Source organism: Frigoribacterium sp. ACAM 257 (assembly GCF_007954365.1).
Classification (GTDB): domain Bacteria; phylum Actinomycetota; class Actinomycetes; order Actinomycetales; family Microbacteriaceae; genus Frigoribacterium.
Map to the genome: position 1 here is coordinate 1 of NZ_VOLO01000003.1, position 57300 is coordinate 57300.

General features: G+C 72.4%; 53 protein-coding genes and 1 tRNA gene (1 of these 54 only partly in view). 35 read left to right on the top strand and 19 right to left on the bottom strand.

Going from position 1 to position 57300, the window contains the following annotated elements:
* Positions 1-309 precede the first annotated feature (309 nt).
* The 6 genes from ES689_RS09870 to ES689_RS09895 are packed head-to-tail and all read left to right on the top strand — an operon-like array spanning position 310 to position 8191.
* A complete protein-coding gene (locus ES689_RS09870; RefSeq protein ID WP_146903694.1) occupies positions 310-2013 on the top strand; it encodes an ABC transporter substrate-binding protein in 1704 nt (567 codons plus the stop codon).
* A gap of 46 nt (positions 2014-2059) precedes the next feature.
* On the top strand, positions 2060-3049 hold the full coding sequence (locus ES689_RS09875) for an ABC transporter permease (RefSeq protein ID WP_146903697.1): 990 nt from the start codon (positions 2060-2062) through the stop codon (positions 3047-3049).
* 52 nt (positions 3050-3101) lie between these two features.
* A complete protein-coding gene (locus ES689_RS09880) occupies positions 3102-4082 on the top strand; it encodes an ABC transporter permease (RefSeq protein ID WP_146903700.1) in 981 nt (326 codons plus the stop codon).
* Complete coding sequence (locus ES689_RS09885; RefSeq protein ID WP_146903703.1) at positions 4079-5032, top strand: ABC transporter ATP-binding protein; 954 nt, start codon at positions 4079-4081, stop codon at positions 5030-5032. The genes ES689_RS09880 and ES689_RS09885 overlap by 4 nt, the downstream gene beginning before the upstream one ends.
* Complete coding sequence (locus ES689_RS09890; protein WP_146903705.1) at positions 5029-5952, top strand: ABC transporter ATP-binding protein; 924 nt, start codon at positions 5029-5031, stop codon at positions 5950-5952. Before ES689_RS09885 ends, ES689_RS09890 begins: the two co-directional genes overlap by 4 nt.
* Position 5953: 1 nt before the next feature.
* The gene (locus ES689_RS09895; RefSeq protein WP_146903708.1) at positions 5954-8191 is read left to right on the top strand and encodes a glycoside hydrolase family 36 protein; all 2238 of its coding nucleotides are present in this window, start codon (positions 5954-5956) and stop codon (positions 8189-8191) included.
* A gap of 109 nt (positions 8192-8300) precedes the next feature.
* Here the strand turns inward: ES689_RS09895 and ES689_RS09900 are convergent, their stop codons facing one another.
* From ES689_RS09900 to ES689_RS09910, 3 genes are read right to left on the bottom strand one after another with little or no spacing between them, the layout of a single operon-like run.
* Positions 8301-9023 (bottom strand): response regulator, encoded by a 723-nt coding sequence (locus ES689_RS09900; RefSeq protein ID WP_223269523.1) that lies wholly within the window; start codon positions 9021-9023, stop codon positions 8301-8303.
* Positions 9020-10801 carry an ATP-binding protein gene (locus tag ES689_RS09905; protein ID WP_146903711.1) on the bottom strand — a complete coding sequence of 594 codons (1782 nt, stop codon included), beginning with the start codon at positions 10799-10801 and terminating at the stop codon, positions 9020-9022. Before ES689_RS09905 ends, ES689_RS09900 begins: the two co-directional genes overlap by 4 nt.
* A gap of 24 nt (positions 10802-10825) precedes the next feature.
* Positions 10826-11146 carry a hypothetical protein gene (locus tag ES689_RS09910; RefSeq protein WP_146903715.1) on the bottom strand — a complete coding sequence of 107 codons (321 nt, stop codon included), beginning with the start codon at positions 11144-11146 and terminating at the stop codon, positions 10826-10828.
* Positions 11147-11305: 159 nt separating this feature from the next.
* Between ES689_RS09910 and ES689_RS09915 the strand changes: the two genes are divergently transcribed.
* The 5 genes from ES689_RS09915 to ES689_RS09940 all read left to right on the top strand — a co-directional run bounded on the left by ES689_RS09915 (position 11306) and on the right by ES689_RS09940 (position 16704).
* On the top strand, positions 11306-12820 hold the full coding sequence (locus tag ES689_RS09915; RefSeq protein WP_146903718.1) for a cation:dicarboxylate symporter family transporter: 1515 nt from the start codon (positions 11306-11308) through the stop codon (positions 12818-12820).
* A 219-nt stretch (positions 12821-13039) separates the two neighbouring features.
* Positions 13040-13342, top strand: a complete 303-nt coding sequence (locus ES689_RS09920) for a hypothetical protein (RefSeq protein WP_146903721.1) — start codon at positions 13040-13042, stop codon at positions 13340-13342.
* Entirely contained in the window at positions 13339-14205 is an 867-nt protein-coding gene (locus ES689_RS09925) for a LysR family transcriptional regulator (RefSeq protein WP_146903724.1), read from the top strand. The genes ES689_RS09920 and ES689_RS09925 overlap by 4 nt, the downstream gene beginning before the upstream one ends.
* Complete coding sequence (locus tag ES689_RS09930; RefSeq protein WP_223269524.1) at positions 14202-15758, top strand: LCP family protein; 1557 nt, start codon at positions 14202-14204, stop codon at positions 15756-15758. The genes ES689_RS09925 and ES689_RS09930 overlap by 4 nt, the downstream gene beginning before the upstream one ends.
* A 202-nt stretch (positions 15759-15960) precedes the next feature.
* The gene (locus ES689_RS09940) at positions 15961-16704 is read left to right on the top strand and encodes an NUDIX domain-containing protein (RefSeq protein WP_146903730.1); all 744 of its coding nucleotides are present in this window, start codon (positions 15961-15963) and stop codon (positions 16702-16704) included.
* Positions 16705-16722: 18 nt separating this feature from the next.
* Here ES689_RS09940 and ES689_RS09945 read toward each other — a convergent pair whose 3' ends face one another.
* Together ES689_RS09945 and ES689_RS09950 are read right to left on the bottom strand one after the other, a co-directional pair.
* A complete protein-coding gene (locus ES689_RS09945) occupies positions 16723-17076 on the bottom strand; it encodes a DUF2200 domain-containing protein (RefSeq protein WP_146903733.1) in 354 nt (117 codons plus the stop codon).
* A gap of 32 nt (positions 17077-17108) precedes the next feature.
* Positions 17109-17705 carry a GrpB family protein gene (locus ES689_RS09950; RefSeq protein ID WP_146903736.1) on the bottom strand — a complete coding sequence of 199 codons (597 nt, stop codon included), beginning with the start codon at positions 17703-17705 and terminating at the stop codon, positions 17109-17111.
* 81 nt (positions 17706-17786) lie between these two features.
* Here ES689_RS09950 and ES689_RS09955 point away from each other — a divergent pair, with 81 nt between their 5' ends.
* The 5 genes from ES689_RS09955 to ES689_RS09975 all read left to right on the top strand — a co-directional run bounded on the left by ES689_RS09955 (position 17787) and on the right by ES689_RS09975 (position 24326).
* Positions 17787-18173 (top strand): hypothetical protein, encoded by a 387-nt coding sequence (locus tag ES689_RS09955; protein WP_146903739.1) that lies wholly within the window; start codon positions 17787-17789, stop codon positions 18171-18173.
* Between the two features lie 88 nt (positions 18174-18261).
* A complete protein-coding gene (locus tag ES689_RS09960; RefSeq protein WP_146903743.1) occupies positions 18262-20937 on the top strand; it encodes a phosphoenolpyruvate carboxylase in 2676 nt (891 codons plus the stop codon).
* 195 nt (positions 20938-21132) lie between these two features.
* Entirely contained in the window at positions 21133-22380 is a 1248-nt protein-coding gene (locus tag ES689_RS09965; RefSeq protein ID WP_146903746.1) for a sensor histidine kinase, read from the top strand.
* A complete protein-coding gene (locus tag ES689_RS09970; RefSeq protein ID WP_146903749.1) occupies positions 22368-23084 on the top strand; it encodes a response regulator transcription factor in 717 nt (238 codons plus the stop codon). Before ES689_RS09965 ends, ES689_RS09970 begins: the two co-directional genes overlap by 13 nt.
* A gap of 132 nt (positions 23085-23216) precedes the next feature.
* Positions 23217-24326: a BMP family protein gene (locus ES689_RS09975; protein WP_370512359.1), complete on the top strand. Its 1110-nt coding sequence runs from the start codon at positions 23217-23219 to the stop codon at positions 24324-24326.
* Between the two features lie 18 nt (positions 24327-24344).
* Here the strand turns inward: ES689_RS09975 and ES689_RS09980 are convergent, their stop codons facing one another.
* Both ES689_RS09980 and ES689_RS09985 read right to left on the bottom strand, forming a co-directional pair.
* Positions 24345-25652 (bottom strand): amidohydrolase, encoded by a 1308-nt coding sequence (locus tag ES689_RS09980; protein ID WP_146903751.1) that lies wholly within the window; start codon positions 25650-25652, stop codon positions 24345-24347.
* Positions 25653-25745: 93 nt separating this feature from the next.
* Positions 25746-26675, bottom strand: a complete 930-nt coding sequence (locus ES689_RS09985; protein ID WP_146903754.1) for a carbon-nitrogen hydrolase family protein — start codon at positions 26673-26675, stop codon at positions 25746-25748.
* A 102-nt stretch (positions 26676-26777) separates the two neighbouring features.
* Between ES689_RS09985 and ES689_RS09990 the strand changes: the two genes are divergently transcribed.
* Complete coding sequence (locus ES689_RS09990; RefSeq protein ID WP_146903757.1) at positions 26778-27320, top strand: 2-oxo-4-hydroxy-4-carboxy-5-ureidoimidazoline decarboxylase; 543 nt, start codon at positions 26778-26780, stop codon at positions 27318-27320.
* Positions 27321-27350: 30 nt separating this feature from the next.
* Here ES689_RS09990 and ES689_RS09995 read toward each other — a convergent pair whose 3' ends face one another.
* A complete protein-coding gene (locus tag ES689_RS09995; RefSeq protein ID WP_223269525.1) occupies positions 27351-28103 on the bottom strand; it encodes a YoaK family protein in 753 nt (250 codons plus the stop codon).
* A 120-nt stretch (positions 28104-28223) separates the two neighbouring features.
* Here ES689_RS09995 and ES689_RS10000 point away from each other — a divergent pair, with 120 nt between their 5' ends.
* The gene (locus tag ES689_RS10000) at positions 28224-28478 is read left to right on the top strand and encodes a glutaredoxin domain-containing protein (RefSeq protein ID WP_123547970.1); all 255 of its coding nucleotides are present in this window, start codon (positions 28224-28226) and stop codon (positions 28476-28478) included.
* Between the two features lie 685 nt (positions 28479-29163).
* Here the strand turns inward: ES689_RS10000 and ES689_RS10005 are convergent.
* Entirely contained in the window at positions 29164-30129 is a 966-nt protein-coding gene (locus ES689_RS10005) for an epimerase (RefSeq protein ID WP_146903760.1), read from the bottom strand.
* On the bottom strand, positions 30126-30779 hold the full coding sequence (locus ES689_RS10010; protein ID WP_146903763.1) for a DUF4166 domain-containing protein: 654 nt from the start codon (positions 30777-30779) through the stop codon (positions 30126-30128). The genes ES689_RS10005 and ES689_RS10010 overlap by 4 nt, the downstream gene beginning before the upstream one ends.
* Before the next feature lie 35 nt (positions 30780-30814).
* On the opposite strand from ES689_RS10010, the gene ES689_RS10015 reads away from it, so the two are divergent.
* Positions 30815-31672 (top strand): sulfurtransferase, encoded by an 858-nt coding sequence (locus tag ES689_RS10015; RefSeq protein WP_146903766.1) that lies wholly within the window; start codon positions 30815-30817, stop codon positions 31670-31672.
* A 162-nt stretch (positions 31673-31834) separates the two neighbouring features.
* Here ES689_RS10015 and ES689_RS10020 read toward each other — a convergent pair whose 3' ends face one another.
* Positions 31835-32041 (bottom strand): DUF1508 domain-containing protein, encoded by a 207-nt coding sequence (locus ES689_RS10020; RefSeq protein WP_146903770.1) that lies wholly within the window; start codon positions 32039-32041, stop codon positions 31835-31837.
* A 119-nt stretch (positions 32042-32160) separates the two neighbouring features.
* Positions 32161-32604, bottom strand: coding sequence for a hypothetical protein (locus ES689_RS10025; protein WP_146903773.1), 444 nt, complete (start codon positions 32602-32604; stop codon positions 32161-32163).
* 436 nt (positions 32605-33040) lie between these two features.
* Here ES689_RS10025 and ES689_RS10030 point away from each other — a divergent pair, with 436 nt between their 5' ends.
* Together ES689_RS10030 and ES689_RS10035 are read left to right on the top strand one after the other, a co-directional pair.
* Entirely contained in the window at positions 33041-36808 is a 3768-nt protein-coding gene (locus tag ES689_RS10030; protein WP_146903776.1) for an AAA family ATPase, read from the top strand.
* Between the two features lie 5 nt (positions 36809-36813).
* A complete protein-coding gene (locus ES689_RS10035; RefSeq protein WP_146903779.1) occupies positions 36814-37056 on the top strand; it encodes a hypothetical protein in 243 nt (80 codons plus the stop codon).
* Between the two features lie 79 nt (positions 37057-37135).
* On the opposite strand, the gene mscL is transcribed toward ES689_RS10035, so the two are convergent.
* From mscL to ES689_RS10050, 3 genes are all read right to left on the bottom strand, one after another.
* Positions 37136-37642, bottom strand: a complete 507-nt coding sequence (gene mscL, locus ES689_RS10040) for a large conductance mechanosensitive channel protein MscL (protein ID WP_146903782.1) — start codon at positions 37640-37642, stop codon at positions 37136-37138.
* A 79-nt stretch (positions 37643-37721) separates the two neighbouring features.
* A complete protein-coding gene (locus ES689_RS10045; protein ID WP_146903785.1) occupies positions 37722-38102 on the bottom strand; it encodes an FmdB family zinc ribbon protein in 381 nt (126 codons plus the stop codon).
* 39 nt (positions 38103-38141) lie between these two features.
* Entirely contained in the window at positions 38142-38720 is a 579-nt protein-coding gene (locus ES689_RS10050; protein WP_146903787.1) for a 5-formyltetrahydrofolate cyclo-ligase, read from the bottom strand.
* A gap of 66 nt (positions 38721-38786) precedes the next feature.
* Between ES689_RS10050 and galU the strand changes: the two genes are divergently transcribed.
* The 5 genes from galU (at position 38787) to ES689_RS10075 (ending at position 43493) form a co-directional block, all read left to right on the top strand.
* Positions 38787-39680 carry a UTP--glucose-1-phosphate uridylyltransferase GalU gene (gene galU / locus ES689_RS10055; protein WP_146903790.1) on the top strand — a complete coding sequence of 298 codons (894 nt, stop codon included), beginning with the start codon at positions 38787-38789 and terminating at the stop codon, positions 39678-39680.
* Positions 39681-39691: 11 nt separating this feature from the next.
* Complete coding sequence (locus tag ES689_RS10060; protein ID WP_146903793.1) at positions 39692-40339, top strand: GNAT family N-acetyltransferase; 648 nt, start codon at positions 39692-39694, stop codon at positions 40337-40339.
* Between the two features lie 173 nt (positions 40340-40512).
* Positions 40513-41550 (top strand): hypothetical protein, encoded by a 1038-nt coding sequence (locus ES689_RS10065; RefSeq protein ID WP_146903796.1) that lies wholly within the window; start codon positions 40513-40515, stop codon positions 41548-41550.
* A gap of 75 nt (positions 41551-41625) precedes the next feature.
* Positions 41626-41701: transfer RNA gene (locus tag ES689_RS10070), tRNA-Ala, on the top strand.
* 223 nt (positions 41702-41924) lie between these two features.
* Positions 41925-43493 carry a methyltransferase gene (locus ES689_RS10075; RefSeq protein WP_146903799.1) on the top strand — a complete coding sequence of 523 codons (1569 nt, stop codon included), beginning with the start codon at positions 41925-41927 and terminating at the stop codon, positions 43491-43493.
* Between the two features lie 38 nt (positions 43494-43531).
* Here ES689_RS10075 and ES689_RS10080 read toward each other — a convergent pair whose 3' ends face one another.
* Entirely contained in the window at positions 43532-44470 is a 939-nt protein-coding gene (locus tag ES689_RS10080) for an NAD(P)-dependent oxidoreductase (protein WP_146903802.1), read from the bottom strand.
* Between the two features lie 164 nt (positions 44471-44634).
* Here ES689_RS10080 and ES689_RS10085 point away from each other — a divergent pair, with 164 nt between their 5' ends.
* The 4 genes from ES689_RS10085 (at position 44635) to ES689_RS10100 (ending at position 49703) form a co-directional block, all read left to right on the top strand.
* On the top strand, positions 44635-44823 hold the full coding sequence (locus tag ES689_RS10085; RefSeq protein WP_146903806.1) for a hypothetical protein: 189 nt from the start codon (positions 44635-44637) through the stop codon (positions 44821-44823).
* Between the two features lie 102 nt (positions 44824-44925).
* Positions 44926-45906: a hypothetical protein gene (locus ES689_RS10090; protein WP_146903809.1), complete on the top strand. Its 981-nt coding sequence runs from the start codon at positions 44926-44928 to the stop codon at positions 45904-45906.
* A 342-nt stretch (positions 45907-46248) separates the two neighbouring features.
* Positions 46249-48831: an RNA helicase gene (locus ES689_RS10095; RefSeq protein WP_146903812.1), complete on the top strand. Its 2583-nt coding sequence runs from the start codon at positions 46249-46251 to the stop codon at positions 48829-48831.
* Positions 48832-48941: 110 nt separating this feature from the next.
* The gene (locus ES689_RS10100) at positions 48942-49703 is read left to right on the top strand and encodes an SDR family oxidoreductase (protein ID WP_146903814.1); all 762 of its coding nucleotides are present in this window, start codon (positions 48942-48944) and stop codon (positions 49701-49703) included.
* 25 nt (positions 49704-49728) lie between these two features.
* On the opposite strand, the gene ES689_RS10105 is transcribed toward ES689_RS10100, so the two are convergent.
* The 3 genes from ES689_RS10105 to ES689_RS10115 all read right to left on the bottom strand — a co-directional run bounded on the left by ES689_RS10105 (position 49729) and on the right by ES689_RS10115 (position 52451).
* Complete coding sequence (locus ES689_RS10105) at positions 49729-50253, bottom strand: ribonuclease H (RefSeq protein ID WP_146903817.1); 525 nt, start codon at positions 50251-50253, stop codon at positions 49729-49731.
* A gap of 110 nt (positions 50254-50363) precedes the next feature.
* Positions 50364-51194 (bottom strand): aldo/keto reductase, encoded by an 831-nt coding sequence (locus ES689_RS10110; protein ID WP_146903821.1) that lies wholly within the window; start codon positions 51192-51194, stop codon positions 50364-50366.
* A gap of 48 nt (positions 51195-51242) precedes the next feature.
* Complete coding sequence (locus tag ES689_RS10115; protein WP_146903824.1) at positions 51243-52451, bottom strand: MFS transporter; 1209 nt, start codon at positions 52449-52451, stop codon at positions 51243-51245.
* 364 nt (positions 52452-52815) lie between these two features.
* Here ES689_RS10115 and nrdH point away from each other — a divergent pair, with 364 nt between their 5' ends.
* From nrdH to ES689_RS10140, 5 genes are all read left to right on the top strand, one after another.
* On the top strand, positions 52816-53049 hold the full coding sequence (gene nrdH, locus ES689_RS10120) for a glutaredoxin-like protein NrdH (protein WP_123547992.1): 234 nt from the start codon (positions 52816-52818) through the stop codon (positions 53047-53049).
* 87 nt (positions 53050-53136) lie between these two features.
* The gene (gene nrdI / locus ES689_RS10125) at positions 53137-53553 is read left to right on the top strand and encodes a class Ib ribonucleoside-diphosphate reductase assembly flavoprotein NrdI (RefSeq protein WP_146903828.1); all 417 of its coding nucleotides are present in this window, start codon (positions 53137-53139) and stop codon (positions 53551-53553) included.
* Positions 53554-53579: 26 nt separating this feature from the next.
* Positions 53580-55685 (top strand): class 1b ribonucleoside-diphosphate reductase subunit alpha, encoded by a 2106-nt coding sequence (nrdE, locus tag ES689_RS10130; protein WP_191330401.1) that lies wholly within the window; start codon positions 53580-53582, stop codon positions 55683-55685.
* 105 nt (positions 55686-55790) lie between these two features.
* On the top strand, positions 55791-56816 hold the full coding sequence (gene nrdF, locus ES689_RS10135; RefSeq protein WP_223269526.1) for a class 1b ribonucleoside-diphosphate reductase subunit beta: 1026 nt from the start codon (positions 55791-55793) through the stop codon (positions 56814-56816).
* Positions 56817-57093: 277 nt separating this feature from the next.
* Positions 57094-57300, top strand: partial view of a CPBP family intramembrane glutamic endopeptidase gene (locus ES689_RS10140; RefSeq protein WP_146903831.1) — the beginning only. It continues 924 nt past the right edge of the window; the window shows 207 of its 1131 coding nt (coding positions 1-207); its start codon is at positions 57094-57096; its stop codon lies beyond the right edge, outside the window.

The window sequence follows — 57300 nt, forward strand, 5'->3', positions numbered from 1 at the left end:
CGCCCCGCCCGCCCCGCCCGCCCCTCCTCATTCAGGAACTTCTGTCCTGAGTCGCGGAACGGGGGGAGGCGCGGTCCTGATCCGTGCACGCCCCAGGACCCAGCGCGCCCCGGTTCCTGCATCGCGCCTCCCCGCCGTCCGGTCGCGGCCGGCAACGGTCCGGTCACGGTTCCTGAGGCTTGCTCCTACAAACTTGACGGACTTAATTTAGTCAGGTAACAATGACCCGACAGCGCGGCCCAGCCCGCCTGTGACAACGAAGTCGGCGTCGACTGCCCCGAGTGGTCGCGCCCTGGGAAAGGATCAACGATGTTCCTCCGCGCAACCACGGGCCGCAGGCCCGTCCGCAGGGCCTGGGCGATCGGGGCGGCAGCAGCCGCCACCGCGCTGACCCTCGGCCTCACCGGCTGCTCCGCCGGCGGCTCGGGCTCGAGCAGCCCGAGCGACACGCTCGTCGTCTACACCGGCCAGGCCGGCGACTACCAGATCAACTTCAACCCGTACTCGCCGTCGTCCATCGGCGGCATCGGCGCGATCTACGAGTCGCTGTTCTTCGTCACCAACGTCAACACCGAGGCCTACGAGCCCCTGCTCGGCAGCGAGTACACCTGGAACGACGAGGGCACGCAGCTCGACGTGACCCTGCGCGACGACGCCACCTGGTCCGACGGCGAGGCCTTCACCGCCGACGACGTCGTGTTCACCTTCGAGATGCTGCTCGACACCCCGTCGATCAACACCAACGGCTTCGACGGCACCGTCACCGCCGCCGACGACACCCACGTCACCTTCACCTGGGACCGCCCGGCGTTCGTGACCGGTCCGGCCCTGCTCGGCCGCACGCCGATCGTGCCCGAGCACCTCTGGAGCGACATCGACCCCACGACCGACGTCATGGCCGAGCCCGTCGGCACCGGCGCGTACACGATGGACGACTTCAAGGCGCAGGCCTTCACGCTGGCCGCCAACCCGAGCTACTGGGGCGGGGAGCCCGCGGTCAAGAAGGTCCGCTACCTTTCGCTGTCCGGCAACACCGCCGGCGCCGACGCGCTCGCGGCGGGCACGATCGACTGGCAGACCGGCCCGGTGCCCGACATCCAGAACGTGTCGAAGAACTACCCCGGCTACGACGCCGTCACCATCCCGCAGAACCAGGTCGCGCTGATGACCTGCTCGAACGCCGAGCTCGGCTGCGAGGGTCCCCAGACCGACCCGGCCGTGCGCCAGGCGATCTACTACGCCCTGAACCGCGACCAGGTCAACTCCCTCGCGTTCCAGGACACCGCCAGCGAGGTGTCGCCGACGTTCGCCCTGACGAGCACGCAGGAGGACCTCATCTCGAGCGCGGTCGCCGAGCCCGTCGCCCCGGCGGCACCCGACCTCGACAAGGCCTCGTCGCTGCTCGAGGACGCCGGCTACGAGAAGGGCGCCGACGGCATCTACGCCAAGGACGGCCAGGAGCTGAAGCTCACCGTCGAGGTCGTCACCGGCTGGACCGACTACATCACCGCGATCGACACGATGGGCCAGCAGCTCAAGGCCGCCGGCATCTCGCTGACCGCCTCGCAGTCCTCGTGGAATGAGTGGACGGACAAGAAGAGCAAGGGCAACTACCAGCTCGCCATCGACTCGCTCGGCCAGGGCGCCGCGTCCGACCCGTACTACCTCTACGACCAGTACTTCAACACCGCCTACACGGCGGCGGTCGGCGAGGCGGCACCGACGAACATGGCCCGCTTCAGCGACCCCGCGGTCGACGCGGCGCTGGAGACGCTGAAGGCCACGAACCCCGAGGACACGGAGGCGCGCCAGGCGCAGTTCGACGTGATCCAGGCCGCGATCGTCGAGGACATGCCCTACGTGCCCGTCCTCACCGGCGGCACGACGAGCGAGTACCACTCGTCGAAGTTCACCGGCTGGCCCACGATGGACGACCTGTACGCGTTCCCCGCCATCTGGGCCTCGCCGGACAACTCGATCATCTTCAAGAACCTGAAGCCGGTCGGCGAGTAGCCGTGGCGGAGGAGGAGCTCGTCGTCGTGAGGACCGGTGAGGACACGTGAACTACTTCGTCCGGAAGCTCGGCTTCTACGCGGTCGCCCTGTGGGCCGCGCTGACCATCAACTTCCTGATCCCCCGTCTGCTGCCGGGCAACCCGGTGGACATCCTGCTGGCGAAGCTGCAGCAGCGCGGAGGCATCGTCACCCCTGACACCCGCAAGGCGTACGAGCTCCTCCTCGGAGGCGACTCCTCCGATCCGCTCCCGGTGCAGTACTGGAACTACCTGATCAACATCTTCAAGGGCGACCTGGGCATCTCGGTCGGCTACTTCCCGACCCCGGTCACCGAGGTCATCGGGTCGTCGCTGCCGTGGACCATCGTCCTCGTGGGCCTGGCGACGGTGATCGGCGCGGCGCTCGGCGTCCTGCTCGGCGCGTTCGTCGGCTGGAAGCCGGGCACCTGGCTCGACTCGCTCGTGCCGGCGACCACGCTGCTGGCGGCGGTGCCCTACTTCTGGCTCGCGCTGATCCTCGTGTACGTGCTCGCCACCTCCTTGCGGCTGTTCCCCTCGCAGGGCGGCTACGACGTCGTGCTCGACCCGGGGCTGAACTGGCAGTTCATCTCGTCGGCGATCGAGTACGGGTTCCTGCCGGCGCTCACCATCGTCATCGCCTCGATCGGCGGCTGGCTGCTCGGCATGCGCAACATGATGGTCTCGACGCTCTCCGAGGACTACGTGCTGACGGCGCAGGCCAAGGGCCTCAGCCAGGGCCGCATCCTCCGCGGCTACGCGGCCCGCAACGCGGTGCTGCCGAGCGTCGCCGGCTTCGCCATCTCGCTCGGCTTCGTCGTCTCGGGCTCGATCGTCACCGAGCAGGTGTTCTCGTACCCGGGCATCGGCGGCAAGCTCCTGTCGGCCGTCACCAACAACGACTACGCGCTGATGCAGGGCATCTTCCTGTTCATCACGCTGGCCGTGCTCGGCGCCAACCTCGTGGTCGACCTCTTCTACGGGATCATCGACCCCCGCACCCGGGCGCGCAGCTGATGGCCCGCCGCACCGGCGTCGCCCGCCGCACCACCAGCAGGAGGCAGCACCCATGACGAACGTCGCCCCCGACACCACCACCACGGTCGTCGACTCGACCTCGCAGCTCGCCGCCGAGGCGGCCGACCTGGGCAAGCCGAGGCGCTCCGCCTGGCGGCTGATGCTGCCGACCATGACCCCGTGGCTCGCCGCCGGGCTCGGCCTCGTCGGCGCCATCGCGCTCTTCGGCATCGTCGGCCCGTTCTTCGTGCAGGACCCGACCGTCATCCGTGACATCGGCCTGACCGGCCCGTCGGCCCAGCACCTCCTCGGCACGACCCAGACCGGGCAGGACGTCTTCGCCCAGCTCGCCTGGGCCACCCGCGGCTCGCTGCAGATCGGCCTGATCGTCGGCATCCTCGCGACGGCGCTCTCGGCCTTCTTCGGCATCCTCGGCGCCTACATCGGCGGCTTCACCGACGAGGCGTTCTCGCTCTTCTCGAACGTGTTCCTGGTGATCCCCGGCCTGCCCCTCGTCATCGTCATCTCGGGCTTCGTGCCCCAGGAGCAGCGCGGCCTCTGGACGATCGGCGTCGTGCTCGCGATCACGGGCTGGGCCGCGTCCAGCCGGGTGCTGCGGGCGCAGACCCTGTCGATCCGCAGCCGTGACTACGTGGCCGCGGCACGCGTCGCCGGCGAGAAGCCGTGGCGGGTCATCTCGGTCGAGATCCTGCCGAACCTGCTGCCGGTGCTCGCGTCGCAGTTCGTCTTCGCGGTGATCGCGGCCATCCTCGGGGAGGCGGGCCTGTCGTTCCTCGGCCTCGGCGCCTCCAACTCGTCGACCCTCGGCACGATGCTGTTCTACGCACAGAACGGCTTCGCCCTGCCGCTCGGCGCCTGGTGGTGGTTCGGCCCTCCCGGCCTGATCATCGCGCTCTTCGGCACCGGCCTCTCGCTGATCAACTTCTCGATCGACGAGATCATCAACCCCAAGCTCAAGAACGTGCGCCTGCACCGCAAGCGCGCCCGTCTCGCGAAGAAGGCCTCCCGATGACCCCCACGCAGGAGGCGCCCACCACGTCCCGGCCCCGCACCCGTCGCGACGCGGTGCTCACCATCGACGACCTCACCGTCGTCTACGAGGTCGAGAACCCGGTCACGGCCGTCAAGTCGGCGAGCCTGACGCTCGCGCCCGGCGAGATCCTCGGGCTGGCAGGGGAGTCGGGCTGCGGCAAGACGACCCTCGCCTACGCGATCAACCGGCTGCACAAGCCCCCGGCGCGCATCGCGACGGGCTCGATCACGTTCCACGACCGCGACGGCACCGACGTCGACCTCCTCGCCCTCGGCGAGCAGGAGCTGCGGGCGTTCCGCTGGTCGAAGCTGTCGATGGTGTTCCAGGGCGCGATGAACGCCCTCAACCCGGTGACGACGATCCTCACCCAGCTGGACGACGTGCTCGTCACGCACGAGAAGCAGATGAGCAAGGCGCAGCGGCGTGCCAGGGCCGCCGAGGTGCTCGAGCGCGTCGGCGTCGACCCTGTGCGGCTGCGCTCGTACCCGCACGAGCTGTCGGGCGGCATGCGCCAGCGCGTGATGATCGCGATGGCGATGCTGCTCGAGCCGCAGATCATGATCATGGACGAGCCGACCACGGCCCTCGACGTCGTCGTGCAGCGCGACATCCTGCGTGAGATCGTCCGGCTGCGCGACGAGCTCGACTTCGCCGTCGTGTTCATCACCCACGACCTGCCGCTGCTGCTCGAGATCAGCGACCGCATCGCGGTGATGCTGCAGGGCGAGATCGTCGAGCTGAGCACCGCCCAGCAGATCTACGCCGACGCCCAGCACCCCTACACGCGCCGCCTGCTCAGCTCGTTCCCGAGCCTCAGCGGCTCGCGCGGGGCGTTCATCCGCACCGGCGTCGACGAGGGGTCGCCCGTCGAGCAGGACACCCGCACCATCGTGCTGCCCGACCCCGACGACCTGGAGGACCAGCGATGACCAGCATCCACGTCAGGGACCTGACCAAGGACTTCTCGGTCCGCAAGGGCATCGGCCGCGAAGCGTTCCGGGCCGTCGACTCGGTGTCGTTCGACCTGCTGCCCGGCCGCACGGTCGCCCTCGTGGGCGAGTCCGGCTCGGGCAAGTCGACCATCGCACGCATGCTCGCGAAGCTCGAGAAGCCGAGTTCCGGCAAGATCGACGTCACGCTCGACGACGGCACGCCCGTGATGGGCTCGGTCTACCGCCGCCACGTCCAGATGGTCTTCCAGGACCCGTTCGCCTCGCTGAACCCGTTCCACTCGATCGAGCACCACATCGCGCGGCCGCTCAAGATCCACCGCCGCACCAAGGGGCGGCTCGAGACGCACGAGCGCGTGCTCGACATGCTCGAGCGCGTCAACCTGCGCCCCGCCGAGGACATGGCCGCCCGTCGCCCGCACGAGCTCTCCGGCGGCCAGCGTCAGCGCATCGCGATCGCCCGCGCCCTCGCTCCCGGCGCCCAGGTGCTCATCGCCGACGAGCCGGTCTCGATGCTCGACGTCTCGATCCGCCTCGGCGTGCTCAACCTGATGGGCCGGCTGCAGCGCGAGGACAACCTCGCCGTGCTCTACATCACCCACGACCTCGCCACCGCACGGCACTTCTCCGACGAGATCCTCGTGCTCTACCGCGGTCGCGTCGTCGAGCGCGGGCCGGCCGACGACGTCATCCTCGACCCGCACCACGACTACACGAAGCTGCTCGCCCTCGCGGCGCCCGACCCCGAGCGCGTGGGCAAGGTCGTCAGCGACGAGTCGGCGCCCGACCGGTCGAGCATCGACAACTCGATCTGCTACGACCACTACGCGGGCGCGTGGGTGCAGGCCGGGTCGGCACCCGCGGGCGACGCGCTCGCCACGAAGGCCGCGGTGCGCTGACGTGCGGCTGCTGCACTGGGGCACCGGGGCCCTGCACCTGACCTTCGCCCTGCCCGACGACGCGCCCGTCGCGCTGATCGCGATCGAGCCGGGAGGGGTGCCCGCGACGTCGGGGGCGGTGCCGGCGTCGGGGGCGGTGCCGGATCAGGGCGCCGGCCCGCGCGCCGCCGCACCCGCGCTCTGGCCGGGCGACGACGGCGACGTGCCCGACCGCCTCCTGCAGGCCCTGGTCGAGGTGTCGGCGTTCGGGCACGGGCGGTTCCCGGGCAGCTTCCGGCACGTCGACACCGTGCTCGGCGCGGCCCTGCGGCACGCGTCGCACGAGGCGCGCGTCGCCGACGACGGCACGGCGCAGCTCCGGATCGAGCAGCGCGACGACGCCACGGGCCTCGTCGTCACCAGCGTCTTCGAGGCGCAGGAGGCGGTGCCCGCGTTCCGCACGCACACCGAGGTCGGCCTCGACCCCGCCGCCTCCCCGCTCACCCTCGACGCCGTGTCGACGATCGCGACCGGGGCGTTCCTCGGGCGCGACGACGACGTCGACGCGTTCGCCCTCGCGACGGCGGCGAACGACTGGGTCGCCGAGAGCCGCTGGTCGACGACCCCGCTGCGCGAGGCCGGGCTCGCCCGCATCGACCGCGACGTGCAGCACCAGCCGCCGCGCACGCGGCTCGTCGTCGGCGACCGTGGCTCGTGGTCGAGCGGCGAGGCCGTGCCCACCGCCGCGCTGCTCGCCCGCGACGGCTCGGCCGCGCTCGCCTGGCAGGTCGAGCACGCCGGGCCCTGGCTGTTCGAGCTCGGCGAGACCCGGCACGGCGCCTACCTGCTGCTGTCCGGGCCGACCGACCCCGAGAACCACTGGAGCCTGGTGCTCCGCCCCGGCGAGGTCTTCACGTCGGCGCCCGCCTCCGTCGCCGTCGCGGCGGGCGGCGTCGACGAGGTGCTGGCCGCGATGACGGCCCAGCGGCGGGCCACCCGGCTCGTGCGCGAGGTCGACCACGACCTGCCCGTCGTGTTCAACGACTACATGAACACGCTGATGGGCGACCCCACCACCGAGAAGCTGCTGCCGCTGATCGACGCGGCGGCAGAGGTCGGGGCCGACTACTTCTGCATCGACGCCGGCTGGTACGCCGAGGGCCACTGGTGGGACACGGTCGGCGAGTGGCAGCCCGCCGCGAGCCGGTTCCCGGGCGGCATCGACGAGGTGCTCGACCGGATCCGCGATCGCGGCATGGTCCCGGGGCTGTGGCTCGAGCCCGAGGTGATCGGCGTGCGGTCGCCGCTCGCCGCCTCCCTGCCCGACGACGCGTTCTTCAGTCGGGGCGGTGTGCGCGTCGCCGACCACGGCCGGCACCTGCTCGACCTGCGGAGCCCCGCGGCTCGGACGCACCTCGACGGGGTCGTCGACCGGCTCGTCGGCGACCACGGCGTCGGCTTCTTCAAGATGGACTACAACACGATGACCGGCCCGGGCACCGACGCCGGCGGGCTCGCACCGGGCGCGGGGCTGCTCGAGCACACGCGGGCGCTGCTCGCCTGGCTGGACGAGGTCCAGGAGCGCCACCCGCGCCTCCTGATCGAGAACTGCGCCTCGGGCGCGATGCGGATGGACTGGGCGATGATGTCGCGGCTGCACGTCCAGTCGACCTCCGACCAGCAGGACCCGGTGATGTACGCGACCATCGCGGCAGCGGCCCCCGCGGCGCTGCTGCCCGAGCAGGCGGGGCACTGGGCCTACCCGCACGCCGGCATGGAGCCCGAGCTGTTCACGTTCTCGCTCGTGAACGCGGTGCTCGGCCGGATGTACCTGTCCGGGCACCTGAACCGGATGGACGCCGCCCAGCGCGACGTCGTGCGTGCTGCCGTCGCCGCGCACCGCGAGGTGCTCGGCTCGATCGAGCGGGCCGTGCCGTCGTGGCCGCTCGGGCTGCCGGCGTGGGAGGACGCGTGGACGGCCCTGGCGCTGACCGCGGACGGCGTTGCCGGTCCTGGCGCGGCTGTCGGTACCGGCGCGGGTGCCGTGACGCACCTCAGCGTGTGGCGCTGTTCGGGCGACGACGACCGTGTCGTCCTCCCGCTGCCGGGGCTGCGCGGGCAGGAGGTGGAGGTGCGGCCGTTCTTCCCCGCCGACCCCGCCGGCTGGTCGTGGAGCTGGGACCCGCAGGAGGCGGAGCTCACCGTGGTCGTCGAGGTCACCGGGCCCACGGCGAGGGTCCTCCGCCTCACGGCAGGCTGAGCCCAGTCGCACGGACACCGCGAAGCACCCCGTAGTGGACGATGCACCCCGTCGTTCCGGGGTGCATCGTCCACAACGGGGTGCTTGAGGGCGACGGGAGCCCGCCGGCTCAGCGCCAGCGGTACTCGTGCTCGGGCCGGCCCGGCGCGCCGTACCGGGGCACGCGGTCGACCTGGCCCGCGTCGGCGAGGTGCTCGAGGTAGCGACGGGCCGTGACGCGGGAGACCGCGACGGCCGTGGCGACCTCCCCGGCCGAGAGCGCGCCTCCTCGGCTCCGCAGCGCCTCGACCACGGCGGCGAGCGTCTCCGGCGCGATGCCCTTCGCGAGCGACGGGGTCGTCGCCGTCCGCAGCGTCGCCAGGCTCGCGTCGACCTCGGTCTGGGTGACCTGCCCCTCGCCCTGGTCGAGCCCGCGACGGAACGCGAGGTAGCCGGTCAGGCGCTCCGCGAAGGTCGCGAAGCCGAAGGGCTTGATCAGGTACTGCACGATCCCGAGCGACACCGCGCTCTTGACGACCGCGACGTCGCGCACCGCCGTGATCGCGACGACGTCGACGGTCGAGCCGGCAGCCCGCAGCGCCCGGCAGAGCTGGATCCCGTGGATGTCGGGCAGCGTGAGGTCGAGCAGCACGAGGTCCACGCCCGGCTGTCGCAGCCGGTCGAGGGCGGAGCGGCCGTCGTGCAGCACGCCGACCAGCTCGAAGCCGTCCAGCCGAGTGACGTACGCGCCGTGAGCCTCCGCCGTGAGCGGCTCGTCGTCGACGACGAGCACGCGCACCGGCCGCGGTGCCGGTGCCGGGCGCGGCGGCTGGGTCGAGGAGGCGCCGGTCACGACCGCACCACCGCCTCCTCGTCGTCGGGCAGGTCGACGGTGATCGTGGTGCCGTGCTCAGTCGAGCGAGCGTCGACGGTGCCGCCCGCCCGCCGCGCGACCTGGGCCACCAGAGCGAGGCCGATGCCGCGCCCCTCGGCGCCCCCGGGCTTGGTGCTGACGCCTCGGGTGAACACGTCCCGGCCCTCGGGCAGCCCGGGTCCGCTGTCGGAGACCGCGATCCGCACGACGCCGGCCGCGGGCCGGTCGAGCACGACGCTCACCGTCGCGCGTCGCTCCGGTGCACCCCGTTGTGGACGAAGCACCCCGTCGTTCCGGGGTTCATCGTCCACAACGGGGTTCATCGGGTGCTCGTGCTCGTGCCCGCGCTCCGGCCCCGCGTCCGCGACTTCCCCGCCCACGTCCGCCCACCGCGGCGCCGCCGCGTCGAGCGCGTTGTCCACGAGGTTGCCGATCACCGTCACGAAGTCCCGCACGGGCACCCGTGGCGTGCCGAAGTCGGGCGAGACGACCAGCTCGAGCTCGACGGCTCGCTCCCGCGCCTGGGCGCTCTTGCCGAGCAGGAGGGCCGCCAGCACCGGCTCGTCGACGGCGGCCACGACCTGGTCGGCGAGGACCTGGCCGAGGTCCAGCTCGTCCGAGGCGAACCGGAGCGCCTCGTCGGCCCGACCCAGCTCGATCAGCGCCACGATCGTGTGCAGCCGGTTGGCGAACTCGTGGGTCTGGGAGCGCAGCGCCGCCGAGAGGGTGCTCATCGTGCGCAGCTCGTCGGTCAGCTGCCGCAGCTCGGTGTGGTCGCGCAGGGTGGTGACCGTCCCGAGGGGCCGACCCGCGCCTCCTGCACCGCCGCCCGCGCCGCGCCCGCTGCGGACCGACCCCGGCGCGGCCGCGACCCGCTGGTTCACGACGAGCACCCGGTCGTCGGCGACGTGCACCTCGTCCTGGGCCTCTCCGCCGCCGGCGAGCAGCGCGGCCAGCGACGCAGGCAGCGCGAGCTCCGCGACCGGCACCGGCCGCCGCGCCACGTCGTCGACGAGCGACGGCAGCCCGAGGAGGAGCGCCGCGTGGTCGTTCGCGAGCGTCAGCCGCCCCTGCTCGTCGACGAGCACGAGCCCCTCGCCGACCGAGTGCAGCACCGCCTCGTGGTGGTCGCTGACCCGGCCGAGCTCCTCGGCGCCGAGGCCGCGGGTCACCCGACGGAGGTGACGGCTGAGCAGCCACGCCGCCAGCGCCCCGAGGGCGACGGTCGCCAGCGCCCCGCCGACGAGCAGGGGGAGGCGCTGGCCGAGCGCCGCGGACACGCTGTCGACGGTCACGCCGGCCGCCACCAGGGCGACGACTGCGCCCTCGTCGTCGAGCACGGGCACGACGGCGCGGACCGAGGGCCCGAGCGTGCCCGAGTACGTCTCCGTGAACGACCGCCCGGCGAGCGCGGGAGCGATCGTGCCGATGAACGGCCGGCCGATCTCGGCAGGGTCGGGGTGCGTGAGGCGGGTGCGGTCGGGCGTCATCACGGTGACGAAGTCGGTGTCGGTGTCGCGCATCAGGTCGAGCGCGTACGGCTCGAGCGACGCGGACGGGTCGCTCGTCGCGAGCGCCTCGATCACGAACGGGTTGTCGGCGATCGAGGTCGCCAGGGCGGTGCAGCGAGCAGCTGCCGCTCGCTCGGTGTCGCTGCGCGCGCTCGTCCACTGCCACGCCCCGGCGGCGAGGGCGAGCACGACGACCCCGACGACCTGCAGGGCGAAGAGGCGGGTGGCGATGCTGGCGCGGCGCATCGGACTGCCGGGCGGTCCGACCGCCTAGAGGACGGGCTCGACGAGCCGCACGTGCGACACGGCGACGCGCATCGGCTCCCCGGCGAAGGCCGCCGCGCGCGCCTCGGACGCGAGGTACTCGGCCTCGAGCGCGAGGAAGGCCTCGGCGTCGCCGGGGGCACTGACGGCCCAGGTGAACTCCTCGACGTCGCGGTCGGCGTACGCGAACTCGATCGTGAAGCCCGAGGAGGTGCGGGCCGGCACCAGCCGGGAGGCGAACCAGGCGACGAAGTCGTCGAGCACCCCGGGGGCGAGCTCGTAGCGGCGCAGCTGGACGGTCTTCGTGGTGACGTCGTCGTCGGTCATGGCGCCACCCTAGCGACCGCCGCGGACGACGCCAGCCGCGTCGCCGTGGCCGCGAACACTATGAACGCAACCTCGTGCCGGCCCGGCGGCCCGGCGAGGATGGCCCGACCACTCCGCCGACCGACGACGACGTCCCGGTCACCAGCACGAGGACCCACGATGGCAAAGACGCCCTCCGCCCGAACGCCCCGCCCCGGCCGCCCCGGCGGCACCGCCCTCGGGGGCGAGCCTCCCCGTTCGCCCCTCTCGCGCCTCCGGCGGATCGAGAAGTCGCACTGGCTCTACATCGCCGTGATCGTCGCGGTCGGGGCCGGCATCCTCGTCGGCCTGACGGCGCCCGACGTCGCGGTGCAGCTGAAGCCGATCGGCACCGCGTTCGTCTCGCTGATCTCGATGATGATCGCGCCGGTGATCTTCTGCACGATCGTGCTCGGCGTCGGCTCGATCGCGAAGGCGGCGACGGTCGGCAAGGTCGGCGGGCTCGCCCTCGGCTACTTCATCGCGATGTCGACCTTCGCCCTGGCGATCGGCCTCGTCGTCGGCAACCTGATCCACCCCGGCGAGGGGCTGATGGTCGGCAGCACGGGCTACGAGGCGCCGGTGAGCGAGGAGGCGGGCGGCACCGCCGGCTTCCTGCTCGGCATCATCCCCGAGACGCTCGTCTCGTCGCTGACGAGCGGCTCGATCCTGCAGACGCTCTTCGTCGCCCTGCTCGTCGGCTTCGCGCTGCAGCGGATGGGCGCCCGCGGGGCGACGATCCTCGAGGGGGTCCGCAACCTGCAGGTGCTCGTGTTCCGCATCCTCGCGATGATCATGTGGGTCGCCCCGATCGGTGCGTTCGGCGCGATCGCGGCCGTCGTCGGCGAGACCGGCGTCGCCGCGATCGTCGCCCTCGCGACGCTGATGATCGCGTTCTACGTCACCTGCATCGTGTTCGTCGCGGGCGTGCTCGGCACGGTGCTGAAGCTCGTCACGGGCATCAACATCTTCCGGGTGATGCGGTACCTCGGCCGCGAGTACCTGCTGATCGTGTCGACCTCGTCGAGCGAGGTGGCCCTGCCTGGCCTCATCGCGAAGATGGAGCACCTCGGCGTCTCGAAGCCCGTCGTCGGCATCACGGTGCCGACCGGCTACTCGTTCAACCTCGACGGCACCGCGATCTACCTGACGATGGCGTCGCTGTTCATCGCCAACGCGATGGGCACGCCGCTGAGCGTGGGGGAGCAGCTCTCGCTGCTGCTGTTCATGATGATCGCCTCGAAGGGCGCCGCGGGCGTGACCGGAGCCGGCATCGCGACCCTCGCCGGCGGCCTGCAGGCGCACCGGCCCGACCTCGTGGACGGGGTGGGCGTGATCGTCGGCATCGACCGCTTCATGTCCGAGGCGCGTGCCCTCACCAACTTCACCGGCAACGCGGTCGCCACGCTGCTCGTCGGCACCTGGACCGGCGAGGTCGACAAGGGCCAGGTCGAGCGCGTCCTCGGCGGCGACTCGCCCTTCGACGAGTCGACGATGAGCGCCGACGGCCACGGCGACGCCGCCCACGCCGCCGCGACGGGGGCCGGTGCCGAGGAGGCGGCGGCCGAGGTCACGGGACCGGCGCGCGACGACCGCATCTCGACCGACACCGTGCGGACGATCGTCGGCGGCGACGAGCGGGTCTCGCGGCGCTGAGCGGCACGGCGGCGGCGCCAGCGCCGCCGCCGTGCCGCCGCGGCGCGAAGCACCCCGTAGTGGACGATGCACCCCGCAACGACGGGGTGCATCGTCCACTACGGGGTGCTCGGGTCGGAGCGCGCGACGGGTCAGTCGTCGTCGGCCAACGCGAGCGGCGTTCGCAGCTACCGTGCCTGCCCGGTCGACTGATCGCCGGGCCCTGCCTACGGTGGACCGATGACGCCTCTCCACGCCCTCGGACGCGCGATCGTCGCCCTCGACGCGAGCCCGTCGGCCCACAGTCCGCTGACCTCCTCCTTCTTCTTCCCGGCGCTCGTCGTGCTGGCAGTCGTCGTGACGCTGGTCGCCGGGGTCGTCGCCCTGCGCGAGATCGGCGGCTCGGACTGGATGTGCGCCCGGCAGCGGACGGCCTGGCGGCGGGTCGTGATGGGCGTCCCCGTGGCCGGCGTGCTGCTCTGGTTCTGGACCCGGGGACGGACGCCCGCCCGACGGGCGGCCGACGAGGGGAGCGGCGCGTGATCGACCCGGCGCTGCTCCGGACCTTCGTCGTCGTGGCCCGCAGCGGCGGCTTCAGCGCCGCGGCCCGCGAGCTCGGCACGCGGCAGTCGACCGTCAGCGGGCACGTGCAGCGGCTCGAGGCGCAGGTCGGCCGCCGCCTCCTCGACCGGGACTCGCACCGGGTCGAGCTGACGAGCGACGGGCAGGCGCTGGTCGGGTTCGCCCACGAGATCCTCGACAGCATCGAGGTCGCCGAGAACTGGTTCGGCGGGGACGAGCTGACGGGCCACGTCCGCTTCGGGGTGTCGGAGGACATCATGACCGAGACGTTCCCCGACCTGCTCCGCCAGTTCTGGCGGCAGCACCCCCGCGTCGATCTCGACCTGCGGGTCGGGCTGAGCGAGAACCTGCACCAGCAGACGCGCATCTCGCAGGTCGACCTCGCGTTCATCAAGCGCCGGCCCGGCGAACGGCACGGCACGCTCGTGTTCGACGACGACCTCGTCTGGGCCGGGCGGGAGAGCGAGCCGCTCGGTCCCGGCGAGCCGGTGCCCGTCGTCGCGTACCCGCCGCCGAGCATCACCCGCCAGGCCGGTCTCGCCGCCCTGGAGCGGGCAGCGCTCGGGCACCGGATCAGCTGCGTCACGGACGACCTGGCGGGACTCCGAGCCGCCGCGATCGCCGGTCTCGGCTACATCGTGCACAGCCGGTCGCTGCTGCCGCCGCCGCTCGTGGTCGTCCCGCACCTCCCCGATCCAGGTCGCGCCGAGTACGTCCTCGTCACTCGTCCGGGGCCTCGTTCGCGTGCCGTGCAGGCGTTGTCGGACCTCATCCTCGAGAACGCAGGTCCGCGCCGTGGTCGTGAGGGCGAGGTGTCCTCGTGAGGCGCGTCGGCGGCTCGTGGCGCACGTCGAGGGCGAGGCGAGCCGAGGAGGCGCTGCCTCCGACCCCGCGCCACGCCCGTCGTCGTCGCCGCCCCGCCCCGCGCGTCGTTCCGGTGGCCGCCGGTGTGCTGGTGGGCCTCCTGGTCGTGATGGCCGGGTACGCGGCGACGAGCTACCAGCGCTTCAGCGGAGGCGTCACCAGGGTCGACGCCATCTCCCCTCGCGACGGCGGGACGGACGACGAGGTCGATCTCGACGGGACCGCGCAGAACATCCTCCTCGTCGGCGACGACCACCGACCCGCCGGTGCGACTGCCGAGGACCTGGCGAAGATCAGCACCCAGGACGACGGCGGTGCCGAGAACACCGACACCATGATCGTGCTGCACGTGCCAGCGGACGGCGCGAGCGCGACGATGATCTCGTTCCCGCGCGACTCGTGGGTGCCCGTCCCGGGGCACGGCGAGAACAAGCTCAACGCGGCGTTCGCGCTGGGCAAGCGCGACGGAGGCGGCGACGACGCGGCCGGGGCGCGCCTCCTCGTGCAGACCGTCGAGCAGCTCTCCGGACTTCGCATCGACCACTACGTGCGGGTCTCGCTGCTGGGGTTCTACGACGTCGTCGAGGCCCTCGGGCCCGTCGAGGTCTGCCTGAACCAGGCCGTGAAGGACCGCTGGTCGGGCGTGGACCTGCCCGCTGGCGTCAGCTCCCTCGACGCGAGCCAGGCGCTCGCCTTCGTGCGCCAGCGCCACGGGCTGCCCCGGGGCGACCTCGACCGGCAGGTGCGGCAGCAGTACTTCCTCAGCATGGAGGCGCGGCAGCTGCTGTCGGCCGGGACGCTCCTCAACCCCGTGAAGCTCGGACGCGTTCTCGACGCCGTCAGCGGCTCGATGGAGACCGACGCGGACCTCGACTTCGTCCAGCTCGCGGGACAGCTCCGCCACCTCCGGCCGGACGCGATCACCTCGGCGACCATCCCCGTGCTCGGCACGCCGACCATCCGGGTGGGCGGGAGCGCGGTGAGCATCGTGCAGGTCGACTTCGCGGCGATGCCCGTCTTCGTCCAGGGGCTCGTCGGCCTGCCCGCCGCGTACACGGACACGCCAGCTGCGGCACCGTCGAGCACGCAGCTCGTCGTGACGAACGGCAGCGGCCGCGGCGGCGCGGCGGCGGAGGCGAGCGAGGGCCTCGCGTCGCTCGGCTTCGACGTCGGCGAGCCCGGGTCGGCGGACGTCACGACGACCACCACAGTGCGGTACCAGGCCGGGTCCGAGGGGGCGGCGAAGGCGGTCGTCGAGGCGGTCCCGGGGGCCGTGCCCGTGGTCGACCCCTCGGCGACCGGCGTGACGCTCGTGCTCGGCACGGACGGCGTGGCGGTGCGGACCGGGGCGGACGCCGCAGCGCCGGAAGCGCCGGTGCTCGACGCACCCGCGTCCGACCCGCCCGCGTCGTCGGTGCCGGCCGCCGCTCCCGAGGAGGCGGGCGAGGGCACGCCCGCGCCCTCGCCGGCCCCTGGCGGCACCACCTACGCGGCGGGCGCCTGCATCAACTAGACGGTGGGGTCAGGATCCCCGCACGGCAGCAGCCACCTGGGCCCCCGCACCAGCTCGGCGATGCCGGACGTGAGCGACTCGGGGTCAGGATGGGCGGTGACGATCATCGTCTTCATGCTGTCCAGTCAACCGGCTCCGTCCGGTCGCGCGCCGCCTCCTAGAGTGAGGTCCTCCACCTGCCCCACGGAGGAGCGCCATGTCCATGTCCAAGACCCCGCCCACGACCCCGACCCCGACCCCGAGCCCGGGCCCGGGCCCGGGCCCGCTCGAGCGTCCTCCGGCCCCCGGCGAGCGGGACCGGCCCGACGGGCGAGGCCGCACCGGCCTCGACGCGATCGGGCGCGACCTCGACGGCAACCCCGACGTCGTCGTGCGCGACGTCGAGGTGAGCTCCGACGGCTGGCACGTGCTGCGGCGCACCACGTTCGACGTCCGCGGCCGCGACGGCACCTGGTCGACGCAGCAGCGCGAGACCTACGACCGCGGCAACGGCGCGACGATCCTGCTGGTCGACCCGGCCCGCGACACCGTTCTCCTGACCCGGCAGTTCCGGTTCCCCGCCTACGTCAACGGCCACGCCGACGGCATGCTCGTCGAGACCGCAGCCGGGCTGCTCGACGAGGACGACCCGGAGACGGCGATCCGGCGCGAGGCGAGCGAGGAGCTGGGCGTCGAGGTCGGCGCGCTTACGCACGTGTTCGACGCGTACATGAGCCCTGGATCCGTCACCGAGCGGGTGCACTTCTACGCCGCCGAGTACAGCCCGGCCGACCGGACGAGCGCCGGCGGGGGAGTGGCCGACGAGGGCGAGGAGATCGAGGTGCTCGAGCTGACCTTCGCCGAGGCGCTGGCCATGGTCGACGACGGCCGGATCGTCGACGGCAAGACGATCATGCTGCTGCAGTGGGCCGCGCTGCGCCGGCTCACGACGGGCAGCCTCGGCTAGCGAGCTCGGTCGGCCGCGTCAGCCCTCGCGCAACACCTTCGACATGGCGCGTCCACGGGCGACCTCGTCGACGAGCTTGTCGAGGCGGCGGATCTGCTGCATCAGCTCGTCGTCGAGCTCCTCGATGCGCACGCCGCAGATCACGCCGGTCACGAGCGACGTCCGGGGGTGCATCTCTGCCGCCGCGAAGAACTTGCGGAACGTGGTCCGTGAAGCCAGGTGCTCCGCGAGCCGGGCGGCGTCGTAGCCCGTCAACCACGAGATCACCGTGTCGACCTCGGCCCTCGTGTGCCCCTTCCGCTCGGCCTTCGCGACGTAGAGCGGGTAGACGTCGGCGAACGCGGTCTCGACGATGCGGCCGTTGCGGTCCATGGGGGGCAGCGTAGCTGCGGGGGCGGTCCCCGTCAGCCCTCGCGCGCCTCCCTCGCCCGGCCCTTGATCGCGGTGATCACGTCGGTCTTGGCGTCCGCGTAGTCGTTCATGTCGTCCCAGCGGCGGGCCAGCAGGTCGCGCTTCGTCCGCTCGTAGAGGGCGCGGTCGCCGTCGTCGCGGCGCAGGTGGTCGCGAAGGAGGAGGTACTCGGCCACCGCAGGAGCCCCGCGGTCGTACACGTGCACGTGCACGTGCACGTGCACGTCGCGCTCGGGCGTGCGCACCAGCCGGTGCCCCGGCTCACGGACGCGCAGCACGTAGCCGGCGCTGAGCAGGGGGTCGAGCCAGTCCTCCTCGGCGGTGACGTCGTCGACCGCGACGACGACGTCGACGATCGGCTTGGCGGCCAGACCGGGCACGGAGGTCGAGCCGATGTGCTCGACGTCGGCCTGCGTGCCGGTCGTCGCGAGGGCGTCGACGATGCGTCGCTCGTGCTCGCGGAAGACGTCGGGCCAGCGCGGGTCGGGCTCGTGCAAGGTCACGGCGACGGCCTCGGGACCGCCGACGAGGTCGAGCTCGGTGACGTCGGGTCGGCGTCGCGGGCGGCGGAGGGGGGTCTCGTCGGTCACCCGGCCATCCTCGCAGCCGGTCGACCTGCGCCACAGCGGTCGCCCCTGCCATGATCGAGGTCCACTCGAGGGGGAGCGACCATGGACGAAGGACTGCTGTACGACCTCTGCAGTCGGGCGCGACGCGTGCAGGCCGCGCGCAGCTCCGAGGCGAGCCTGCAGGGGCTGACCGATCTCGTCCGGGCCGCGGCCGACCCGCGGGGCCGCCGCTCCGACCTCGAGATCCACCAGCTGATCGAGTCCGCGCCGCAGCCCGTCGGCATGCGGTGGAGCGTCGCCCAGCTCGAGGCGCTCGCGGCTGCCCGGAGCGACGCCCCGGCTGACCTCGACGAGGACGACGCCGAGGACTACGAGGAGGCGCAGGCCGCGCTCCTGAGGGCGGTCGGCAAGGACGACGGCGAGCCCGCGAGCGGCCCCGTCGGCGTCGCGAGGAACGTGCTCGAGCAGCTGCTGCACCGCTGGTTCTGAGGCAGGCCCGGGCCGTCGGGCGAAGGCGGCTGCCTGCCGAAGCCGGAACACGGCGTCATCAGCCCCCGCTTTCGTCCATGATGGTCCCGTGACCGACACCGACACCGCGAAGCGACCCGACGGAGCCAGCCGAGACGACGTCCGGGGGGCGGTCGACACCGACCTGCGCGCCGACGTGAGCTTCCTGGGCAGCCTGCTCGGGCGCGTGCTCACCGAGGCCGGCGGCCCCGACCTGCTGGCCGACGTCGAGCGCCTGCGCGCCGCCGTCATCTCCGCCTACGAGGACGCCGCGGCGGGCCACGCCGGCAAGACCGACTCGGCCGAGCCGGTCGACCGTGCCGGCGAGATCGTCGCGGGGCTCGACCAGCAGCGCGCCGAGCAGGTCGCCCGGGCGTTCACGGTCTACTTCCACCTCTCGAACCTCGCCGAGGAGCACCACCGCGTCCGCGTGCTGCGCCGCCGCCGTGAACGCGCCGACTCGCTCCCCGCCGCGGTCGAGCGGCTCGTCGACGAGCTGGGGGCCGAGGAGGCGTCGGCGCGGCTGCAGACGCTGCGGTTCCAGCCCGTCTTCACCGCGCACCCCACCGAGGCCCGTCGACGTGCGGTCGCGAGCACCATCCGCCGCATCAGCGACCTGCTCGACGAGCGCGACGCCGCGCAGAGCACCGCCGATCTGCTCGAGACCGAGCGCCGCCTGCTCGAGGAGATCGACGTGCTCTGGCGCACCTCGCCCCTGCGCACCACGCGTCCGACCCCGCTCGACGAGGTCCGCACCGCGATGAACGTCTTCGACCAGACCCTGTTCGAGGTCGTGCCGCACGTCTACCGCGTGCTCGACGACCGCCTCAACGGCGACGCGGCCGGCCGCCAGCCGGTGGCGGCCCCCGCCTTCATGCGCTTCAGCAGCTGGATCGGCGGCGACCGCGACGGCAACCCGCACGTCACCGCCGAGGTGACCCGCGCGGCCGCCGAGATCGCGTCCGAGCACGTGCTGCTCGGACTGCACCGCGCGGCGAGCCGGATCGGCGGAACCCTGACCCTCGACGAGGCCGACACCCCGGCCGACGCGGGCGTCCGAGAGCTCGCCGAGCAGCAGCGCGCCCTCGACCCCGACACAGCCTCGCGCATCGGCATCCGCTCGCCCAACGAGACCCACCGCCGGGTGCTGCTCTTCGTTGCCGAGCGGATCGACGCCACGCGCCGCGGCGTCGAGGGCCTCGCCTACGCCGGTCCCGACGACCTGCTGGCCGACCTCCGCACGGTCCAGGCCTCGCTGCGCGCGGCCGGCGCCCACCGTGCTGCCAACGGCGAGCTGCAGAACCTCGTCTGGCAGGTCGAGACGTTCGGCTTCCACCTCGCCGAGCTCGAGGTGCGCCAGCACTCGCAGGTGCACCGCACGGCCCTCGAGGAGGCGCGGGCCGGCGGCGAGCTCAGCGAGCAGACCGTCGAGGTGCTCGACGTGTTCCGCACCGTGGCCGAGCTGCAGCAGCGCTTCGGGCGTCGTGCCGCCTCCCGGTACATCGTGTCGTTCACCCAGTCGTCGGCCGACCTCGCGAACGTCGTCGAGCTGGCCGAGCTCGCCCTCGGGTCGGCCGAGGCGGCGCCGGTGCTCGACGTCATCCCGCTGTTCGAGACGTTCGCCGACCTGGAGGCGTCGACGCGCATCCTCGACGAGGCCCTGCGGACCGACGCGGTGCAGCGCCGTCTCGCCGCGACCGGCCGCAAGCTCGAGGTGATGCTCGGGTACTCCGACTCGTCGAAGGACGTCGGCCCCGTCAGCGCGACCTTCGCCCTCTACGACGCGCAGGCGCGCATCGCCGAGTGGGCCCGCAGCAACGACATCGAGCTGACCCTGTTCCACGGGCGCGGCGGCTCGATGGGCCGCGGCGGCGGACCGGCCCACGAGGCCGTCCGCGCGCAGCCGCCCGGGTCGGTCGAGGGCCGGTTCAAGATCACCGAGCAGGGCGAGGTGATCCTCGCGAACTACGGCAACAAGGTGATCGCCGCCCGCCACATCGAGCAGATGGCCGCCGCGACCCTGCACGCGTCGACGCCGTCCACGGCCGCCGCGAACGCCGCCTCCGCCGAGCGCTTCGCCCCGCTGGCCGCCGCGATGGACGCCGCCTCGCGCGACGCCTTCTTCGGCCTGGTCAAGGCCGACGGGTTCGCGACCTGGTTCGCCACGGTCACCCCGATGGAGGAGGTGGGCCTGCTCGCGCTCGGCTCGCGCCCCGCACGTCGCGGCCTCTCGGTCGAGTCGCTCGAGGATCTGCGGGCGATCCCGTGGGTCTTCGCGTGGACCCAGGCCCGCATCAACCTCGCCGGCTGGTACGGCCTCGGCTCGGCGCTCGCCGCGGTCGGCGACGTGCAGGTGCTGCGCGAGGCCTACGAGGCGTGGCCGCTGTTCCGCACGATGATCAAGAACGTCGAGCTGTCGCTGGCGAAGACCGACGACCACATCGCCCGTCGCTACCTCGGCCTCGCCGAGCGCGACGACCTCGCCGACCGGGTGCTCGCCGAGATGGCGCTGACCCGCGAGTGGGTGCTCGCGACGAGCGGGTCGAGCGACGTGCTCGAGGGGCGACCGGTGCTGAGCCGGTCGGTGCGCCTCCGGAGCCCCTACGTCGACGCGCTGTCGCTGCTGCAGCTGCGCGCGCTGCGGGGCATCCGCCGCTCGGTCGAGAAGGACCCTGCGGACGCCGACCACCGCCTCCTGCTGCTCACCGTGAACGGCATCGCGGCCGGCCTCCAGAACACGGGCTGACCCTCTCTCCTCATTCAGGAACATCGGTCCTGCATCTCGCGGCGGGGGGACCGATGTTCCTGAGCCGTGCACGGTGCAGGAACGGCGTCGACGGACTTCCTGCATGCTGAATGCGCCCGTTCTCGAGCCGCCGGGGCGACGACCTCCGACCTTCGGTCGATCCCCGAGGAGGCGCCCCCTCCGTACCCTCGGACCATGAGCACCGAGACCAGGCCGGACGGCCGACCCCGTGGATGGGCCCGTGCCTGGGGCGAGACGTGGCGGCTCCTCGTCGCCCTCGTCTTCGGCCTGGTCGTGTCGCTCTCGGTCTGGTTCGGCGACCCGACCGGTGCCCGCGACGCCGAGCCGTTCTTCGCTCTCTTCGTGCTGCTCGACGTCGTCGTCGGGATCACCGTGCTCGTGCTGCTGCCCCTCCGGCACCGGGCGCCGCTCGTCCTCACGCTCGTCGCCGTCGTCCTCGCGGGCATCTCGCCGTTCGCGTCGTGCGCCGCGTCGCTCATGCTCGTGTCGCTCGCGACCCGTCGTCGGGCGGCCGAGATCGTCCCCGCGGCGATCGCCTTCGTCGTCTCGAGCGTGCTCGGCGAGGTGCTGTGGTTCCGTTCCGAGCCGGCCCTCCCGCTCTGGCAGACCCTCGTCGCGGTCGTCGTCGTCACGGCCTTGATCGTCGTCGTCGGCCTCTACGTCGGCGGTCGTCGTGAGCTGCTGCGCAGCCTGCGCGACCGTGCCCGCCTCGTCGAGGAGGAAGAGCAGCTCCGCCTGGCCCAGGCCCGCGACCACGAGCGCACGCGGATCGCCCGCGAGATGCACGACGTGCTGGCCCACCGGCTCTCGCTCGTGGCGCTGCACGCAGGGGCCCTCGAGTACCGCGACGACCTCGACGCGGCCGAGACGCGGGCCACCGCCGGCGTCATCCGCGAGAACGCCCGGACGGCGCTGACCGAGCTGCGCGACGTGCTCGGGGTGCTCCGCGAGCCCGGTCCCGACGGCGGCGCGGTGGCGGCTCCGCCCCAGCCGACCCTGGCCGGGCTGGAGGAGCTTCTCGACGAGGCGCGGTCCGCGGGCATGGCCGTCCAGCTCGAGTCGTCGCTCCCCGCTGCCCTGACCGGCGGACACGGCGACACTGCCGCGGCTGACGGCCCGGACGAGGAGGCGCCTCCCACGACGACGAGCCGGCACGCGTTCCGCATCGTGCAGGAGTGCCTGACGAACGCCCGCCGGCACGCCCCGGGGCAGCTGGTGACGGTGACGCTCGACGGGCGTCCAGGGGGCCAGCTCGTCGTCAGGGTGGAGAACGCCCTCGGGGCTGCCGGTGGACGTGCCGTGCGCGGCGGCCACGGGCTCGACGGGCTGGCAGAGCGAGCCCGTCTCGCCGGCGGCACCCTGACCCTCGACTCGTCCTCGGGTCGCCACGTCGTGGAGGCGAGGCTGCCGTGGACCCGCTGACCCGCAGCGCCGCCCCGGTCCGCGTGGTGCTCGTCGACGACGAGAGGCTCGTCCGGACCGGCCTCCGCCTCATCCTCGGCGGCGAGCCGTCCGTCGAGGTGGTGGGCGAGGCCGGCGACGGCGTCGAGGCCGAGCGCGTCATCGCCGAGACCGAGCCGGACGTCGTGCTGATGGACATCCGCATGCCGCGCCGTGACGGTCTCGCCGCGACCGAGCTCGAGCTCGCGCGTCGACCGGACCTGGCGGTGCTCGTGCTCACGACGTTCGACGCCGACGACATGGTGCTCGGCGCGCTCCGTCTCGGCGCCCGCGGGTTCCTGCTCAAGGACACGCCGCCGGCCGAGCTGGTGGCGGCGGTCCTCGCGGCGGCGCAGGGCCGGTCGACCCTGTCGCCGAGCGTGCTCGACCGCGTGATCGGGGCCGCGACCGCGTCCGTCCCCGTGCGGCCGGTCGACGGCAGTGCCGAGGAGGCGGCGGCCGCGGCCGACGAGGCCCGGTCCCGTCTCGCCCTGCTCACCGCCCGTGAGGCCGACGTCGTGCGCGGGGTCGTGCGCGGCCGCTCGAACGCGCAGATCGGCGCCGAGCTGTACGTCAGCGTCGCGACGGTGAAGACCCACCTCGGCCACGCCTACGACAAGCTCGGCGTCGACGGCCGCGTGCAGCTCGCGCTGCTGGCCCGGGCGGCGGGGCTCCCGGAGGACTGACGCCGAGCCTCCCCAGGTCACGATTCGACACCGCCTCTGCTCGGTCGTCGTCACGGACCCGTGCCGCGACGGGAGAGATGCCATGATCATCGGCAGAGCAGCGTCCGCTCGCCGTCCAGGAGGTCATCCGTCGTGTCTGCCCGTGCCGTCGTGCCCGTCCACACCAGCGCCCGCCCGTCCCGCTCCGCCCGCCCGCGCCTCCTCGGGGCCGTCGCGGGCCTGGCCGGGCTCGTCCTGCTGTCGGGGTGCGCCTCGGCACCGTCGGACGACGGGGGCGACACGACGACCGCGGAGCACTGCGCCCGCATGGTGACCAACTCCGGCGGTCTCGAGGACCGCTCCTTCAACCAGTCGAGCTGGGCGGGCCTGCAGGCCGCGGAGGCCGACGGAGTCGCCGCCCAGGTCCTCGTCTCGACCTCGGAGACCGACCTGGCGCCGAACGTCACCCAGGCCGTGGAGTCCGGCTGCGGCTTCGTCCTGACCGTCGGCTACGAGCTCGCCGCCGCCACCCAGGAGCAGGCCGCGGCGAACCCCGACGTCGACTTCGCGATCGTCGACGAGACCGTCGAGGGCGACAACGTCAAGCCGATCCTGTTCGACACGGCGCAGGCGTCGTACCTCGCCGGCTACCTCGCGGCCGGGGTCTCGAGGACCGGCGCGGTGGGCACCTTCGGCGGCGGCAACCAGCCGCCCGTGACCCTCTTCATGGACGGCTTCGCGCAGGGCGTCGAGGCCTACAACGCCGCGCACGGCGCCTCCGTGCGTCTGATCGGCTGGGACCCGGTCGCCCGCGACGGCTCGTTCACCGGCGATTTCGAGGACGTCAACAAGGGCAAGCAGGTCGCCCAGGCGCTGATCGACCAGGGCGCCGACGTGATCATGCCCGTCGCCGGCCAGGTCGGCGAGGGAGCCGCCTCCGCCGCGCTCGACGCGGGGGGAGTGAGCGTCATCTGGGTCGACAACGACGGGTACGACACGCTGCCCGAGACGTACCGCCCGATCCTGCTGACCTCGGTGCTCAAGGACACCGAGCAGGCCGTGCGCGAGATCGCCGTGTCGACGACCGACGACAGCTTCACGAACGAGCCGTACGTCGGCACCCTCGAGAACGAGGGCGTCGGCCTGGCGCCGTTCCACGACCTCGAGTCGAGCGTGCCGGCCGACCTCGCCGCCGAGGTCGACGCCCTTCGTGACCAGATCGTCGCGGGCACCGTCACCGTCGACTCGCCCGACGCCCCGTAGGGGGCTCCCGGCCGTGGTCTACGGCCGGCTGGCCCGCCGACCGCGCGTGCGCCCGCCGCGCCCCGCGACCGCGGCGGCAGCCGCGACGAACCGCTCCGAGCGCTCGACGGTGCGCCCTCGGCCGGCAGCGGCATCCCACTCGTAGACGGTGACGCCGGCGATCAGCACGTGCTCGGCGCGGCTCATCACGTCGAGGGGGTCGTCCGACCAGATGACCACGTCGCCGTCGAGCCCGGGTGCCAGCGCCCCCACGCGGTCGTCGAGCCCGAGCATGCGCGCAGGGTTGATCGTCAGCGCCTCGAGCGCGACGACGGGGTCGAGCCCCTCCTTCACGGCGAACGACGCCTGGTGCACGAGGAAGTTGATCGGCACGACCGGGTGGTCGGTCGTGATGGCCACCGTGACGCCGGCGCGCGCGAGGGCGGCGAGGTTCGAGATGGCCCGGTCGCGCAGCTCGACCTTGGTGCGCGAGGTGAGCATCGGCCCGAAGATCACCGGGACGCCCTTCTCGGCCAGCACGTCGGCCAGCTTGTGCCCCTCCGTGCCGTGGTTGACGACGAGGCGGTAGCCGAACTCCTCGGACAGGCGGATCGCCGTGGCGATGTCGTCGTGCCGGTGCACGTGCTGGTCCCAGACGAGGCTGCCGTCGAGCACGTCGGCGAGCGTCTCGAGACGGAGGTCGCGCCGGAACGGCTCGCCCTTCGTCGCGGCCGTCGCCCGCGACGCCGCGTAGAACCGGGCGTCCTCGAAGGCCTGCCGCAGCACGTACGCGACCCCGAGTCGTGTGGACGGCAGGGCGTCGCGGCCGCCGTAGACCCGTTTCGGGTTCTCGCCGAGCGCGGACTTGACGCTCACCGCCTCCTTGATCACCTGCTCGTCGATCGTGCGGCTGCCCCAGGTCTTGATCGCCACGGTGCGCCCGCCGATGACGTTGCCGCTGCCGGGCTTGACGACGACGCTCGTGACGCCGCCCGAGAGCGCGTCGCGGAACCCCTCGTCGTCGATGTCGATCGCGTCGATTGCCCTGACCCCGGCGGTGTTCGGGTCGGTCATCTCGTTGGTGTCGTTGCCGACGGGCCCGTTGGCCTCTTCGCTGATGCCGACGTGGCCGTGCGCCTCGACGAAGCCGGGCAGCACCCACCGGCCCGTGGCGTCGACGACCCGGGCGCCCGCGGGCACCTCGACGTCGGAGGCCGCGCCCACCGCCGCCACCACGCCGTCGCGGATCAGCACCGTGCCGCCGTCGATCGACTCGCCGACGACGGGCACGACGCGCCCGCCGGTGATCGCGACGACGACGGAGGGAGGCTGCTGCGAACGAGTCATGGCCCCACCGTAGGCCCGCCGACCGACACCGCCACGAGGAGGCGCGGCGTCAGCCCGCCCGCCGCCCGGCACCCCGACGAAGGAGGTGCGGCGTCAGCTCCCCGGACGGCTCGCCACCGCGAAGCGCTGGTTCGCCAGCACGGGCAGGGTGCGCCGTGCCGCCGCTACCTCGTCCAGGTCGAGGTCGACGACGAGGATCCCCGGTGCGGCGCCGAGCTCGGCGACCACGGCGCCGAACGGCGACGCGACGAGGCTGTGCCCGACGCCGGTCGGCGACGCGCTCGCCGCGGCGGCCGTCGCCGCGTCCTCCGTCTCGGCATCGCCGGAGGCCCTGGCCGCCGCCGCGACCGCCGTCGGGTCGGCCTGGCCCACGGCCACGACGAAGGTCGTGCTGTCGGCAGCCCGGGCCCGCGTCAGCAGCTGCCACTGGTCGACCTTGCCCGGCCCGTCGCCCCACGACGCGGCGACGACGCTGATCTCCGCGCCCGCCGCGGCGTTGGCGAGGAACAGCGCGGGGAACCGCAGGTCGTAGCAGGTGGCGAGGCCGACGACCGCTGCGCGACCGTCGACGCCACCGCGACCGCCGCCGACGGACACGGTCACGGCCTCGTCGCCGCCGCCGACGGACACGGTCACGGCCTCGTCGCCGCCCTCCACCGAGTCGGACTCCGCGTGGCCGAACGCGTCGAAGAGGTGCACCTTGTCGTAGGCCGCGAGCTGTTCGCCGGCGGGCCCGGCCACGAGCAGCGTGTTGCGCACCCGGCCGTCCCGCCCCGGCGTGAACGTGCCGACGACGATCGTCACGTCGAGCCGCGCGGCGAGCTCGCGCACGGCGGAGGCCCAGGGCCCGTCGAGCGGCTCGGCCGCCGCGGCGAGGTCGGAGCCGAACGCCGTCATGGTCGCCTCGGGGAACACGACCAGCGAGGCTCCCTCGCCCGCCGCCTCCTCGACTGCCCTCTCGACCTCGCGGAGGTTGCGGGACGGGTCGCGGGTGCTCCAGATCTGGGCGAGGGCGATGCGCATGCGCCCAACCTAGCCACGCCCGAGGCCGAGGCGTGAGGCCGTGACCTGGCCGCTCCCGCGTCGCGGAGGCCGGGCGGCCGGTCGCCGGATACAGTTCACGGCATGATCGACCTCCCCGAAGGCGAGCTGCGCGAGCGGCTGTCCACCGCCCTGTCCGTGCCTCGCTGGGTCGACGAGGTGGCCGGCCGGGCTCCCTTCGCCGACGTCGACGCCCTCCTCTCCGCCGCGCGCCGTGCGGGCGGGACGCTCACCCCGGACGAGGTCGACGAGGCGCTCGAGCAGCACGACCTCGTCGCCGTGCCCGCGACCGGCGACGCCGGCGCCGACGAGTACGGCCGTCGCGAGGAGCGTGCCGCCCACGAGACCGACGACCCGCAGGTCGTCAAGGCCCTCGCCGAGGGAGGCGCGGTGTACGAGGAGCGCTTCGGCCGGGCCTTCGTCATCCGCACGGCCGGGCGCAGCCGCGACGAGGTCGTCGCCGAGCTCGACCGTCGCCTCAAGCTCGACGACGAGGCCGAGAAGCAGGAGGTGGGGGGCCAGCTGGTCGAGATCGCCCTCGTCCGCCTCCGCCAGGTCTTCGCCTCCCGCACCGCCGAGACCGGCCGCGGCGCCGAGACGGCGTCGCCGGTGCGGCCCGTCGCCTGACCCGCGCGACGGGCCGGGTCGCGCGGGGGCCTACTTCGTGACGGCTCCGGTCGACGTGGCCGCCGCCTCCTCAGCTGCTGCTGCCTCGGCCGCCGCGGCGAGCTCGGCACGTCGGGCCCGGAGGAGGTGCCCCGCCAGCGCGACCAGCATCGTGAGACCGCCGGCGACGGCCATGCCGACGCCGATGTGGACGTTCAGCAGCAGCGCCCCGGCCGAGGCGCCGGCGAGGATGGCCAGCACCGCGAGGACGCGACGACCGGCCCGCGTCCCGTCGCCCCCGGCCAGGCGTGAGTCGGACGCGAGCCCGACGATGGTCGAGGTGACGACGATCGTCGTGACGTCGGCGACGGCGAGCCGGCGGGCGCTGGCGGCCTGCAGCCCCATCGCGAGCCCGAGCAGGCCGGTGACCGTGTAGGCCCAGGGCGTGCCCTCCTCGGGCGTGACCGCGAAGGAGGCGACGCCCAGCCCGACGAGGAGAGCGCCCGTGCACGAGAACGTGACGGTGCTGCGTCCGGACCAGCCGATGCGTGCGCCGCGCAGCACGCGGCCGCCGACGGCCGCGCCGAGCAGGAAGGTCGCGAGGGCGATGACCGGGCCGAGGATCGGCAGGCCGTCGGCCTGGGCGATCGCCATGCCGAGGATGACCACGTTGCCCGTCATGTTCGCCGTGAAGACGCGGTCGAGGCCGAGGTAGCCGACGGCGTCGACGATTCCCGTCGAGAAGGTCAGGGTCAGCATCATGACGAGGTGCATCCTCGGCTGGTCGTCGCGCAGTCGTCTCACGGCGGTCCTCTCGTGGTGAGCCGCCAGTATCCCATCGAGGCCGGCCCTCGTGAGCGACAGGTGTCGAGCGACGGCCAGCCGCGGCGGAGGTGCCGGAGGTGCCGCGCGTACGATGGACGCATGTCCGACGCAGCCCCCGACCGCATCCTCATGTTCGGCGCCGAGTGGTGCCGCGACTGCCGCCGCTCCAAGGCGCTGCTCGACCGCGAGGGCGTGGCCTACGACTACGTCGACCTCGAGTCGGTCGACGACGGGGCCGACCGGGCGTTCGCGATCAGCGGCCGCACGCAGATCCCCGTGGTCGTGTTCCCGGACGGCAGCCACCTGGTGGAGCCGTCGGACGCCGAGCTCTCCGCGAAGCTCCCGCTCGACTGATCTCGGCCCGGAGCGACCTCGGCCGACCGGCTGAGGCGCGGCGGGCGCCGAGCCGCGACGCTGGAGGCGTGACCTCGACACCGGATCCTGTCCCCGTGGCCGTCCCCGCGCCTCCTGCAGCTGGTCTGCCCCGGGGCTCGCGCCCGCCACCACCAGGGCCCCCGTCGCCTACAGCGGCCCCGTCACGGCGGCGGACCGGTTCGTGGCCCCGGACCTGCTCCGCGGGATCGCCCTGCTCGGCATCGCGCTCGCGAACAGCGTGTACTACGTGACCGACCGCGTCACGGGGTCCCTGGCCCGTCCGGTCGACGGCAGCACCGGCGACCACGTGGCCGACGTGCTCGTCGGCACCTTCGTCGACAACCGCTCGTTCCCGCTCTTCACCCTGCTCTTCGCCTACGGCTTCACCGTGCTCGTGCAGCGCCAGGCCGCCCGCGGAGTGCCCCGTGCCCGGGCTCGTCGGCTGGTGGGTCGGCACGCAGGAGGCGCGCACCGCCTCCGTGCTCGTCCCCACCTCGGCGCCGTGCCGGACAGCGAGCCGCGATGCAGGGGAAAAGGGACGTCGCAGACGTGGGCCCACGCCTGCGACGTCCCTTTTCCGGTAGGAAGCCCCGCCCCGCCCCAGCCCGGCCCGCCCCGCCCCGGCCCGCCCCGCCCCGGCCCGGCCCGGCCGGCCGGGAGGCCCTCAGCGTCGGCGGCGCTCCGCGACGATCTGCTTGACGGCCGCGTCGAGGTGCGGGTGGACGAACTCGTAGCCGCCCTCGACCAGCCGCTCGGGCACGACCCACCGGCTCTTCAGCACGAGCTCGGTCTCCGTGCGCAGCACGGCGGTGCCGAGCTCGAGCATCCAGCGCGTCGCGGGCAGCCCCACGGGGATGCCCACGGCGCGGCGCAGGATCGCCATCATCGACCTGTCGTCGCTCGGGTTCGGCGACGAGAGGTTCACGACCCCGTCGACCTCGTCGTGCTCGCGCAGCCAGTCGATCGAGCCGAGGACGTCGTCGACGTGGATCCAGCTGAACTTCTGGCGACCGCCTCCCGCGCCCTGGCGGTGGTGGGTGCCGGCCGCGAGTCGCGCCTTCGTCGCCGGCCAGGGCCCGTCGAGCTGCGGCCCGCCGAGGCCGACCCGGGCGAGGGCCATCAGCGGCACCAGGGCGCTGCCGTCGCCGAGGACGATCGCCATCCGCAGGGCGACTCGACGCGTGCCGGGCAGCTCGCCGGCGAAGAACTCGCGCTCCCAGCTCGTGGCGACGTCCACCGAGAAGCCCTGGCCGAGCTCGCCCGTCGACTCCGTCATCGGGCGGTCCTCGGCGTGCCGGTAGATCGTCGCGGTCGACGAGTTCAGCCAGAGCCGAGGAGGCGCGGCGCAGGCGAGCACCGCCTCCCTCAGCTCCCGGGTCGTCTCGACCCGTGACCGCATGATCTCGGCCCGGTTCGCCGGGCCGTACCGGCAGTTCACGCTCTTGCCCGCCAGGTTGACGAGCAGGTCGGCGCCGTCGAGCAGGCGGGTGATCGCGGCGGTGTCGCCCCAGCGGGCGTCGGGGCCCGAGCGGCCGATCTCGCTGACGCGGGCGCCGCGGGCGCGCCACGCGGCGGCGAGGTGCTGGCCGATGAAGCCGGACGCCCCGGCGATGACGATGTGGTCGGTCACGATGCTGTTCCCCCTGTGTCGTCGGGCTCGACCGAGTAGTCGAAGTGGCCCGTGTACTCGTAGATCCTGCCGACGAGCGGCGCGTCCAGGGTCACCGAGACCCGTTGACGGCCGACGGCCTCGTCGAACTCCTCCGTCAGCGAGACCCGTGGCGAGACGGCGGCGGGAAGCGCCACGGATCGTCGGCCGACACGGAGGCGCATCGCGCCCGACGTCATCGTCAGGGCCCCGTCGCGGGCGTGCGCGACGAGATCGGCCGACCAGCGCCTCCGGTGCCCGAGGTGGTCGACGAGCCCGGACGGGGTCGCGGTGACGGCGTCGACCATGCGGCGCTCGCCCGACGCGAACCGGAACGTCCGGACCGCCCGGACCAGGGGAGCGCCCGAGTCGTCGACGCCGGGCCGGTTCGTCACGGCGAAGGGCACGTCGTGCTGCCACGCGGCGAAGAGCACGCCCTGGCGGCCGAGCACCCACAGCACGGGCCAGAGCCAGCGCCGCGGCGTGCCCGCGCGGGCGAAGACGCCCTGGCCGCGTCCGACCGATCCGGCCGGGATCGCCCGGAAGTACGGCAGGAGGCGCGGGTGCAGCCCCGAGAGCGCCTCGCCCGCGGCGGCCTCCCACGGAGACTGCGGGGCAGGGACGTCGGGCACGACCCGAGCCTAGGCCCGGCCGCTACCCTCGCGGCATGGACACCGCCGCGCCGCACGCCCTCGTCTCCGTCGCCGAGCTGGAGCGCTCGCTCCGCGGCGATCGTCCGCCGCGCCTCCTCGACGTGCGCTGGCGGCTGGACCGCCCCGACGGCAGGCCGGCCCACCGCGAGGGCCATCTGCCGGGTGCCGTCTACGTCGACCTCGGGGCCGAGCTCGCGGGGCACGGCCTCGCGGCGACGGAGGGACGTCACCCCCTGCCCGCGCCGGACGACCTGCAGCGGTCCGCCCGCAGCTGGGGGCTGCGCGAGGGCGAGCCGGTCGTGGTCTACGACGACCTGGGCGGCCAGTCCGCGGCGCGGGCGTGGTGGCTGCTCCGTGCCTCGGGACTCGCCGACGTGCGGCTGCTCGACGGCGGGCTCGGGGCCTGGACGGCGGCCGGCCTGCCGCTCGAGGCGGGCGACGTCCGACCGGAGCCCGGCGACGTCGTGCTCGACTCTGCGCAGCTGCCGACGATCGACGCGGACGAGGCCGCCGCGTTCCCGTCGCAGGGCGTCCTCGTCGACAGCCGCGCGGGGGCGCGGTACCGCGGCGAGGTCGAGCCGGTCGACCCGCGCGCGGGTCACGTGCCGGGAGCGGTGAGCGTCCCGACCTCCGGCAACCTGGGCGCCGCCGGCCTGTTCCTCGGCCCCGAGGCGCTGCGCGCGAGATACGAGGAGGCGGGCGTCCGGCCGGGCGAGCCGGTCGCGGTCTACTGCGGCTCGGGCGTCACCGCGGCGCACGCCGCCGTCGCGTTGACCGTCGCCGGCTACGCCCCCGTGTTGTTCCCGGGGTCGTGGAGCGCGTGGTCGTCCGACCCCGATCGGCCCGTCGCCACGGGGGCCGAGCCCGGCTGACCGGTCGGGGGAGCAGCCGAGCCGAGCTGGTCGAGGAACGTGCTCATCCAGGATCGGGCTCCGCCGTTCTCCTGATCCGTGCACGGATCAGGACGCTGAATCCCCCCGCCGCGCAGCTCAGGCCCCGCCTTCCTGAATGGGGAGGGGCGGAGGAGGCGCGGGTCAGTCCGCGTGCGTCGGCGAGGGCTCCAGCGTGCGGTCGTCCACGATCGCGTCGACCGCTGTGCGGCGCACGGAGTCGATCCCGTTGAGCGCGGACCCCTTCTGTCGGTAGCCCTCCGAGGTCGCGATCACCTCGCCGTTCGCGGCGGCGAGCACGAAGCGGTACTCGCCCGACTCGCCCTGGGTGACGATGAACTTGCCGGCCATGGCGTCCTCCTCGCGTCCGGGGAGCGGCGTCTGCGCGCTCCGCGTCGCGTCAGCATAGGCAGCGCGTGTTTCGTCCGTGTCACGGGGACGACGACGTGATCCGGCTGTGCCGGTGCTGGTCAGTCGCCGACGAGCACTCCGATCGCGGCCTTCAGGGTGTCGCGGTCGCGACGGAGCTTGGCGACCTCGGCCTCGAGCTCCGCGACGCGATCAGCGGACGCCTGGTCGCCGCCGCCGGCCTTGTTGCTGTTCGTGCTGCCGGGCGGGCGACCGCGGCGCGGCGCCGGTGCGGCGGCCGGCTCGTCCTGTGCGTCGGCGTCGTCCCTCACGGCCGAGCCGTCCTCGGCGGTGTCGGCCGCCTCCTCCGCGATGACCGACGCGGCGGGTGCGTTGGCCTTCTCCCAGGCCCGGATCCAGCCACGCAGGGACTGCTCGCCGACCTCGAACTGCTCGGCTGTCTCGCGGATGATGGCGCGGTTGCCGGGCTCCGCCTCGCGGCGCTCCAGGACGCGGGCGAGGGACTGCTCGCGCGTCTCGTCGGTGTACTTCTGCTCGAAGGGCATGTCGTGTCTCCGGTCGTGAGGAGGGCGGGGGAGCGGCCGCGTGCTGACGGCGCATCCATCGTCAGCTCGGGACCGTTGACGCCGACCGTACTGCAGTTTCGTGCGGCAGAAGTAGATATAGATAGAAACATGTAATGCGGACCATGGCGACGCTCGGCTCTCGACCATGCGGGCGTGCCGCGCGGCACGGCTGGTGGCACCACGGCCGGGATGATGCGATCGTGTCCACACGGCAGTGCATCGCTCATGAGGACATGTCATCATGATGCGCAGCACGCCAGCACGCCAGCACGTCGTCCGATGACACGGCCGTACGGCTCGCCCGCGCGGCTCGACCCCGGCACCGGCGCCTCCGAGGCGAGGAGGCGGTCGTCCAGTCGCCGCCGACCCGCCCGTCCTGAGGCAGATCACGGTGACGACGGCTTAAGGTGGCCGTGTGTGGCGCGCCGACAGACAGCATGACGACGGCGACGACGGGACGGGTCCCGACGTCGCCCCGACGGGCGCGCCCGGGGGAGCAGCGTCCCCCGACACCGTGAGCCTGGGCGACCCCGGCCTGGCCGTGGGCAACGTCGCCGAGCCGTCGCGCACCGGCTGGCGTGACCAGCTGAGCGTCGTCGGCGGAACCTCCACCCTGTTGCACTTCGGCGACGAGCAGCGCGCGCGCATCGAGCTCAGCACGACGCACCCCGGCGGCCTGGCCCAGTTCATCACCGGCAAGACGACCCTGCTGTCGAGCCTGATCCGCGACGACCTCGCACTCCGGACGGCCCGCGTCGCCGCCGGCGAGATCGCGGCGAAGGGCCTCGAGCTCAGCACCGTCCGCGGCATCGACGCCGTCCACCTCGCCATCGGGGTCGCGGCCTGGTCGTTCGCCGGTCGCGACCACCGCGCCCCAGTGCTGCTCCGTCCGCTCGCGATCCGACGCCACGGTCGCGACTTCGAGGTGAAGCTGCTCGGCGAGCCCTTCCTCAACCCGGCGCTCGCCGACGCGCTGCACGACCAGTTCGACATCTCGCTCGACGCCGACGCGTTCGTCGCGCTCGCCAGCCGCGAGGGCGCGTTCACCCCCAACCCCGTGATCGACCGCCTCCGCGGGCTCACGGCGCACCTCGACTGGTTCACCGTGCAGCCGCGCCTCGTCGTGTCGACCTTCGCCGAGGTCTCGACCGAGATGGCCCTCGACGCCCGCGAGCTGGGCCACCCGGTGCTCGACGCGCTCGGCGGCAACGCCATGGCGATCCGCCAGGTGCAGGAGGGCTACCGGCCGACGACGGCCACGCCGCAGGACGAGCGCAGCCCCGAGACCGACACCCTGCTGCTCGACGCCGACCCCGAGCAGGAGAACGTCGTCGCGCAGATCGCGGCCGGCGCCTCGGTCGTCGTCAAGACCCTGCCGGGCACGGGCGGGACGCAGACCATCGTCAACGCCATCGGCCGGCTGGTGTCGCAGAACAAGCGGGTGCTCGTCGTCAGCGCTCGGCGTGCCTCCCTGCGGGGCATCACCGCCCGCCTCGCCGACATCGGCCTGCCCGGCGTCGCCGTCTCGCCGACCACGCTGCGCCGTGACGTCATCCGGGCCATCAGCCGCGACGAGAAGGCCACGCACCCGCAGATGGGCGAGGTCGACGACGCGCTCGTGCGCCTCCGCAGGGTGCTCGTCGACTACCGCGGCGCCCTGAGCCGGCGGGACGACGGGCTCCGCGTCTCGGTGCTCGACTGCCTCACCGAGCTGTCGCGGCTCGCCCTGCTGCCCGCGCCTCCCGCGACCACCGCACGCCTCAGCCGGCGCAGCGTCGAGGCGATGGTCGACGGCCGTCGCCGCGTCGCCGAGACGATGGTCAACGCCGCCAACCTCGGCGAGTTCCGCTACGGCCCGGGCGACTCGCCCTGGTACGGCGCCCGCTTCACGGACTCGTTCGGTGCCGGCGACGCCCACCAGCTCGCCAAGAACCTGCACCACCGCGACCTGCCCCGCCTGCTCGAGCGAGCACAGGAGGTGATCGGCAGCACCCGGATGCGCCCCTTCGAGTCGGTGGCCGAGCTGGGCGTCTACCTGCGCCTCCTCACCGAGATCCGGGACACGCTCGACAAGTTCCAGCCCGTCGTCTTCGACCGTTCCGTCGCCGAGCTCGTGGCGGCCACCGCGCCGAAGCGCGAGGCGCCCGACATGTCGAGCGCCAACCGCCGCCGTCTCAAGAAGCTCGCGAAGGAATACGTGCGGCCCGGCGTGCACATCGCCGACCTGCACAGCGCCCTGCAGCGCATCCAGCAGCAGCGCATCGCCTGGCAGCGATACGTCGTCGCGGGCACGCCGCCCGAGGTGCCCACGGGCATCGCCGACGCCCACGTGCTGCACCAGCAGGTGAGCCAAGATCTGGAGCGCCTCGACGCGCCGCTCGGCCTGAGGGGCGACGACAGCCTCACCGAGATCGGCGTCGCCGAGCTGGATCCGAAGCTCCGCGACCTCGCGGCCGAGAGCGACGTGCTGCAGAACCTGCAGGAGCGCACCGAGCTGATGACGACTCTCCGCGACCTCGAGCTCGCGCCGCTCATCACCGACCTCGCGAACCGCCACGTCCCCGAGCAGCAGGTCGCCGCCGAGCTCGAGCTCGCGTGGTGGCGCTCGGCGCTCGAGTCGCTGCTCGAGGCCGACCGGGCGCTGCTCGGCGCCAACACCGCGATGCTCGACCGGCTCGAGGCCGACTTCCGGCTGGTCGACGAGGCGCACGCGGCGGGCAGTGCTCAGCTGCTGGGCTGGCAGCTCGCGGAGAACTGGAAGATCGGGCTCGTCGACTGGCCTGAGGAGGCCTCGGCGCTCAAGGCGCTGCTGCGTCAGCCGCACCTGACGGCCCGCCTGCTGCACGACGCCGCGCCGCACCTGTCGCGGGCCATCGCGCCCGTCTGGCTGGCGTCGCCCTACGAGGTGCACACGATCGCCGACACGGTGCCGTTCGACACGGTCGTGCTCGTCGACGCCGGCGCGACGACCATCGCCGAGAACGTCGGCGCGATCCGCCGCGGCAAGCAGACCGTCGCCTTCGGCGACCCGGTGACCCAGACGCCGTCCGAGTTCGACATCGCCGTGACGCCGGGCAAACAGCCCCCGCGCCACGACGAGGCGGAGCTCGACGCCCTGCACGCCGACAGCGCCCTCGCGCGTCTCTCGACCCTGCTGCCGACCCTCTCCCTGACGCGCAGCTACCGCGCCGGCGGAGAAGACCTGGCCGAGCTGGTCAACCGTCGCTTCTACGGCGGGCGGATCGAGTCGTTGCCGTGGGCCGGCAGCTTCCTCGGGCACGGCAGCATCGCGCTCGACTACGTCTCGGGCGGCACAGCGGTGCCCGACACCGAGTCCGGCGCCGTCGAGAGCGTCGACGCCGAGGTCGACCGCGTCGTCTCGCTCGTCGTCGAGCACGCCCGCACCAGGCCGGCCGAGTCGCTCATGGTGATCACCGCGAGCGCGAAGCACGCCGTGCGGGTGCAGCAGGCCGTCCTCACCGCGGTGTCCGGCCACAAGGACCTGACGGAGTTCGTCGTCGGCGACCGGGGCGAGCCGTTCATGGTCGCGACGCTCGAGCAGAGCGTCGCCCAGAGCCGCGACCACGTGATCTTCTCCATCGGCTACGGGCGCACGCCGCACGGCCGCGTGCTCAGCGACTTCGGGCCGCTCGGCCAGCCCGGCGGGGAGCGCCTGCTCGCCGTCGCCATGACGCGGGCCCGTCGCTCGATGATCATCGTCACCTGCTTCCAGCCCGCCGACATCGACGGCGGACGCATGGGCCACGGCACCGTCGCGCTGTCCGAGATCCTCACCGAGGTCCAGGCCCGCACCAGCGCCGAGCACGTGCCGGACGACTCCGACCCGATGCTCGTCGACCTCGCTCGGCGCCTCGAGGCCAAGGGCATCCCCGTGGCGCTCGGCCACCGCGGCAAGCTCGGGCTGGTCGCCGCGCACGACGGCGTCTGCGTGACGATCGAGACGGACACGACGCTGTCGCGCACGAGCCTCCGCGAGTCGCTGCGGGCCCGGCCCGAGACGCTGCGCCGCCTCGGCTGGCACTACGTGCGCGTGCACGCCTTCCAGCTGTTCACCGACCCCGACTCCGTGGCCGCGCGCGTGGCCGAGGTGCTCGGGATCGACGGGTCCCGCACGCAGGAGGTGCCGACCCTGTCGGCCCGCCAGCACGTCAACCGGCTCTGACCGCGGTGACGACTCCGCAGCCACCCGACGAGGTGCCCGAAGGAGGCGCCGGCCGGCCGGGCTCAGACCCGGCGGTCGTCGAGACGGCCGCGTCCGCTCCGCTCGTGGTCCGGCGGCGCGGCGGACGGCGGGTCTCGACCGACCCGGTGCCCGGCAGCGATCCCGCTCCCGCACCCGAGCCTCCTCGGCACTCGTCGGGCGAGAACGACCGGCAGCTGCGCGACGACGTGCCGCCCCACTGGGGCTGACCCCGAGCTCCATGCACGCGACGACGGCCCGCCGCTCCCGATGAGGGAAGGGCGGGCCGTCGTCATGCGGAGCCGGGGCCTAGCGGCTGCCGAGCGGTCCGTTGCCGAGGTTGACGCTGCCGCTCGGGGTCGGGTCGGCGGCGTGGCTGCCGTGGCCGGCCGAGGCCGTGTCGATGCCCGACTGGGCGCGCAGCAGGTCACGGATCTCGCTGAGCAGCTCGACGTCGGTCGGCGGCACGTCGGCCGGCGGCACGGACTCGTCCGACTGCTTGGCGAAGGTCCGCTTGAGCAGGCTGTTGACCGGCAGCACGAGGCAGAAGTACACGACGGCGGCGATGATCAGGAAGTTGATCAGGGCACCGATCACGGCGCCGAACTTGAGCTCGGCCTCGGCGCCGCTCACCGTGGGGATGCTCACGACGAGCGCCTCGTCGAGCATGGACGCGTTGAACGCCGCGCCGATCAGCGGGTTGAAGATGTTGGTCACGAGCGAGGTGACGATGGCGGTGAACGCGGCTCCGATGACCACGGCGACAGCCAGGTCGATCACGTTGCCGCGCAGGACGAATTCTTTGAAGCCCTTCACAGGTGCGCTCCTTCAGGTCGAGAGGTGGTCGTCGTCGCCGACAACTCAACCACTCCTGGCCGGGCGCCGCAGACCAGGGTCAGGACGAGGAGGAGCTGGAGCCCCCGGAGGACGAGCCGCCCGAGGTCGACCCGGACGAGCCCGATCCCGACGACGACGACCCGCTCGAGGACGTGCCGGAGGCGCCGGACGACCCGCCGCCTCCTGCGGTCTTCTTCTCGGTGCCCGACGACTTCGTGTCGGAGGACGACGAGCCGGAGGACGACGAGGAGGAGCCGCTCCCGCTCCGCGAGTCGGTGCGGTAGAAGCCCGACCCGTTGAAGGTGACGCCCACCGGGCTGAAGACCTTGCGGAGCACGCCCTGGCAGACGGGGCAGACCGTCAGCGAGTCGTCGGTGAACGACTGGACGACGTCGAAGGCGTTGCCGCACTCGGTGCAGCGATACGAGTAGGTGGGCACGGGCGTCCTAGCTGTGGGTCGAGGAGGCGGTCGGCGAGCTCAGAACTCGTGGATGCCGCTGGGGGTGACGACGCCGTCGACGGGCTGGTCGTGACGCTCGCGCGGCACCTCTTCCACGTACTCGGAATCGAACACCACAGCATAGACCGGCGGTCGCTTCTCCATCGATCCGAGGGTCTTGTCGAAGTAGCCGCGCCCCCAGCCCATGCGCATGCCCGTGTGGTCGACGGAGGCGGCCGGCACGATGATGAGGTCGACGTCGTTGATCGCCATGGGGCTGAGCACCTCGCCGACCGGCTCGGGCAGGTCGAACAGCCCGAGCGTCTCCGTCTCGCCGTCGCCGACCGCCCAGTCGAGCAGCCCGTCCGGGCGCGAGATGGGGAACAGGACGCGGACGTCGTTCTCGTAGGCCCAGTTGAGGAACGGGCGGGTGTTCGGCTCGTCCGCGGTGGAGAGATAGGCGGAGACCGACCGCACCGAGAGCCCCGACGAGAGATCGACCAGGTGCCTCGTGAGCCCCGCCGTGGCCTGCTCACGGGCACGGTCGCCCTGGTTCCGGCGCCGCTGTCGCAGCTCCGCCCGGAGTGCGCGCTTCGCGTTGCCGACCTCGTCCGTCATGTCCTCGATGGTACGGGCACGAAATGTGCCCCCCGCGGAGCGCCGCGGGTGGATACGCTGAGCGGCATGGGCTTCACGATCAGCAAAGCAGTCATCCCCGCCGCCGGCCTGGGTACCCGATTCCTCCCCGCGACCAAAGCAATGCCTAAGGAGATGCTCCCCGTCGTCGACAAGCCGGCGATCCAGTACGTCGTCGAGGAGGCCGTGAACGCGGGCCTCACCGACGTCCTGATGATCACCGGGCGCAACAAGAACGCCCTCGAGAACCACTTCGACCACGTGTCCGAGCTCGAGGAGACGCTGAAGAAGAAGGGCGACCACGACAAGCTCGCCAAGGTCAACCAGTCGACCGACCTCGCCGACATGCACTACGTGCGCCAGGGCGACCCGCTGGGCCTCGGCCACGCCGTCCTCCGCGCCAAGATGCACGTCGGGCGCGAGCCGTTCGCCGTGCTGCTCGGCGACGACATCATCGACGCCCGCGACCCCCTTCTCACCCGCATGATCGACGTGCAGGGCGAGAAGAACGCCACCGTCGTGGCGCTGCTCGAGGTCGACCCCTCGATGACCCACCTCTACGGCATCGCCACGGTCGAGGAGACCGGCGAGGACGACGTCGTGAAGATCACCGGCCTGGTCGAGAAGCCCGCGCAGGGCGAGGCCCCCAGCAACCTGGCCATCATCGGCCGCTACGTCATCCGCCCCGAGGTCTTCGACGTCCTCGAGAAGCAGGAGCCGGGCAAGGGCGGCGAGATCCAGCTGACCGACGCGCTCATGAAGATGGCGAGCGCCGAGGAGTGGACGGGCGGCGTCTACGGCGTCGTCTTCCGCGGCCGTCGGTACGACACGGGCGACAAGCTCGACTACATCAAGGCCATCGTGCAGCTCGCGAGCGACCGGGAGGACCTCGGCGACGAGCTCCGCCCGTGGCTCAAGGAGTTCACGGCAGGGCTGGAGTAGGCGACCACCACGTGAGCAGCATCCCCACGCTGGCGGAGGGGCGGGTCGTCATCCGGCCCCTCCGCCTCCGTGACACCCGCGACCTCGACCAGGCGCTGGCCGAGAACCGCTCGTGGCTGCGGCAGTGGGAGGCCACGAACCCGAACGGGTTCACGAGCCACGACGTCCGAGGCAGCATCCGCTCCCTCCAGGTCAACGCGCGCGCAGGCCTCGGCCTGCCCTTCGCCATCGAGCTCGACGGCCGCTTCGTCGGCCAGCTCAACGTCAGCGGCATCACCTACGGCTCGCTCGGCTCGGCGACCATCGGCTACTGGGTCACCCAGTCGGCGGCGGGCAACGACGCCACGCCGATCGCGGTCGCGCTGGCCACCGACCACTGCTTCCGTGCCCTCGGCCTGCACCGCATGGAGATCTGCATCCGCCCCGAGAACGGTCCGAGCCTCCGCGTCGTCGAGAAGCTCGGCTTCCGCTACGAGGGGCTCCGGCGCCGCTACATCCACATCAACGGCATGTGGCGCGACCACTTCTGCTTCGCGCTGGTGGCCGAGGAGGTGCCCGAGGGCGTCCTGCGCCGCTGGCGGTCGGGCACGGTCCCGGCCGGGCAGGGCAGCGTGCCTCCCGATGCCCTCGCGGAGGCCGAGCAGCAGCTGCCGCTGTAGGTCGACGTGGCCGGGGATCGCCGAGATCCGGTGGTCACCCGCTCGCATCTCGCGGATCCCTGGCCAGATCTCGCCGATCCCTGGCCAGATCTGGGGGATCTCTGCCCAGATCCGACGAGACACACCCCGCGACGTGGCCGACGCGCCGTGCCCCCGCTCATACCCTCGTCAGCATGGACATCGGGTCGTGGGGCGGGGGCCTCGTGCTGGCGCTCGTCGCCGTGCTCTGGCTGGTCTACCTCGTGCCCACCTGGCAGCGCCGTCGCGAGTACCTCGCGACCGAGCGCAACGCCGTCCGCCTGCAGCAGACCCTCCGCATCCTCGCCCAGACGGCCGAGCTCCCCGAGGAGGTGCGGATCGAGGCCAACGCCAGGTCCGTCGCCGACGCGCAGCGCATCCTCGCCCGCGAGGAGACGAAGCGGGAGGCCCTCCGCCGTGCGCACGAGGCGGCTCGTCAGCGTGCCGTCACCCGAGAGCTCGCGGCCGCGGCCCCCGTGCTCCGCGCCGCCGACCACGATCCTGCGCTGGCCGCCCGCCGCCTCCGTCGCTCCCGGCTCGTCTCGACGTTGGTGCTCGTCGTCAGCGTCGTCGCCGTCGTCGCGGGGATCGTGACGACGTCCTGGGTCGCCTCCGTCGCGGGCCTCGCCTTCGGGGCGGGGTCCGTCGCGATGCTGGCCCAGCTCGCCGCCGTGTCCCGGGCGAGGGCTCGCCGCCAGGTCGCTGTCGCCCCTCGGGTCGGCCAGCCGCTGCGGGACTTCTCGTCGTCGCTCGCGGACGGCGACGGCGACGCCGACGCCGAGCCCGAGTCGCGCGAGTGGACCCCCGTGCCCGTGCCGACCCCCCTCTACCTGCGACGAGGGCGTCAGCGCCCTGTCGCTCGGCCCGCAGCCACGGCGTCGGCTCCCGCCGCGGAGTCGCCCGCCGACGACCTGCGCCGCCAGTCGGAGCGATCCGTCCAGGCGCTGAGGGAGTCCCAGCGGGCTCAGCACCAGGCGCTGCGCGAAGCCGCACGGGCCGAGGCGGCACTCTCGGCTCCCAGGGCGGCTCCGGTGTCCACGACGCCGCAGGCCCCGGTCGACGAGCCGGCAGCCGCCTCCTCCCAGCCGCCTCCCGCCGCGCCGAGCCGCTTCGCGCGCATGGGCATCGTCGACGACCTCGGCGAGCCGAGCTTCCGCCTCGACGAGGCGCTCGAGCGGCGTCGCGCGGTCTGAACCGCCTCCAGGAGGCGGGCGTCGCGTCGATTCGGACCGGCGCCTCCTCGGGTGCTATCGTTGCGGAGCAGGTCTGGGGCTATGGCGCAGTTGGTAGCGCGTCTCGTTCGCAATGAGAAGGTCAGGGGTTCGAATCCCCTTAGCTCCACCAGTACCGCATCACCACGAAGGCCCTCCCGGACGGGAGGGCCTTCGTCGTGCGCCCACCGCATGCCCGCCCGGTGTCGTCCGCCGCGACTCGTGGTGCTCGAGGGCGGGTGTTCCGGGTCGAGGGCGGGTCCCCGGCGACCCGCCCTCGACCCAGAACACCCGCCCTCGGCCCAGAACACCCGGCCTCGGCCGGGAACGCCTCGCGCGTCCGCGAAGATGGAGGCGTGCCCCTCGACTCCCGTGACCCCGACCTGCTCGCGCGCCTCCGGGCCGACCTCGCGTCCTCCGACTTCACGGTCGAGCGCCTGACGGGGCCCGACGCCTGGGGCGCGAGCGCCGGTGCGGCGCTCTTCCGGGGGGAGCGCGTCGCGGCCCGTCGCGCTCTCGTGGGGAGCGCCTCCCGCGTGCCGTCGCTCCGTCCGACGGCGACGCTGGCGTCGCTGTTCATCCTGGGATGGCCGCAGCCCCTCGTCGACGTGGAGGCGGCGCTCCCGACCCTCGGGACGGCGGGCGCCGCGAGCCTCGGCCTGCTCGAGGTCGTCGGCGACGAGGCCCGTGCCCTGGTCGACCTGCGGCCGTACTCCTTCGTCGACGCGTCGGGCGAGGCCAGCTGGTGGATCGCCTCCGACCTCGGCGAGCTCGCCCTCGGGGGCGCGCTCCGTGAGGACCACGTGCTGGGGATCGGCGGGGCGTCGGCGACGCTGGCCGGGCTGATGATCCCGCGCACCGTCGACAGCGCGCTCGACCTCGGCACCGGCTGCGGCATCCAGGCGCTGCACGTCGCCCGGCACGCTCGCCGGGTCGTCGCCACCGACATCTCGCAGCGCGCCCTCGACTTCGCGGCCTTCAACGCCGCCCTCAACCTCGTCGACGGCATCGAGTTCCGGCTCGGCAGCCTGTTCGAGCCCGTCGAGGGCGAGCTCTTCGACCACGTCGTCTCGAACCCGCCGTTCGTGATCACGCCCCGCGTCGAGGGCGTCCCCGAGTACGAGTACCGGGACGGCGGCATGGTCGGCGACGACCTCGTCGCGTCCGTCGTGTCGCAGGTCGGCGCCCACCTGACGCCCGGAGGCGTCGCGCAGCTGCTCGGCAACTGGGAGACAGGAGGTGCGGACGCGACGGCGGGGAAGCGCGGGGCGTACTCCGTGGCCGACTGGGTCGCGCGGGGCGGCGTCCCGCTCGACGTGTGGGTGGTCGAGCGCGAGCTGCAGGACCCTGCGGCCTACGCCGAGACCTGGATCCGCGACGGGGGCACCCGTGCTGGCGACGCCGACTTCGAGCGGCTCTACGAGGCCTGGCTCGGCGACTTCGAGCAGCGGGGCGTCCTCGAGGTCGGCTTCGGCTACGTGACCCTGAGGCGGCCGCTCGACGCGGCGACCGAGCCCGTGGTCCGCACGGAGCGCCTCCTCGGGGGCCTCGGCTCGAACGACGTCGGCCTCGGTCGCCACCTCGGGGCGACGCTCGACGCCGTGGACCTGCTCCGCTCGCTCGACGACGACGCGTTGCTGACCGCTCGCCTCACGGTCGCCGGCGACGTCACGGAAGAACGGCACTACTGGCCCGGCAACGACGACCCCACGGTCATCTCCCTGAGGCAGGGAGGCGGCTTCGCCCGGTCGGTCGAGTCGGGCACGGCCCTCTCGGCCCTGGTGGGCGCCTGCGACGGTGAGCTCAGCGTCGGCGCGATCGTCGGTGCGCTGTCGCAACTGCTGGAGGCCGACCAGGTCGCGCTCACGAGCGAGCTGCTGCCGCAGGTGCGCGAGCTCGTCACGACGGGGATGCTGCGCGCCTGAGCCCGGGCCGGGCCGGGCCGGGCCGGGCCGGGCGGGGGCTACAGGTCGTCGCCCGTCTCGTCGTCGGCCGCCGCCTCCTGCTTGCCGACCCGGTCGCCCCAGGTGCGCCAGCTGTACTCGGGGACGAAGCCGAGCAGGTCGCGGGCCTTGTCGCTGCTGAGCAGCGAGTCGGTGCCCTCGACGGCGGCCCGGCGCTCGACGGTCGGCCAGAACTGGTCGGCCAGCACCGCGGTGGGCGTGTTCATCACGGTGTCGGTCGCGGCGATGATGAACGCCTCGAAGCCGACGAGGTCGCTCTCGAGCGCTCGGCGCACGGCCTGGGCGCCGTCTCGGGCGTCGATGTACGAGAAGAGGTTGAACGTCTTCTTCTCGGGCGTCTCGTCCCAGGGGTACTCGGAGTAGTCGCCGTCGTCCATGACGTTCGAGAAGCGCAGGCCGATCATCTTCAGCTGGCGGTCCCACCGGGTGAAGTGGCGGGCCATCTCCTCGTCGAGGGCCTTGCCGAGCGAGTACGACGACTCGGGCCTGACCGCGTACTCCTCGTCGAGGGGCAGGTAGGGCGGGTCGAGGTCGAAGGGGATGCCGAGCAGGGTCTCGCTCGAGGCCCAGACGACGTTGCGGATGTGCGCGGCCCGTGCGGCGGCGAACACGTTGTAGCTGCCGGTGACGTTGTTGTGGAACAGCGTCGCGTTCGGCACGAGGCCGGGCGCCGGGATCGCACCGAGGTGCACGACGGCGTCGATGGAGTCGTAGCGGTCGTCGACGTGCGTGAGCGCCTGCAGCACCTGGCCGTAGTCGGACAGGTCGACCTGCACGTAGGTGACGCCCTCGACGGGGTCGGGACTCGGCACGCGGTCGAGCAGGACGACCTCCCAGCCGTGGTCGGCGAGGTCGCGGACGACGGCGCGGCCGAGCTTGCCGCTGCCTCCGGTGACGGCGACGCGGAGGGCCGCGGGGGACGGGGTGGATGACGACATCGTCTGCACTCTTCCTGGGTCGGGGCGGCGCTCGGTGCGCCTCCTCCTGTCTACCGTGTCGGCGCTGGACGTGCGCGACGGAGGCGCGGGTACGGTCGTGCGGGACGGGGGCGTCCGGTCCCCTCGTCGCCTTCGAGGCGGCAGACGAGACGAGGAGGCGCCCCATGAGCGACACCCAGGCCCACGACCCCGCAGACCACGACGTCGACCCCCGGCACGACTCGGCCGCGGTGCACGGGGACGATCCGGCGCCCGTCGAGGAGCACGCCGGCTCGGCCGCCGACGACGCAGCTCGCGAGGGCGCCGTCGAGCAGGTGGACGACACGCTCGGCGGGCACGTCCCGCTGCGCTGAGGCCTCGCCCGGCCCGGCCAGGCCTGGCCGGGCCCGGGGATCGACCGTATCCTTGATCGCCCGCGCGCTAGCGTCTCGGGACGACGGCGACGGGGGCTGCAGATGATCGACGACGACCGACCGGGTCTGACCGTCCGCCGGTCGCTGGCGGCGGTCGCGGGCGGGCTCGCCTCCGGGTGCCTCGCGGCCGTCCTCGCGGCCCTCGTCGTCGGGGCGGCCACGTCGGGCGCCACCACCACCGGCGAGGGCATCGGCGTGGCCGTCCTCGCCGCCGCCGGCGGCGTCTTCCTCGGGTGCCTCGTCTCTGCTCTGGTCGTTCTCCTCACGGTCCGCGGTCGTCGGCGAGGCGCTCGCTTCTCCGGGATGTTCTCGACGGGTCTCGCCCTCCTCCTCGTGTTCTTCGGGGTGGGGGTGGTCGGCTCGGTCGCCGCACCGCTGATCGAGCTGGTGGGCCTGGGGCCTCTCCTCTGGCTCCTCGTGCCGCCGCTGTGGAGCATCCCGGCCGCGGCGGCAGGGGTGGTCCGTCTGCGGTGGGTCGGGTACGTCCTCGCCCTCGGCCTCGGCGCCGTGCTGCTGACCCTCGCCGTCGGCGAGCTCGGCGCCTCCCGCGATCAGGCTCGCTTCGACGCGGCCTGGACGGGGCCGGTCCTCGTGCCCAGCACGTCCCCGGCCTCTCCTCTCGCCGGCTACGTGCTCCGCGGGGTGACGCCGCCGGGGGAGTACGCCGATCTGGCGTACTCCTACGTGTCGCCGGGCGACGAGGGAGTGCAGGCCGACGCGTCGGTCGCGGGGGACCGTCCCGCCGCCTACTACGACCTGCGCTTCGTCGCCCCGGAGGACGTCGCGACCTACGCGCCCTGCGGCACGGCCGCGCCCGTCTGTCCCGTGGTGGGTCGGGCGCTGGGGGGCGACGTCCTCGCCGACGCGTCGTCGGGTTCGTGGGTCGTCCTGCTCGACGACGGGGCCGTCACCCTGACCGGGTCGTTCGACGACGACGACGCCGTGTCCGTGTTCGACGACCTCAGGCCTGCCGGGCTCGACGCGGTGCACGACCTCAGGGTCGATCCGGACGTCGCGCTCTGAGTCGGCGCCCCCAGTTCTAGTCGAACGCATGAATCACCCCTCGTTCACCCCTCCGCCCCGGGGGAGCGCGAGATACAGTGCACTGTGCTCACCGGCTGGTTACCGGGGCACATCGCGCCCGTCATCGTCGACGTGCGGCCGAGCGTGGTCTCCTGATCCGATCCCGCCGGGCCTCGTCCGAGGGCGCGACCGCACGCCTCCGCCCGAGCCCTGCTCGGCCCGGGGGCGTGTGCTGTCTCCGGGGCACGGGCGCTCGGGGGCCGAGCCGTCTCCGGTGCAGTGCCGACCGCCTCCGGCCCGCCTCGCCTCGCTGTCGCCGGCATGGGGCAGGATCGACACATCATGTCGCCCGCCCCCTCCGCACCGCTGTCCGCCCTGCTGCCCGAGCGCCCGGGGCCCGAGTCGTACGACCAGGACACCGCCTACGCCGACTTCGCGGACTGGGCCGAGAGCCGCGGCCTGCCGCTCTACCCGGCACAGGACGAGGCGATGATGGAGCTCGTCTCCGGTGCCTCGGTCGTGCTCAGCACGCCGACGGGCACCGGCAAGTCGCTCGTCGCCGCGGGCGCGCACTTCGTCGCCCTGTCCCAGGGCAAGCGCACGTACTACACCGCGCCCATCAAGGCGCTGGTCAGCGAGAAGTTCTTCGCCCTGGTCGAGCTGTTCGGGCCCGAGGCCGTCGGCATGGTCACGGGCGACTCGTCGGTCAACTCCGACGCCCCGATCATCTGCTGCACGGCCGAGATCCTGGCGAACCTCGCCCTGCGCCACGGCTCGGACGCCGACGTGGACCAGGTCGTCATGGACGAGTTCCACTTCTACGGCGACCAGTCGCGCGGCTGGGCCTGGCAGGTGCCGCTGCTGCTGCTCGACCGCGCGCAGTTCCTGCTCATGTCGGCGACGCTCGGCGACGTGACCCGACTCGTCGACGACCTGTCGCGCCGCACCGGCCGCCCCGTCGCTCGGGTGACCGGCGTCGAGCGCCCCGTGCCGCTGCACTACTCGTACGCGCAGACCCCCGTGCAGGAGACGGTCGAGGAGCTGCTCTCCACCGGCGAGGCCCCGGTCTACGTCGTGCACTTCTCGCAGGCCGCGGCCCTCGAGCGGGCGCAGGCGCTGTCGAGCATCAAGGTCGCCAGCCGTGAGCAGCGCGACGAGATCGCGGAGCTGATCGGCGGGTTCCGCTTCAGCACCGGCTTCGGCAAGACCCTCAGCCGCCTGGTGCGCTCGGGCATCGGCGTGCACCACGCGGGCATGCTGCCCAAGTACCGGCGGCTCGTCGAGCAGCTCGCCCAGCGGGGGCTGCTCCGCGTCATCTGCGGCACCGACACCCTCGGCGTCGGCATCAACGTGCCGATCCGCACGGTCCTGCTCACGGCGCTGACGAAGTTCGACGGCACCCGGATGCGGCAGCTCACGGCGCGCGAGTTCCACCAGGTCGCGGGCCGGGCAGGCCGAGCCGGCTACGACACCTCGGGCACCGTCGTGCTGCAGGCGCCCGAGCACGAGATCGACAACCTCAAGGCGATCGAGAAGGCGGGCGACGACCCGAAGAAGAAGCGCAAGATCGTCCGCAAGAAGGCGCCGGAGGGCTTCGTCTCGTGGGGCGAGCCGAGCTTCCACAAGCTGATCGCCGCCGAGCCGGAGGCGCTGGTCTCGCACATGCAGATCACCCACGCCATGCTGCTCAACGTCATCGGCCGCGGCGGCGACGTCTTCGCGAACGTGCGCTCGCTCGTCTTCGACAACCACGAGCCCCTGACGGCGCAGTACGCGATGGCGCGGCAGGCGATCTCGATCTACCGCACGCTCCGCACCGCCGAGGTCGTCGTGCAGGAGGAGGGCCCCGACGGAGGCGCGCCCACCATCCGCCTGACGGTCGACCTCCAGGCGAACTTCGCCCTGAACCAGCCGCTCTCGCCGTTCGCCCTGGCGACCTTCGACGTGCTCGACCAGGAGTCGCCGAGCTACGCGCTCGACGTCGTCTCCGTCGTGGAGGCGACCCTCGACGACCCTCGCCCGATCCTCTCCCAGCAGCAGTTCAAGGCCCGCGGCGAGGCCGTGGCCGAGATGAAGCGCGAGGGCGTCGAGTACGACCAGCGGATGGAGCTGCTCGAGCACGTCACCTGGCCGAAGCCCCTCGACGAGCTGCTGACGGCGCTCTTCGAGACGTACGCCGCCTCCCAGCCGTGGATCGGCGACTTCGCGCTGAGCCCCAAGTCGGTCGTGCGCGACCTCTACGAGCGCGCGATGACCTTCGGCGACTACGTGGTCTTCTACGGCCTGGCCCGCTCGGAGGGGCTGGTGCTGCGGTACCTCTCCGACGCGTTCCGGGCGCTGCGCCAGACCGTGCCCGACGAGGCCAAGACCGACGAGCTCGCCGACCTCATCGAGTGGCTCGGCGAGCTGGTGCGCCAGGTCGACTCGAGCCTGCTCGACGAGTGGGAGGAGATGCTCAACCCCCGCGAGGTCGAGGCGCACGACGAGATCGTGCCGCCCGTGCTCCGCCGCTTCACGGCGAACGACCGCGCGTTCCGCATCGCGGTCCGCAACGAGATGTTCCGCAGGGTCCAGCTGATGGCACGGGACGACGCCGAGGGGCTGGGTCAGCTCGACGCCTCCTCGGGCTGGGACACCGACCGCTGGGGCCAGGCGCTCGACCGCTACTACGACGAGTACGACACGATCGGCACCGACACCGACGCTCGTGGCCCGCACATGCTGCAGATCGAGCAGCTGCCGACCGTCTGGCGGGTGCGGCAGATCCTCGCCGACCCTGACGGCGACCACGACTTCGGCATCTCGGCCGTCGTCGACCTCACGTCGAGCGACGAGCGCGGGGAGGCGGTGGTCACGGTCACGGCCGTCGGCCCGGCCTCCGAGCGCGCCGGGGGCGGCACCGGGGGCATGGTCGTCGAGGAGTAACGTTGTCGGCGGCCCGGCCGACCACGGCTGCCCGTCACCCCGTCACCCCGGAGCGATCCTCCGGCGCACCGCCCCCGGCGATCCGTCGTCGGGCTTCCCGAGGAGGACCCATGTCTCGCCTGTCCGGAAAAGTCGCGATCGTCACGGGGGCTGCCTCGGGCATCGGCGAGGCCATCGTCCGTCGCTTCGCCGACGAGGGCGCGCAGGTCGTCGCGACCGACATCCTCGACGGGTCGGCCGTCGCGGCCGAGGCAGGAGCCGAGTTTATCCAGCACGACGTCGCGAACGGCGGCGACTGGAAGCGCGTGATGGACAGGGTGGCCGACCACTACGGGCACCTCGACGTGCTCGTCAACAACGCGGGCATCGTCTCGGGGCAGTCGATCGACGTCACCCAGCTCGAGAGCTGGAACCGGGTCTTCGCGGTCAACGTCACGGGCGTCATGCTCGGCACGCGCTTCGCCATCGAGCAGATGCGCGCCAACCCGGAGCGCTCGGGCGGCTCGATCATCAACCTCGCGCCGGCCACGTCGTTCCTCGGCTTCGGCGACGACGCGGCCTACACCGCCAGCAAGCACGCCCTCGTCGGCCTGACCCGCTCGAGCGCGGCCCACGCCGCCCAGGAGGGCTGGGACATCCGCATCAACTCGCTGCACCCCGGACCGACCGACACGGCGATGTTCCGTCGGCAGGTGGAGGCGCAGCCGGCCCTGCTCGACGCGTTCCGCACGATGAGCCCGCGCGGTCGCCTGGCCATGCCGGAGGAGGTGGCCGGGCTCGCCCTGCACCTCGCGTCCGACGACTCCGCGTTCTCGACGGGCGCGCAGTTCGTCGTCGACGGCGGGCTGTCGAGCACCCACCCCTCGATGTAGCACGCCGCAGCGCGCGGTGCGCTGCCTAGAAGAGCGTGGCAGGCGGCTCGGGCGGCGCCGCGACGGGCGACGTGGTCGCGACGGGAGCGCCGGGCCAGCCGGGGCCGGCGGGCACGTCGCTGCGGTTCTGGAAGGCGGTGGCGGCGCCTCGGGCGCGGACGTCGGCCGCCTCGTTCATCTCGTGTCCGACGTGGCCGCGGACCCACTCGAAGGTGACCTTGCGCCCGGCGAGGGCGTCGTCGAGCTCCTTGAGGATCTCGACGTTCAGCACCGGCTTGCCGTCGGCCTTGCGCCAGCCCTTGCGCTTCCAGCCCGGCATCCACTCGGTGCAGGCCTTGATCGTGTACTGGCTGTCGCACAGGATGTGCACCGGCTCGCCGGCGCCCGCAGTGGCCCGCAGCAGCTCGAGCACGGCGGTGAGCTCGCCCTGGTTGTTCGTCGCGCGGGGCCAGCCGCCCGCCGCCCAGCGGTCGTCGTCGACGTACCAGGCCCAGCCGGCGGGGCCGGGGTTGCCGAGGGCGGATCCGTCAGCGGCGGCGACGATCGTCATGGGTGCTCCTTGCTCGTGATGTGCGCCCACCACGGTACGCGAGCGGGGCCCGACCCTCGACCCGCGCCTCCTCGTGCCGCCGCTCGTGCCGCGCGACGACCTGCCGCAGGTCAGCCGACCTGGTCGGGGTGCGATCCGGAGCGCTCGCCGCTGTCGAGGGCGGCGATCGCGGCGAGGTCGTCCTCGTCGAGCTCGAAGCCGAACACGTCGAGGTTCGTCCTCAGCCGCTGCGCGTTCACCGTCTTGGGGATCACGACGAGCCCCTGCTGCAGGTGCCACCGGATGACGGCCTGTGCGGGCTCGACCCCGTGCTTCGCCGCGATCCGCCCGATCACCGCGTCGTCGAGCACTCGGCCGCGGGCCAGCGGCGACCAGGCCTCGACGGCGATGCCGCGGGCGGCGCAGAACTCCCGGAGCTCGTGCTGCTGCAGCCACGGGTGCGCCTCGACCTGGTCGATCACGGGCACGACGCTCGTCTCGCCGAGCAGCCGCTCGAGGTGGTGCACCTGGAAGTTGCTGACGCCGATCGACCGGGCCCGCCCCTCCTCGGCGATCCGCTCGAGCGCACGCCAGGTGTCGACGTACTTGTCTTGCGTCGGTGCCGGCCAGTGGATCAGGTAGAGCTCGACGTGGTCGGTGCCGAGCCGGTCCAGGCTCGCGTCGAAGGCCCGCAGCGTCTCGTCGAAGCCCTGCTCCGTGTTCCACACCTTGGTCGTGACGAAGACGTCGTCCCGTGGCACGTCGGAGGCGCGCAGCGCCTGCCCCACGCCGACCTCGTTGCCGTAGAACGAGGCCGTGTCGACGTGGCGGTACCCGAGCTCGAGGGCGGTGGCGACGACGGTGCGCGCCTCGTCGTCGGCGACCTTGTAGACGCCGAGGCCGAGCTGGGGGATGCGGGCTCCGTCGGAGAGCGCGACGGACGGGACGGTGATGTCGGACATGCCCCGATCCTCCCATCCGCGATCACGGCCGGGCCGAGGAGGCGCGGGTCAGCTGGCCTGGACGGGGACCGGCTCCGTGTCGGGCAGCGGGCTCGCGTCGCGGCCGCGCAGGTCGGGCAGGGCGCGGTGGAACACGAGGCCGACGACCACGCCCACGAACGCGAAGGCTGCGGCGACCACGAGGCCGCCCTGACCGCCGATGCGGTCGATCCAGAAACCGGCGATCGCGGACCCGAGGGCCGATCCGATCAACTGGCCGGTGCCTGCCCAGCCGTACGCCTCGGCGGTGTCGCTGAACTTGACGCTCGACGACACGATCGCGAACATCACGGCGAGGGCAGGCGCGATGCCGACCCCGGCGACGAGCAGGGCCCCGCTGATCGGGAGGAGCCCGGTGGCGAAGATCGCGAGCACCATGCCGACGAAGACGATCGCCAGGCGCCGGCCGAGCGCCCAGGGGCCGACGGGCACGTGCCCGAGGGCGAGACCGCCGACGAGCGACCCGGCGGCGAACACGGCGAGAGCGATGCCCGAGTCGGCGCTGCCCTCGCCGAACAGTGCGACGACGCCGGCCTCGACGGCCGCGCACGCGCCGATCAAGAGGAAGCCCGCGACGGTGGCCAGCAGGACCGTGGGCCGGGCGAGCACCTTGCCGAAGGAGCGCTTGCTGCGCGGGATGCGGACACGACCGACCTCGGGCGAGGCGATGAACCAGATCCCGCCGCCGACGAGGAAGAGCGCGGCGAGCCAGATGGCCTCGCGGGTGCCGACCTGCGTGCCGACGAAGGTCGTGATGACCGGGCCCGCGACCCAGATGATCTCCTGCGCGGAGGCGTCCAGCGAGAAGAGGGGCGTCAGCTGCGACGAGTTGACCATCTTGGGGTAGATCGTGCGGACGGCGGGCTGCACGGGCGGGACGCTGAGGCCGGTCACGAAGCCGAGCGCCATGAAGGCGGGGACCGAGAAGTCGTACGCGGTGAACGCGAGCATCGTGACGAGGCAGACGCTGAGGGTCAGCAGCAGCACGGGGCGCATGCCCCAGCGCCCCATCCAACGGCTCGTGAGCGGGCCCGAGATCGCCTGGCCGATGCTCGTCGCCGCGAGGACGAGGCCTGCCGCCGCGTACGAGTGGTGCACGTGCTCGACGTGCAGCAGGAACGCCAGCGAGAGCATCCCGAAGGGGAACCGCGCGGTCAGCTGGGCCGCGATGATGCGCCCCACGCCGGGGGTCTTCAGGAGGGACGAATAGGTGCTCACGAGAGGTCGAGTCTACGGAGGCGCGGGCGCGTCCGGCAGCCCCGTCCCGACACGCCGCGACACGCCGTGGCCCCGAACTGGGGACGACCCGGCGGCGATGTCGGAGGTGGGGAGGAACATGTGCAGAACCGCCAGGTCCTTGGGGGCAACTCCGCCAGATCTGTGCAGAACTTGGGGGAACTCCTGTGGAGAACTCGCCCGGCAGAACTACACGCCTGTAACACCGCATCTAGTTGCGGCCCCGAGTCCGGGCCACAAGATGTAGTATCGAGGAGTTGCCGCAGGCACTGTGCCCGCTGCCCCAGACCCGCACCAGAACCACCGCGTCCGACCCCCGCGTCGGCCCGAGAACACAGGGGAAACCATGGCCATCACCGTCTACACCAAGCCGTCTTGCGTCCAGTGCACGGCCACCTACCGCGCCCTCGACAACAAGGGCATCGAGTACGAAGTCCTCGACGTCACGGCCGACGACGCCGCACTCGAGACCGTCAAGGCACTCGGCTACCTGCAGGCGCCCGTCGTCATCGCCGACGACGACCACTGGAGCGGCTTCCGTCCCGACAAGATCGCCGGTCTCGCCGCTCGCGTCTCCTGACCCGCGCCTCCTCGTGACGGGGTCGGGCCACGGCCCGCTCCCGTCCACGGAGGCACAGCACCACGAGCAGAGGAGGCGGTCGTCACCGTGACCCATCTCATCTACTTCTCCAGCGTCTCGGGCAACACGCACCGGTTCGTCGAGAAGCTCGGGGTGCCGGCCGAGCGGATCCCGCTCTTCCCCTCCGAGCCCCCGCTCCACGCCCGTGACCCCTTCGTCCTCGTTCTGCCGACCTACGGCGGCGGCGAGGGCAGAGGTGCCGTCCCGAAGCAGGTCATCCGTTTCCTCAACGACGAGGGCAACCGCAGCCTCATCCGAGGCGTGGTCGCGGCGGGCAACACCAACTTCGGAGAGGGGTACTGCCTCGCCGGCGACATCGTCGCCGCCAAGTGCCAGGTGCCCCTGCTCTACCGGTTCGAGGTCTTCGGCACCCCGGACGACGTCTCAGCAGTACAGAACGGATTGGAAGAATTTTGGACGCAGCAGTCGACGATCTCGAAGTGATCGCAGCACCCGGGCAGGGCATGAGCATGGACTACCACTCGCTCAACGCGATGCTGAACCTGTACGGCCCGTCGGGCGAGATCCAGTTCGACAAAGACCGGGAGGCGGCGAAGCAGTACTTCCTGCAGCACGTCAACCAGAACACGGTCTTCTTCCACAACCTGCGTGAGCGCCTCGACTACCTCGTCGAGAACGAGTACTACGAGCTCGCGACGATCGAGCAGTACGACTTCGCCTTCATCGAGCGCCTGAACGACCTGGCCTACTCGAAGAAGTTCCGCTTCCAGACCTTCCTCGGCGCGTTCAAGTACTACACCTCGTACACGCTCAAGACGTTCGACGGCAAGCGCTACCTCGAGCGCTTCGAAGACCGAGTGGTCATGACCGCCCTCGGCCTCGCCCAGGGCGACGAGCAGCTCGCGATCGACCTCGTCGAGGAGATCATCGGCGGCCGCTTCCAGCCGGCCACCCCCACCTTCCTCAACACCGCGAAGGCCCAGCGTGGCGAGCTCGTCAGCTGCTTCCTGCTGCGCATCGAGGACAACATGGAGTCGATCTCGCGCGGCATCAACTCGTCGCTGCAGCTGTCGAAGCGCGGCGGCGGCGTCGCCCTGTCGCTCTCGAACATCCGCGAGGCCGGCGCCCCGATCAAGCAGATCGAGAACCAGTCGTCGGGCATCATCCCCGTCATGAAGCTGCTCGAAGACAGCTTCAGCTACGCGAACCAGCTGGGTGCCCGCCAGGGCGCCGGCGCCGTGTACCTCAGCGCGCACCACCCCGACATCATGCGGTTCCTCGACACCAAGCGCGAGAACGCCGACGAGAAGATCCGCATCAAGACGCTGTCCCTCGGCGTCGTCGTGCCCGACATCACGTTCGAGCTCGCGAAGAACAACGAGGACATGTACCTCTTCTCGCCGTACGACGTCGAGAAGGTCTACGGCATCCCCTTCGGCGACGTGCCGGTCAGCGAGAAGTACCGCGAGATGGTGGCCGACGGCCGCATCAAGAAGACCAAGATCAAGGCGCGCGACTTCTTCCAGACGATCGCCGAGATCCAGTTCGAGTCGGGCTACCCCTACATCGTCTTCGAGGACACGGTCAACAAGGCGAACCCGATCAAGGGCCGCATCAACATGTCGAACCTGTGCTCGGAGATCCTGCAGGTCAACACCCCGACCACGTTCAACGAAGACCTGTCGTACGACGAGATCGGCAAGGACATCTCGTGCAACCTCGGCTCGATGAACATCGCGCTCTCGATGGACGCCCCCGACTTCGGCAAGACCGTCGAGACCGCCATCCGCGGCCTCAGCGCGGTCAGCGACATGAGCCACATCCAGTCGGTCCGCTCCATCGAGGTCGGCAACGACCAGTCGCACGCCATCGGCCTCGGCCAGATGAACCTGCACGGCTACCTCGCCCGCGAGCGCGTGCACTACGGCAGCGAAGAAGCGATCGACTTCACGAACATCTACTTCTACACGGTGCTGTTCCACGCCCTGCGTGCCTCGAACGCCATCGCGATTGAGCGCGGTGTGACCTTCGGCGGCTTCGAGGACTCGAAGTACGCCTCCGGCGAGTTCTTCGACAAGTACACGGAGCAGGCGTGGGTGCCGAGCACCGAGCGGGCCGCCGGCCTGTTCGCCGCGTCGGGCGTCGCGATCCCCACGCAGGACGACTGGCGTCAGCTCAAGGCCAGCGTCATGCAGCACGGCCTGTACAACCAGAACCTGCAGGCGGTGCCGCCGACCGGCTCGATCTCGTACATCAACCACTCGACGTCGTCGATCCACCCGATCGCGTCGAAGATCGAGATCCGCAAGGAAGGCAAGCTCGGCCGCGTCTACTACCCGGCGCCGTTCATGACGAACGACAACCTGGAGTACTACACCGACGCGTACGAGATCGGTCCCGAGAAGATCATCGACACCTACGCCGCGGCCACGCAGCACGTCGACCAGGGCCTCTCGCTGACCCTGTTCTTCAAGGACACCGCGACGACCCGCGACATCAACAAGGCCCAGATCTACGCATGGCGCAAGGGCATCAAGACGATCTACTACATCCGTCTGCGCCAGCTCGCCCTCGAGGGCACCGAGGTCGACGGCTGCGTGAGCTGCATGCTGTAGGTCTGAGGACCTCGGCCCCTGGGCCACCCGGCGGGGGCCGGTCTCGACGACCGGCCCCCGCCTCCTGAACTGAGATCCACGGCACCACCCGACGGAAGAGACGACATGACCATCACCGACAAGATCGACAGCGTCGCCGGCGACCCGGCTCACGCCACCGGCCGGGCGATCCCGCTGATCAAGTCGGTCAGCGCGATCAACTGGAACCGCATCCAGGACGACAAGGACGTCGAGGTCTGGAACCGCCTCGTCAACAACTTCTGGCTGCCCGAGAAGATCCCGCTGTCGAACGACGTGCAGTCCTGGAACACCCTCACGCCCGAGGAGCAGCAGCTCACCATGCGCGTGTTCACGGGCCTGACGTTGCTCGACACGATCCAGGGCACCGTCGGCGCGATCAGCCTCATCCCCGACGCGATCACCCCGCACGAAGAGGCCGTCTACACGAACATCGCGTTCATGGAGTCGGTGCACGCCAAGAGCTACTCGTCGATCTTCTCGACCCTCGCGTCGACGCCCGAGATCGACGACGCCTTCCGCTGGTCGGTCGAGAACCCGAACCTGCAGAAGAAGGCCCAGATCGTCCTCGACTACTACACGGGCGACGACCCGCTGAAGCGCAAGGTCGCCTCGACCCTGCTCGAGTCGTTCCTGTTCTACAGCGGCTTCTACCTGCCGATGTACTGGTCGTCGCGCGCCAAGCTCACCAACACGGCCGACCTGGTCCGCCTCATCATCCGCGACGAGGCCGTGCACGGGTACTACATCGGCTACAAGTTCCAGAAGGGCCTCGAGGGCGCCTCCGAGGAGCGCAAGCAGGAGATCAAGGACTACACGTTCAACCTGCTGTTCGAGCTCTACGAGAACGAGATCCAGTACACCCAGGATCTGTACGACACCGTCGGCCTGACCGAGGACGTCAAGAAGTTCCTGCACTACAACGCCAACAAGGCGCTGATGAACCTCGGCTACGAGCCGATGTTCCCCAAGGAGACGACCGACGTGAACCCGGCGATCCTGTCGGCCCTCTCGCCGAACGCCGACGAGAACCACGACTTCTTCTCGGGGTCGGGCTCGTCGTACGTCATCGGCAAGGCCGAGAACACCGAGGACGAGGACTGGGACTTCTAGCCCGTCGGCCCCCTCCTCATTCAGGAACCCGCGTCCTGATCCTCCACGGATCAGGACGCGGGTTCCTTCGTCGTGCACGGATCAGGAACTCGAGACGGGCTGTTCCTGAGTCGTGCGCGCTCGACTGTCGAGCAGGTCGAGCAGGTCGAGCAGGTCGAGCAGGTCGGGCCGAGCGGAGGAGGCGCGGGTCGGCTGGTCGGGGGAGGTGCGCCGTCGTCGCACACGCGACCATGGACGGGACCCTGCCACGAGGCCCGAGCTGACCGACGGAGCACCGATGACGACGAACCCCTCCTCCCGGCCGCCCGCGCACGGCTGGACGGCTCCCGGCGGTGAGCAGGTCGACGACCTGGCGGCAGACGCGTGCGACCTCGACGAGTCGACGACTGCCGAGTGGGAGCCGGTGGCGGCGCACGTGGCCGGCGACCGCTACCTGTCTGCCGACTCGGCCGACGCCTCCACCGGCTCGATCGTCGTCGAGCTG

Coding starts and splice junctions, on each gene's coding strand:
- ES689_RS09870 (WP_146903694.1), top strand. CDS start 310: ATGTTCCTCCGCGCAACCACGGGCCGCAGGCCCGTCCGCAGGGCCTGG.
- ES689_RS09880 (WP_146903700.1), top strand. CDS start 3,102: ATGACGAACGTCGCCCCCGACACCACCACCACGGTCGTCGACTCGACC.
- ES689_RS09885 (WP_146903703.1), top strand. CDS start 4,079: ATGACCCCCACGCAGGAGGCGCCCACCACGTCCCGGCCCCGCACCCGT.
- ES689_RS09890 (WP_146903705.1), top strand. CDS start 5,029: ATGACCAGCATCCACGTCAGGGACCTGACCAAGGACTTCTCGGTCCGC.
- ES689_RS09905 (WP_146903711.1), bottom strand. CDS start 10,801: ATGCGCCGCGCCAGCATCGCCACCCGCCTCTTCGCCCTGCAGGTCGTC.
- ES689_RS09910 (WP_146903715.1), bottom strand. CDS start 11,146: ATGACCGACGACGACGTCACCACGAAGACCGTCCAGCTGCGCCGCTAC.
- ES689_RS09915 (WP_146903718.1), top strand. CDS start 11,306: ATGGCAAAGACGCCCTCCGCCCGAACGCCCCGCCCCGGCCGCCCCGGC.
- ES689_RS09920 (WP_146903721.1), top strand. CDS start 13,040: ATGACGCCTCTCCACGCCCTCGGACGCGCGATCGTCGCCCTCGACGCG.
- ES689_RS09940 (WP_146903730.1), top strand. CDS start 15,961: ATGTCCAAGACCCCGCCCACGACCCCGACCCCGACCCCGAGCCCGGGC.
- ES689_RS09945 (WP_146903733.1), bottom strand. CDS start 17,076: ATGGACCGCAACGGCCGCATCGTCGAGACCGCGTTCGCCGACGTCTAC.
- ES689_RS09955 (WP_146903739.1), top strand. CDS start 17,787: ATGGACGAAGGACTGCTGTACGACCTCTGCAGTCGGGCGCGACGCGTG.
- ES689_RS09965 (WP_146903746.1), top strand. CDS start 21,133: ATGAGCACCGAGACCAGGCCGGACGGCCGACCCCGTGGATGGGCCCGT.
- ES689_RS09980 (WP_146903751.1), bottom strand. CDS start 25,652: ATGACTCGTTCGCAGCAGCCTCCCTCCGTCGTCGTCGCGATCACCGGC.
- ES689_RS09985 (WP_146903754.1), bottom strand. CDS start 26,675: ATGCGCATCGCCCTCGCCCAGATCTGGAGCACCCGCGACCCGTCCCGC.
- ES689_RS09990 (WP_146903757.1), top strand. CDS start 26,778: ATGATCGACCTCCCCGAAGGCGAGCTGCGCGAGCGGCTGTCCACCGCC.
- ES689_RS10000 (WP_123547970.1), top strand. CDS start 28,224: ATGTCCGACGCAGCCCCCGACCGCATCCTCATGTTCGGCGCCGAGTGG.
- ES689_RS10015 (WP_146903766.1), top strand. CDS start 30,815: ATGGACACCGCCGCGCCGCACGCCCTCGTCTCCGTCGCCGAGCTGGAG.
- ES689_RS10020 (WP_146903770.1), bottom strand. CDS start 32,041: ATGGCCGGCAAGTTCATCGTCACCCAGGGCGAGTCGGGCGAGTACCGC.
- ES689_RS10025 (WP_146903773.1), bottom strand. CDS start 32,604: ATGCCCTTCGAGCAGAAGTACACCGACGAGACGCGCGAGCAGTCCCTC.
- ES689_RS10050 (WP_146903787.1), bottom strand. CDS start 38,720: ATGACGGACGAGGTCGGCAACGCGAAGCGCGCACTCCGGGCGGAGCTG.
- galU (WP_146903790.1), top strand. CDS start 38,787: ATGGGCTTCACGATCAGCAAAGCAGTCATCCCCGCCGCCGGCCTGGGT.
- ES689_RS10065 (WP_146903796.1), top strand. CDS start 40,513: ATGGACATCGGGTCGTGGGGCGGGGGCCTCGTGCTGGCGCTCGTCGCC.
- ES689_RS10080 (WP_146903802.1), bottom strand. CDS start 44,470: ATGTCGTCATCCACCCCGTCCCCCGCGGCCCTCCGCGTCGCCGTCACC.
- ES689_RS10085 (WP_146903806.1), top strand. CDS start 44,635: ATGAGCGACACCCAGGCCCACGACCCCGCAGACCACGACGTCGACCCC.
- ES689_RS10090 (WP_146903809.1), top strand. CDS start 44,926: ATGATCGACGACGACCGACCGGGTCTGACCGTCCGCCGGTCGCTGGCG.
- ES689_RS10095 (WP_146903812.1), top strand. CDS start 46,249: ATGTCGCCCGCCCCCTCCGCACCGCTGTCCGCCCTGCTGCCCGAGCGC.
- ES689_RS10100 (WP_146903814.1), top strand. CDS start 48,942: ATGTCTCGCCTGTCCGGAAAAGTCGCGATCGTCACGGGGGCTGCCTCG.
- ES689_RS10105 (WP_146903817.1), bottom strand. CDS start 50,253: ATGACGATCGTCGCCGCCGCTGACGGATCCGCCCTCGGCAACCCCGGC.
- ES689_RS10110 (WP_146903821.1), bottom strand. CDS start 51,194: ATGTCCGACATCACCGTCCCGTCCGTCGCGCTCTCCGACGGAGCCCGC.
- nrdH (WP_123547992.1), top strand. CDS start 52,816: ATGGCCATCACCGTCTACACCAAGCCGTCTTGCGTCCAGTGCACGGCC.
- nrdE (WP_191330401.1), top strand. CDS start 53,580: ATGGACTACCACTCGCTCAACGCGATGCTGAACCTGTACGGCCCGTCG.
- nrdF (WP_223269526.1), top strand. CDS start 55,791: ATGACCATCACCGACAAGATCGACAGCGTCGCCGGCGACCCGGCTCAC.